The organism is Pseudomonas furukawaii, from assembly GCF_002355475.1.
In the GTDB taxonomy this organism is placed as follows: Bacteria; Pseudomonadota; Gammaproteobacteria; order Pseudomonadales; family Pseudomonadaceae; genus Metapseudomonas; species Metapseudomonas furukawaii.
In genome coordinates this window covers 3,452,758-3,508,577 of the sequence record NZ_AP014862.1, presented here as the reverse complement: position 1 = coordinate 3,508,577, position 55,820 = coordinate 3,452,758, and the positions used below count along the sequence as shown (strand labels likewise).

Genomic DNA, 55,820 nt, shown 5'->3' with positions numbered 1-55,820 from the left:
GTGGTCGCTGTACCAGATGAACAGCGGGATGCTCTGGTTGATGTCGTCTCCCAGCCAGCCTTCGCTGTCCAGGTACTCGGCGGTGCGCGCCAGGCCGGCTTGCATGCGGCGGTGGCTCTGCCTGTAGACGTCCAGGGCATCCTCGAAGGCCTGGGAGGCGACGCAGGGCATCACGCCATCCACGGCCTTGAGGGCCTGCACCCGGGCCAGGTAGGCGTCGTACAGGGCGGCGTCGGTGATCACGGTGGCGGTGTCGCGCACCAGGCTCACGCCCACCTGGGTCAGGTTGGCGCTGCCGAGGATGACGGTGTCCGGCTCCACCAGGTAGAGCTTCCAGTTCACGCTGGCCTGGCTGCGGAAGTCGACGGTGAGCTGCAGCGCGGGGTTCGCCTCGTTGAGGCAGTGCTCGATGAAGTCCGGGGAGGTCAGGGAACTGATGGTCCCCACCAGGATGTCCAGTTGGTTGTCGTTCTCGATCATCTGATCGATCAGGGCTTCGGTGCCGCTTGCGAAGGCTGAAACTATCGTGATCTTCCTTCCGCCAAGGTCGCCCAGATAGGTCTCAAGGCTGTCTTCGTAATCCAGAATTTCCATACAGTCTCCAGCGACATCATTTCTTGCAATTGCGTCATTTTCGCACAGGCAGTGGGATAAACCACTGCCTGAATAGTCCTTTGCGGGTCCGTGCGGAGCCCGCGCGGGGCGTGTCAGCCCCGTCTGTCAGTCGGCGCCTTCCGCGAATCGCTGCAGGGCCTCGCCGTCCAGGCGGTAGCGCACCCACTCGTCCTGGGGCAGCGCGCCGATGGAACGGTAGAAGTCGATGGCCGGCTGGTTCCAGTCCAGCACGCTCCATTCCAGGCGGCCGCAATCGTTGGCGCGGGCCTCCCGGGCGATTTCCCGCAGCAGGCGGCGGCCGGCACCCGAGCCGCGCTGGTCCGGGGTGATGTAGAGGTCTTCCAGGTAGATGCCGTTGCGTCCCAGCCAGGTGGAGTAGCTGTAGAAGTAGACGGCATAGCCGATGGGGCGGTCGTCCTTCAGGCAGATCAGCGCCCGGGAGGGGGCGTTCTCGGCGAACAGGGTGCGGCGGATGTCCTCGACGCTGGCGATGACTTCATGGCCGGCCTTCTCGTAGATCGCCAGCTCGATGATGAAGTCGAGGATCTGCTGGGCGTCTTCGGCGCGGGCGGGGCGGATCGAGAGGGTCAATTGAGTGCTCCTGTATGTGATGGGCGGATCATCCCGGGTTTTCCGCGAATGAGCATGAAGCCTTCGCTAAGCTTTCGGAACTGGCCCGGTATGAACGGGGGAACCAAGGCATGATCCTGCTGGCGAGCGTGGCCCTGGCGCTGCTCATGGGGTTTGCCGTGCAGCGTGGCGGCACCTGCCTGGTGGCCGCCCTGGAGGAGGTGGTGCAGAAGCACCGCTGGGATCGCCTGAGGGCGTTGCTGGAAACCTCCCTCTGGGTGCTGGGCGGCTTCGTCCTCCTGCGGGCGTTCGACCGTCTGCCCGAGGTGCCCATGGGCTACCCGTTGCACGGGTACGCGGCGCTGGGCGGTGCCTTGCTGGGGCTTGGGGCCTTCATCAACGGAGGCTGCGCCTTCGGCGTGGTGGCGCGCATCGGCTCCGGCCAGTGGGCCTGGCTGGCGACGCCTCCGGGCTTTCTCGCGGGGTTCGCCCTCGCCGGGCCGGGGCTGGGAATGGACGCCATGCCGGTGGCGATTCCCGAGTGGCTGCGGCAGGTGCCCATCGCCCTGGTTCCGCTCATCATCGCGGTGCTGGTGGCGCGCCTGGGCTGGCTGGTCTGGAATCGCTACAACGGCAACGTCGCCGCCAGTGCCTGGTCGCCCCATCACGCCACCCTCGTCATCGGTGTGAGTTTCCTGCTGCTGTTCGTCTGCGTCGGAGCCTGGGCCTACACGGACATCCTCGCGGAACTGGCCACCGGTCGCTTCATGGAACTGGGGCTGCGGGGATTGCTGTTGCCTGCGCTGTTCGCCGGTGCCCTGCTGGGGGGCTGGACTGCTGGTCTCTGGCAGCATCGCTGGCCGCGTCCTCTGATGGTGCTCAGGTGTCTTGTCGGTGGTGTGCTGATGGGGCTGGGTTCCAGCCTGGTGCCCGGGGGCAACGACAGCCTGATCCTGTTCGGCATGCCGCTGCTCTGGCCCAACGCCTGGCTGGCTTTCGCCTGCATGTGCGGGGTGGCGCTGTCCGCCTTGTGGCTGGCGAGTCGCTGGGGCCTCAACCGCTGATGCAGGAGCGAGCTTGCTCCCAGGATCACGCAGAATCAAAAAAACGCCGCTTTCCTGCTGAAGGAAAAACGGCGTTCTTCATGTGAACAGCATACGGCGGGTCGCCGGGCTCCTGGAGCGCTGTCATCCGCCGCCGATCAGGCCGCGTTATGGAAGGTCTTTCCCCGGGCCTTGCCCTCCACCTGCCTGCGACAGGCTTCGCCGAAGGCCTGGAAGATCTTCACCGAGTCGGGGTTCTGCGCCGCCTGCCATTCCGGGTGCCATTGCACCGCGAAGAGGAAGGGGGAGAGGCTCGGTGCATGGATGGCTTCCACCAGGCCGTCTTCGGCATGGGCGATGGCTTCGATGCCCTTGCCCAGGGTCTTGAGGCCCTGGCCATGCAGCGAGTTCACCTGGATGGTGTCGGTGCCCAGGGTCTTGTGCAGCCAGCTGTTGGCCTGGACGCGCACGCTGTGGACGGGGGCGTACTGCACGGCGACCGGGTCTTCCGGGTTCTCGCGGTGGTCGTTGAAGCCGGGTTCGGCATAGAGCTTCTGGTGCATGTCGCCACCCAGGGCCACGTTGATTTCCTGCATGCCACGGCAGATGCCGAAGATGGGCAGGCCACGGGCGATGGCGGCACGGATCAGGGGCAGGTCGAAGTTGTCGCGATCCTTGTCCTGGCCCTTTTCCGGGGTCAGGTTTTCCTGGCCGTAGAGGGTCGGGTCGATGTTGCTGCCGGCACCGGTGAGGTACAGGCCGTCAGCCATGTCGAGGTACTGCTCGAGGTCTTCGATACCGCAGCAGGTGGGTACGAGGACCGGCACGCATTCGGAGATTTCTACCAGCGGGGTGATGTATTTGTGGGTCATCACTTGGTAGTCGTGGCCCTTGCGTTCCTGGGCGCCCATGGACATCAGGACGACCGGTTTACGAGTGGTCTGTTTCTTATTGCCAATGTTGCTGTTGGACATATTTCACCTTGGGACAGGGCTCAGCCTATCGTTGTTGTGCAGGCGCGCCAGAGAGGTGTTGGCGCTACCTGAGGCCCCGAGCACTGCCGGTGATCGACGGTGCGATCGCCGGTCGAGGCCTGAGATATAGCCTGCCAGAGCCGTTAAATATGTCAAACGAGGCCGACGAAAAACGTAAAGAATAATGGCCGATTTTTATCGGATAATTTTTGCTAAGTGTTTGATAGATAACCCTTTATTCGTCAAGTGAAAAATATTTTCAGGTTCACTATCTAATACGGGTGTTCAGAATGCTGGACTTTTTGCCGCGATGAGCTACGTCCTCACCCGGGGCATCGTCGCGGAGCGCTTCGCCCGCGAGCTCACGCCTGCGACTTGACTACAGCGCCCGAAACCCATTGCGACGGGGTTGCGTCCTGCATCGCGAATCCGCTCCCACTGCGACGGCCTTTCATGCCATGTTTCGCGCCAGGAGTTTCCAGGACCGCCGCTTCATGACCCATTACGCCTCCCGCTTCGCCATCCTCGCCGCGCTGCTGGCGCTCGCCGCCTGCGGCACCCAGGGCCCACGGGAGACGGTGCCGACGCCGTCCGAAGTGCGCGCCAAGCTGGTTCGCCTGATACCGGCCAAGGTGCCGGATCGCCAGGGCTGGGCCGCCGATATCCAGGCGGCCTTCACCGCCCGTGACATCGCCCCCAGCGACAGCAACCTCTGCGCGGTCCTGGCGGTGATCGAGCAGGAATCCACCTACCAGGTGGACCCGCCGGTCCCGGGGCTGGGCCGGATCGCCCGGGACGAGATCCAGCGGCGCGCCGGCCGCCTGCACGTGCCGGCCCTCCTGGTGAATGCCGCCCTGGGGCTCAAGTCACCCAATGGCAAGACCTACCAGCAGCGGCTGGCTGGAGCGCGTACGGAAAAGGAACTGAGTGCCATCTTCGACGACTTCATCGGCATGGTGCCCCTGGGTCAGCGGCTGTTCGGCACCTTCAACCCGGTACACACCGGTGGCCCGATGCAGGTCAGCATCGCCTTCGCCGAAGCCAATGCCAGGGAGTATCCCTATCCGGTGTCGGGCACCGTTCGCCAGGAGGTGTTCACCCGGCGCGGCGGCCTCTATTTCGGCATCGCCCACCTGCTGGGCTACCCGGCCCATTACAGCAAGCCGCTCTATCGCTTCGCCGACTTCAATGCCGGCTGGTACGCCAGTCGCAACGCCGCCTTCCAGCAGGCGGTGAGCCGTGTCTCGGGCATCGAACTGGCCCTGGACGGCGACCTGGTGATCCATGGCTCCAGCAAGGCCGGCGCCACCGAACTGGCGGTGCGTGCCCTGAAAAGGCAACTGGACATGAGCGATTCCGCCATCCGCCGCGATCTCCTCAAGGGCGACAGCCTGGATTTCGAGGAGACCGATCTCCATGAGCGCGTTTTCGCGCTGGCGGACCGTCAACAGGGGCGGCGCCAACCCCGGGAAGCCATGCCCGGAATCGACCTGAAAAGCCCGAAGATCACCCGCAAGCTGACGACCGCCTGGTTCGCCACGCGGGTGGACGGGCGCTACCAGAACTGCCTGAAGCGGGCCGGGGCGAGATGAGGAAAGCCTGGCCCGCTACGCAGGACGACCGCCAATCCCGCCTGGAGGCGGCTTCCCCTGCAGCCTAGAGAAACGCCTTGGCGTAGGTCGAGCGCTCCATGTCCTGCAGCTGCACGCTGAGCTGGACGTCCATGCCCTCAGGCTTCGCGAAACTGGCTTGCAGGGCCTCCAGCACCCCACGGGATAGGGCCTGCTTGACGTTTTCGGGCCGGCCGGAAAGCAACCACAAGGTGGCATGGACGAAGCCCCGGCCCTCGGCCCGGGTGCCCACCAGGAAGTGCTCGTGGCGCACCACGCGGCTCTTGATATCGGCCTCGCCGAAGTGGCCGGTGTCGGCGAGGAAGCCATTGCAGGCGGCGAGGGTGGTGGCGGCGTCGAAGCCGTGGAGGTTGGCGCTGTATTCGATGACGAGATGGGGCATGTCGAGGTCCTGTGGTCGGGGCGAGTCAGTCGCCGGATGGGGCGGTGCTTTCGGATTCCAGGGCCTGGCTCAGCAATCGCGCCGGCGCCGACAGCGGCGCGCCTCGGCGGCTGACCAGGGAGAAGGGTTCGCTGCGGGAGCGCAGTTGCAGGGGCAGGGCGGCCACGCTGCCGGTGTCGATGGCCACCTCCGCCACTTCCCGGGGCATCAGCGCCACCAGGTCGCGCTCCTGCCGCAGCAGCATCAGGGTGGTGAAGGTGGAGGCGGTCTCCAGGGGATAACGCGGAAAGTCCAGGCCCGCCTGGCTGAATTCACGCTCCAGCACCAGGCGCATGGGCATGTTGGCCGGGTAGACCACCCAGCGGCTGTCGGCCAGGTCCCGCAGCTCCAGCCGCTCCGCCGAAACCTGGGGATGGGCCGGGTTGGCGACGACCCGCAAGCGTTCCTGGTACAGCTCGTGGCAGTCGTAGGCATCCGGCCTCGGGCTGACGCTGGTGCGGCAGATGGCCAGGTCCAGGCGGCCCTGGTCGATCAACCCGAGCAACCGCGCGCTGGTGTCCTCCACCACCTCCACCGACAGCTCCGGCTGGGCCTGTTGCAGCCGCGCCAGGCTGCGCACCAGCAGCGGCACCGCACCCATGACGACACCCACCGAGAGACGCCCGCCCTGGCCCTGGAGAATGCCGATCATCTCTTCCCGCAGGTGCGCCAGGTCGGTATGGATCAGCCGCGCGTAGCGGATGGCGCAACGTCCCAGGTCGTTGGCTTCCAGGCCCTGGCTGGTGCGGTTGAACAGTCGCATGCCGAAGGCCGCCTCGATCTCGTTCAAGGCCTTGGTGGCGCCCGGCTGGGTGATGGCCACCTGCTCGGCGGCCTTGTGCAGCGAACCCTGCTCGTCCAGGGCGATGAGGAGCCGTAACTGCTTCAGGCGCAGGCGGGATACCAGGGCGGGGAGGGAGGCGATCATGGGGGATGACTGTTGGTTATCACGGGATCAGAAGCCGTCATTAGGCAGGCCCCCGGGGGATTCGTAAAGTCCCCGGCAACACCCCGCAACGAGAGTCACCGCCATGAGACTGATCCAGTTCGAGACCGCCGAGGGCCTGCGTCAGGTGGGCCTGATCGAGGGCGAGCAGGTGCAACGGGTGCGCAACGCCACCAGCACCCGTGCCCTGGCCCTGGACGCCATCGCCGCCGGCCGCAACCTCCGGGACGAAGTGCTGGCCCGTGGCACCGAGCCCGGCCCGGCCTACCGCGAACTGCTGGAAACCGGCCGCGTGCTGCCGCCGCTGGACCACCCGGACCCGGCCCATTGCCTGGTCAGCGGCACCGGCCTGACCCACCTGGGCAGCGCCTCCACCCGCGACAGGATGCACCAGCAGAAGGCCCAGGACGACGCGACCCTGACCGACACCATGCGCATGTTCAAGTGGGGCGTGGAAGGCGGAAAACCCGGTGCCGGCAAGGTCGGTGCGCAGCCGGAGTGGTTCTACAAGGGAGACGGCGGCATCGTCGTCCGCCCGGGTGCCGACTTCCCCCTGCCGGCCTTCGCCGAGGATGCCGGGGAGGAGCCCGAACTGGTGGGGCTCTACGTCATCGGCGCGGACGGCCGGCCCTATCGCCTGGGCTACGCCCTGGGCAACGAGTTCTCCGACCACGTGCTGGAGCGCCGCAGTTACCTGTACCTGGCCCACTCCAAGTTGCGCTTCTGCGCCTATGGACCCGAGTTGCGGGTCGGCGAGCTTCCCGCGCACCTCGCGGGCAAGAGCCGTATTCGCCGGGCGGGCGAGGTGATCTGGGAGAAGGAGTTCCTCTCCGGCGAGGACAACATGTGCCACAGCCTGGAGAACCTGGAGTACCACCACTTCAAGTACGCCCAGTTCCTGCGGCCGGGGGATGTCCACGTGCATTACTTCGGCACCGCGACCCTGTCCTTCGCCGATGGCATCCAGGCCCGGCCGGGCGACCGGTTCGAGATCGAGATGCCCGAGTTCGGCGCTCCTCTGGTCAACGGCATCGCACTGGACCCGGAACACCTGGCGCCCGGCGCCGTGCGCAGCCTCTGAAACCGTCGCCCTTGGGGGCGACCGCGCGCCCATCAGACGTGGGCCCAGGAGGCACATGCCGGGCGCGACTCCTCCTTTTTCGGCTGCCGTTCGCGGTGGCCATTCCTCAACCCACAAGGCCAGGGAGACGAGCATGACCGTCATCACCGGTTTCAACTTCATCGCGGGCGGCCGCAGCGCCGCCGGCACCCTTACCCTGCAGAGCTTCGACGCCACCAGCGGCGAGGCGCTGCCCTTTGCCTTCCACCAGGCCACCGAGGCGGAAGTGGACGCCGCCGCCCGTGCCGCCGAGGCGGCCTATCCGTCTTTCCGCAGCCTGTCCGCCGTCCGCCGTGCCGAGTTCCTCGATGCCATCGCCGATGAACTGGATGCCCTGGGCGACGATTTCATCGCCACCGTCTGCCGCGAAACCGCGCTGCCGGCCGCGCGCATCCAGGGCGAGCGCGGCCGCACCAGTGGCCAGATGCGCCTGTTCGCGACCGTGCTGCGTCGTGGTGATTTCCTCGGCGCCCGTATCGACCGCGCCCTGCCGGAGCGCAAGCCGCTGCCGCGTCCGGACCTGCGCCAGTGCCGCATGGGCGTCGGCCCGGTGGCGGTGTTCGGGGCCAGCAACTTTCCCCTGGCGTTCTCCACCGCCGGCGGCGACACCGCTGCCGCGCTGGCCGCCGGTTGCCCGGTGGTGTTCAAGGCCCACAGCGGCCATATGGCCACCGCCGAATGGGTCGCCGACGCCATCGTTCGCGCGGCGGAGAAGACCGCCATGCCGGCCGGCGTATTCAACATGATCTTCGGTGGCGGGGTCGGTGAATGGCTGGTCAAGCACCCCGCGATCCAGGCGGTCGGCTTCACCGGCTCCCTGCGCGGCGGCCGCGCGCTCTGCGACATGGCGGCGGCGCGGCCGCAGCCCATCCCGGTATTCGCGGAAATGAGCAGCATCAACCCCGTACTGCTCCTGCCCGAGGCCCTCGCGGTCCGTGGCGAGCAGGTGGCCGCCGAACTGGCCGCGTCCGTCACCCTGGGCGCCGGGCAGTTCTGCACCAACCCCGGCCTGGTGATCGGCATCCGCTCGCCGGCGTTCACCGCCTTTCTCCAGCGCTTCGCCGCCATCATGGGTGACCAGCCGGGCCAGACCCTGCTCAATGCCGGCGGCCTGAAGAGCTACTGCCAGGGTCTGGAACACCTGCACCGGCACCCGGGCATCTCGCACCTGGCCGGTTCGAGGCAGGAGGGTGGTCAGGCCCATCCCCAGCTGTTCAAGGCCGATGCGAGGCTGCTGCTGGATGGCGACGAGCTGTTGCAGGAGGAGGTCTTCGGCCCGGCCACCGTGGTGGTCGAGGTGGCCGACCAGGACGAGCTCAGCCGCGCCCTGCATGGGCTGCGGGGGCAGCTGACCGCCACCCTGATCGCCGAACCGGCGGACCTCGCGACCTTCGGCGGCCTGACGGCGCTGCTGGAGCAGAAGGCTGGCCGACTGTTGCTCAACGGGTATCCCACCGGCGTGGAGGTGTGCGATGCCATGGTCCATGGTGGACCCTATCCCGCCACCTCCGATGCCCGTGGCACTTCGGTGGGAAGCCTCGCCATCGACCGCTTCCTGCGCCCGGTGTGCTACCAGAACTACCCGGACGCGCTGCTGCCGGATGCCCTGAAGAACGCCAACCCGCTGGGTATCCAGCGGCTGGTGGACGGGGTGAGCACGCGGGAGCCGCTCTGAGCTTCACCCTGTAGGAGCCGGCTTGCCGGCGAATCGCGCGGACGGGTTCGCGGGCGAGCCCGCTCCTACGGGGGCGCGGTGCCGGGCCTGGCGCGCGTGTCCAGGGATTCCAGGGCACGGGCCAGGCTCGCCCGCGAGAGTTCGCCGAGGTGGCTGCCGACCTGGCGGCCCTCGGCGTCGTAGAAGAGAGTGGTGGGAAGGGCCATGGAACCCACCTGCTGGCCGAGGCGCGCGCCGCTGTCCAGCAGGACAGCGTCCAGGGACAGGCCGTGGCTTTCCAGGAAGCGCTGGACCTCCTCCGCCGACTCACCCTGGTTGACGAACAGGAAGCGCGTTTCGGGATGCGCGGACTGGGCCTCGGCCAGTACCGGCATCTCCCGCCGGCAGGGCGGGCACCAGGTGGCCCAGAGGTTCACCACCAAGGGACGGCCCAGATGGCTTTCCAGGGCGACGGGACGGCCGGCGCGGTCGCGCAGGACCAGCTCCGGCAGGCGGGTGCCCCGCTCGAACGCCTGCAAGGTGAGCTGGCCCAGGCCCCAGCTGGCGAATCCCACCACCAGGGCGATGCCCAGCGGTTTGCGCAGCTCGGTCCGACGCCAGAGCAGCAGAGCTCCCAGGGATAGCGCGGCAATCACGCCCGGCCAGGCGATGAAACCGCCGTCGCGGATATCGATGATGCGCCAGGGCTCGGCCTGGAAATGCTCGATGTAGGTGACCACGAAGGCCAGCCGTGCCACCAGCAGCGCCGCCAGCAGCAGGCGGAACAGCCAGCGTTCGGGGTTCTGTCCGCTGCGCCTGCCCGTCCACCAGCCAGCCAGGGAGGCGAGCAACAAACTGCCGAGGATCAGTACGTGGGGCAGGGCAAGGGCCAGAGGGCCAAGGTTGAGGGTCAGCATCGGCCCTGTTCCTCCCGGCGCCGCAGCCGGGCCTCGCCGTATTCGAGGGCCAGTGGCAGGACATTGGTGTGGTGGCACAGGCCCGGCAGCCCGTCGACAGGCCTGGCCTGACCGGGATGCAGCGGGGACGGCGCCAGGCTCGGGACTCCCATGAACGCTCCGTGATGAACGGGGGAGGCCGGGTAGGTCGCCGGCCTCGCGAGGTGTGTGCAGGCGGGCATGGTATCGCCCCGCTGCCGCGCAAGCGACAGCGAAAGCCGGGAGACGGGCTGTGTCTGCCGCTTGGCGCCTCAGTGCTCCCTTACATAGGTTCCCGGAGCGGGGCAGAGGGGCGGGTACTTGCGCGAGCCCAACTTCTTCGGCGCCGGCCGGCTATCCCCCGAGCGCGCCTGGATCCAGGTGCGCCAATGGGGCCACCAACTGCCCGACTGGCGCTCACCGGCGTTCTGCAGCCAGGTCTGCGGGTCGTCCTCCCGGGCCGGCGCCGCGTAGTAGAAGGACCGGGGATTGCCGGGTGGGTTGACCAGGCTCTGCAAGTGGCCGGCATTGGAGAGGACGTAGGTGGCGTCGGCGCCGAACAGGCGCGCGGTGCGGTAGCAGCCCTGCCAGGGGGTGATGTGGTCGGTGGTGCCACCCACCACGTAGGCACCCACCTGCACGCGGCTCATGTCGATGGCTTCGCCGGCGATTTCCAGGCTGCCCGGGTTGCTGTAGGGATTCTGCTGCACCAGGTCGAGGTAGTCGGCGTGGAGTTGCGCCGGCAGCCGCGTGGTGTCGTTGTTCCAGGCGAGGATGTCGAAGGCGGGCGGGCTGTTGCCCAGCAGGTAGTTGTTGACCCAGTAGTTCCAGATCAGGTCGTTGGGGCGCATCCAGGCGAACATGCGGGCCATGTCCTGGCCGCTGAGCACGCCCTTGCGCCGCGAGCTGGCCTTGGCCGCGCGCAAGGCGGCGGGGCTGGTGAACAGGCCGAGGGTGGTGTCGTCCAGGGCCGAGGGCATGTCCAGTACGCACACCGCCCAGCAGGTGTTGGCCACCTTGTGCCCTTCGCCCCGTGCCGCCAGCCAGCCCAGGTAGGCCGCCAGGGTGATGCCGCCGGAGCAGGAGCCCCACATGTTCACGTCAGGGCTGCCGGTGATGCTTCGGGCCACTTCGACGGCCTGGTCCAGGCAGAGGGCGTAGTCGGAGAGCCCCCAGTCGCGGTGCTCGCGGGTGGGGTTGCGCCAGCTGATGACGAAGAGGTTCACGCCGCTGTCCTGGATCCAGCGGACCAGGCTCTTCTCCGGCGACAGGTCGATGGCGTAGTACTTGTTGATCTGCGGCGGCGACATCACCAGCGGCCGTCCGTAGACGGTTCCCGTGGTCGGGGCGAACTGCAGCAGCTCGAACATCTCGTTGCGGAACACTACCTCGCCCCTGGCGCTGGCGATGTTCTCGCCCAGGGTGAAGGGCGAGCTGTCTACCTGGGTCGGAAGTCCCCGGTTGTGCAGCAGGTCGCGGGTGAAGTGGCGCAGGCCCCGCGCCAGGCTCATGCCTCCGGTGTCCACCAGCTTGCGCAGCGCCGCCGGGTTGGTCAGTGGCGAGTTGCTGGGCGCCAGCGCATCGGCCAGCAGCGAGGCGACGAAGCGCGCACGGTTCTTCTCCAGGGGCGCCAGGTCGGTGGAGTCGATGAAGCGCTCCAGCTCCTCGCGGCCGGCCAGGTAGCTCTGCAGCAGGGCGCGAAGGAAGGGATTGGATTGCCAGGCGGGGTCGGCGAAGCGCTTGTCCTTGGGGGGCGGTTCCAGGGTGGACGTGCCGTCGAGGATGCCGCCCAGGGCCTTCAGGTAATCCCCCAGGTGCCTGCCGGCCTGGAGGGGCGACTTGACCACGCCCTTGAGCAGGGTCGCGGCGGAACCGGCCAGGTCCGCGCCGCGCACGCCGACCAGGGGGGCGCCGGCGAGCGTCTGGTGGCTGGCGGTGCCGATCAGTTCCTGTTCGGCGGTCGCGGACGATTCGTCCTGGGGGCGTTTGCGGGACGCGGACTGTCTGGTACGGGGGGATCTGCTCATCGCGACGCTCGTGTCGGGCCCGGGGCCCTGCCATTGGGGGAGGGCGCCGACTCTAGGTCGCGAGGGTGCCCGGCCACATCGCATGGCGCGACAGCGGGTTTTCATTTCATGACAGGGGCCGGCCTTGCCGACGAGGGGCCGTTCGTACGAGGGCCAAGCTGGAGGGACCCCTGTGGGGGCAGCGCCTGGCTGAGGTAGGTAGCCCGGATGAAATCCGGGAAAGGCCCGGGCCCGCCCCTCACGGCAAGTTCCCTGCCGGGCGCGACGCCCCTCAGAGCGGCGTCAGTTCGTTCATCACGGTATCGAGGGCGACGCGGGTGTCGTCCAGCTGCACCAGGGAGGCATGCCGGGCGCCGAGGGCGTCGCGATTCTTGATGGCGGTGAGGATGGCCTTGTGGCGCGGCAGGCTGAGCTGCTGGGTATTGGGTCGCAGGTTGGTGACGGTGATGGATTCGCGCAGGGGCAGCGAGAGCATGTTGCACATGTAGGCCAGCAGGTCGTTGTGGGTGGCCTCGGCGATGGCGCGGTGGAAATCCAGGTCCGGCTGCAGCATCTGCTCGCGGGTCTGGGCGGCTTCCATGCGCTGGTAGGCGTCCTCGATGGCGGCGATGTCCTCGTCCGTCGCGGTGGTCGCGGCCAGGGCGGCGATCTCCGGTTCGAGGATCCGCCGCACGCCCACCAGGGTGTTGAAGAACTCGCTCTGGGGCGTGCTCTGCACCAGCCAGTAGAGGACGTCCGGGTCCAGCAGGTGCCACTCGTTGCGCGGACGCACGACGGTGCCCACGCGGGGCCTGGAATACACGAGACCCTTGGCGGTCAGCACGCGTGTGGCTTCCCGCAATACCGGTCGACTGACCTTGTATTCCTCACAGAGCGTGGCTTCCAGGGGAAGCTTTTCCTCGGGCTTGAAGCGGCCGGAAACGATGTGCATGCCCAGTTCCTGGACGATGCGGGCGTGCATGCTCTTGCGGGGCTTGGGTGTCTGGTAATCCATGGGAGAAGCGCAGGTCCGAAATGATGCCGCGCATCATAGCATCGCTCCCTGGCCGCGTTCGGCAGAGCGGGGCGCCGGGGAGCCGGCGCCCGAAGGCTCAGTGGGAGTGGCGCGGCACGGCGTGGCCGCGGCAGCCCACGAGGAAGTCGAAGTCGCAGCCCTGGTCGGCCTGCATCACGTGGTCAACGTAGAGGCGGGCATAACCGCTGTCGAAGAGCTTCGCGCTGGTGTCGGGCTCGAGGTCGGCCAGGCGGCCGGCCAGTTCCTCGTCGCTGATGTCCAGATGCAGGCGGCCGTTGGCGCAATCCAGTTCGATGTAGTCGCCATTCCTCACCGCCGCGAGGGGACCACCGGCGGCCGCTTCCGGCGCCACGTGCAATACCACGGTGCCGTAGGCGGTGCCGCTCATGCGGGCGTCGGAAATGCGCACCATGTCGGTGATGCCCTTGGCCAGCACCTTGGGCGGCAGGCCCATGTTGCCCACTTCGGCCATGCCCGGGTAACCCTTGGGCCCGGCGTTCTTCAGCACCAGCACGCAGGTCTCGTCCACGTCCAGGTCCGGGTCGGCGATGCGCGCCTTGTAGTCGTCGAAGTTCTCGAAGACCACGGCGCGGCCACGGTGCTGCATCAGTGCAGGGGTAGCGGCGGAGGGCTTGAGTACCGCGCCGCGCGGCGACAGGTTGCCGCGCAGGATGCACAGGCCGCCGTCTTCCACCAGGGGCTTGTCCAGCGGACGGATCACCTCGTCGTTGTACTGCGGTGCGGCCTGGCAATTGCTCCAGAGGCTCTTGCCGTTGGCGGTCAGCGCCTCCGGGTTGGGCAGCAGGCCGGCCTCGCCAAGGCGGCGGATCACCGCGGGCAGCCCGCCGGCATAGTAGAAATCCTCCATCAGGAAGCGGCCCGAGGGCTGCAGGTCCACCACCGTGGGGGTGCCCTTGCCGATGCGGGTCCAGTCTTCCAGGTCCAGGTCGACGCCGATGCGTCCGGCGATGGCTTTCAGGTGGATCACGGCGTTGGTGGAACCGCCGATGGCGGCATTGACCCTGATGGCGTTCTCGAAGGCTTCGCGGGTGAGGATCTTCGACAGGCGCAGGTCCTCGTGGACCATGTCGACGATGCGCATGCCGGACAGGTGGGCCAGCACGTAGCGGCGCGAGTCCACCGCCGGGATCGCGGCATTGTGGGGCAGGGAAGTGCCCAGGGCCTCGGCCATGCAGGCCATGGTGGAGGCGGTGCCCATGGTGTTGCAGGTGCCCGCCGAGCGGGACATGCCGGCCTCGGCGGAGAGGAATTCGTCCAGGCTGATCTGGCCGCCCTTGTAGGCCTCGTGCATCTGCCAGACCACGGTGCCGGAGCCGATGTCCTTGCCCTTGTGCTTGCCGTTGAGCATGGGGCCACCGGTGACGACGATGGCCGGCACGTCGCAGCTGGCCGCCCCCATGAGCAGCGCGGGGGTGGTCTTGTCGCAGCCGGTGAGCAGCACCACGGCGTCCACCGGGTTTCCGCGGATGGCTTCTTCAACGTCCATGCTCGCCAGGTTGCGGGTGAGCATGGCGGTGGGGCGCAGGTTGGATTCGCCGCTGGAGAAGACCGGGAACTCCACCGGGAAGCCGCCGGCCTCCAGCACGCCTTTCTTCACGTGCTCGGCGATCTTGCGGAAGTGGGCGTTGCAGGGCGTCAGCTCGGACCAGGTGTTGCAGATGCCGATGATAGGCTTGCCCTGGAATGCGTGATCCGGGATGCCCTGGTTCTTCATCCAGCTGCGGTACATGAAGCCGTTCTTGTCGGCAGTGCCGAACCACTGGGCGGAGCGGAGCGGGGTTTTCTTTTCGTTCATGGCACGGTCAACTCTTATTGTATGACTATTGCGTTGGGGTGATGCTGAATCTACCGCCTGTTCGTGTGTTTTTAAATAGTTGATCGTCAAAAAGTATTACTATATTGTCTCGATCACTTGGCCGAGAGGGGTGCCTGTCATTCTCCGGACCGAGACAACCGACCCATAAAAACAACAAGCTGGAGAACCGCCATGAATCCGGAAGCTCGGATCATTCGCACGCTCACGCTCAGGTTGATTCCCTTCCTGATCCTGCTCTACCTCGTCGCCTACATCGATCGTTCGGCCGTGGGTTTCGCCAAGCTGCACATGAACGCCGACCTGGGCATCAGCGACCTGGCCTATGGCTTTGGCGCCGGCCTCTTCTTCATCGGCTATTTCATCTTCGAAGTACCCAGCAACCTGTTGCTGGAGCGCTACGGCGCACGGCGCTGGTTCGCCCGCATCCTCATCACCTGGGGCGCCATCACGGTGGGCATGTCGCTGATCCAGGGCGCCTACAGCTTCTACGTCATGCGCTTCCTGCTGGGGGCGGCGGAGGCCGGCTTCTTCCCCGGGGTGCTCTACTACATCACCCGCTGGTACCCCGTGCGTCATCGCGGCAAGGTGCTGGGGCTGTTCATCCTTTCCCAGCCCATTGCGCTGATGGTCACCGGGCCGCTGGCGGGAGCGTTGCTGGGTCTGAACGGCCTCGGTGGGCTGACCGGCTGGCAGTGGCTCTTCATCCTCATCGGCGTACCGGCCGTGCTGCTGGCCTGGCCGACGCTGAAGTACCTGCCGGACACGCCAAGGGATGCTCGCTGGCTGTCGGATTCCGATCGCCAGTGGCTCAGCGTCGAACTGGAGAAGGATCGCCGGGAATATGGCCAGACCGAGCACGCCAACCCGTTGCGGGCCCTGACCGATCGCCGCGTGCTGCTACTGGCGCTGCTGTACCTGCCGGGTACCCTCAGCATCTACGGCCTGGGTTTGTGGCTGCCGACCCTGGTGCACCAGTTCGGCGGCAGCGACCTGGCTACCGGCTTCATCTCCTCGGTGCCTTATTGTTTCGGGGTGATCGGCCTGCTCCTGGTGCCGCGCAGTTCGGACCGCCTCAATGATCGCTACGGCCACCTGACGGTGCTCTATGTGCTCGGCGCCATCGGCCTGTTCCTCAGTGCCTGGCTGAGTTCGCCCGTGCTGCAACTGGCGGCACTGAGCCTGGTCGCCTTCTGCCTGTTCTCCACCACGGCGATCTTCTGGGTGTTGCCGGGACGCTTCCTGACAGGCGCCAGCGCGGCGGCCGGCATCGCCCTGATCAACTCCTTCGGCAACCTGGGTGGCTACATAGGGCCGTTCGGCATCGGCGCGCTGAAGGAATACACCGGCAGCCTGGCGTCGGGGCTGTACTTCCTTTCCGCCGTGCTGGCCACCGGCGTGGTGCTGACCCTTGTGGTCTACACCCAACTGGAAAAGAAGGCCCTCGCCGGGGGCACGCCTGAGCGGCAACTCTCCTGAGGCTCCCGGGCACGGACGCCCACTTTCCCGGTATCGGCCCGGCCACGCCGGGCTCGTACCTCCGCCGCCGAGGTTTCGCCTCTGGTCCCGCAGCCCCCGAGGTGCGAGCGCATCCGCGTGAAACCCACCGGAGGGTGCCGGCGGTGTCCGGTGACACGGCCTTTGGCGCGCTTACAGCGTGGCGGGCGGTGCAACCACCTTGTCGAAGTCGTAGGCATCGAAGGCGATGGCTTCCGCTTCATTCAGGATGGTGTTCTTGATGTCATCGATGCCGGTCAGGGCGTTGATCGCCTCCTGATAGCCGGTAAAGGTCAGGCTCTCGGCGGTTACCTTTGACGTGGGGGCGAACACGAAGCCGATGGACTCCCGGATGGTCTTGGCCGAAACGGGCGTCGTCGAGCTCTGTTCCTTTCCCCAGGCATTCCAGGTCTTCTTGATGGTCCATGCCGGCAGGCCGATCAGCTTGTAGCCCGCGAGATGCAGGCCCAGGAGCTCCCTCCCGAGAACGCGCGGGCGCTTGGAAGCCTTGTCCCAGAGCAACTCGTCAGGAACGGTCGCAAGTGCCAGATGAAACCGTTTCAACCCGTGGACTCCACCCAGGATCCAGGCGTCGTTCTTGAAGGGCCACCACCAGCCATCGTTGAGCACGCTGCCCTTGCGCAAATGCTGGCCCGTGTCGGCCACGATCTCCTTGGGCAGCGGCGTAATGGCCCCCTGTGCCGTTCCGGACATGGCCTGGTTCTGGCGAAGCAACTGCTTGACGGACGTCTGCACGGTAGCGGAGGAGATGGTCCTGGTGCTCGAACCCGCCTCGAACAGGGTGCCTCGTTCCATGGTCGTGGCGGTGCCGGAGGTGGTGCCGAAGTTCTTCAGGATTTCCACCTGGGAGCGGAGCTTCATGTCGCCCAGCAGGAGTTCGGAGAGCAGGCTGCCCCTGGTGTTGGAATACAGCGCCCAGGCCTCGTCGATTTCCTGCTCCTGGGTGCCCAGGACGTACCAGTCCGGTTTGACCAGTGGCGAGGTGATGACGGACCAGCGGGGCTTCACTTCCTGCGAGAGGCTTTCCCGGGTGTAGATGGCCATGGCTTCTCCCTGTCCGGCGGCGAGTGATCTGCCCTCGGTCGAGCGACGAGGGGCGAGCTGGGAGTGTAGCCAAGGTCATTCCGGGCGCCAGGGGCGGCTGGCCGTGCGACGCCGTCGCTGGCTCACGCGCGCCCCTTGAATGCCTCCACCGCCCCCTGCACCTTGGCCGTGTACCAGATCACCCGGCTCACGCCACGGGTGATGGCCACGTAGGCCAGGCGCAGGTTTTCGTCGGCCATGGCCTGGTCGTAGCTGTTGCGGAAGAAGCCGGAGTGCGCATAGAGGGCGTTGCGCAGCGGGTGCTTCTCCGGGGGCAGGCAGTCGTCGACGATGATCGCCACTTCCCCCTGCAGGCCCTTGGCGCGGTGGATGCTGTAGGCCTTGACCGGAAGCTTGGGGTCGAGCCGGGACTGGATCTGCTTCAGCACCTCGTTGCGTCGGGCGAGCAGCAGCACCGGGTTGCGGTCGACAGTGGGGCGCCCCGTGACCTCGGCGCACTGGGCCTGGATCTCCTTCAGCAGCTCCGGCAGACGGGCTTTCAGGTCGAATCCGCTCACCAGTTTCACGCCATGATCGCCAGGCTGCGCCGTCTTGAAGGCCCGGCTCGTCTTCGCCTGCTTGAAGGCCACGCCTTCCAGCACCTTCTCGCCGTCGCGGAGGATGGGCTCGATGGAGCGGTAGTTGGTCTCCAGCATCAGCACCGCGCTCCTGCGGGACTTGCCCGTGCTGGGAAAGTGCCGGTCGAAGTCCATGAACAGTTCCGGGGAGCTGCCTCGCCAGCCGTAGATGGACTGCCAGTCGTCACCGATGGCCATCAGGCTGACCTTTTCGCCGCGGCGCGCCAGTTCGCGGTGCAAGGCCTGCAGCCACAGGACGATCTGCGGCGAGATGTCCTGGAACTCGTCGATCAGCAGGTGGGCATACGGCGTGAGCGCCGCGCCGGGGATGCCATCGCCCTTGGCCAGGGCGTCGCCGAGGCGCTGGAAGGCCAGGTTGAAGGTCATCAGCCCCTGGGCCTTCAGCTCGCGCTCGAACTGCTTCCAGAACAGCAGCAGCGCCTCGATGAAGGTGCGTTCCCGTGGGGCGCAGTCCAGCGTCCTGGGTTTCAGGCGGTCGAGGCGGATGCCGATGCTTTCCATGAAGCCGGCCTGGACGTGGAAGGCTTCGAACAACGGCAAAGGGGTGAACTCTCCGGCCAGCTTGAAGCCGTCCAGCGGCGCCTGGCCGATGGGGGCCGGCTGGCCGTCTTCCGCGCTGGGCGGTGGCGGCAGGTCCAGCAGTGCATGGACCCGCTGGCGAAAGCCCGGCTCGGCGGCGTAGCAGGTGTCGTAGGCCTGCTTCAGCAAGCTCTGCTGCGCGGGGCGCAGGCGGCCGGCCAGCAGCGGGTTGTCCGGTTCGCCGGCGACGTCGTCCAGTTGCTCGAACCAGCGGGGGTTCCCCAGCAGGTCGCGGGCCAGGGTGCCCATGGCCGAGTGGAAGGTGCGTACGCACTGGCGTGCCTGGGGGGCTTCGAAGCTGTACTGCCAGAAGCCGAGCACCCGGGCGAGCTGCTCGCGGAGTTCGGCACAGGAGGCGTTGGTGAAGGAGATCACCGTCAGCCGATCCAGGGGGATGCTGAGGTGGCAATGCATGAACACCACCCGCAGCACCAGGGTGGTGGACTTGCCCGATCCCGCGCCGGCGAAGATGCGGGTGAGCGGCGCGCGGCCGAGGATCATCGCCCATTGCTCGTCGGATGGCGCACTGACCACGCCGGCCGCGACCGCCTGGGCGACCCGCTCGCGCATGGCCTTCTCCTGGGCTTCGCTGACTTTCAGGCGCGCGCTGGAGTAGATGCCGTCGTCAATCGGCTTGCCGGCATCGGCAGGGTCGTCGCCCGAGGCTTTCCGGGTCCGCGGCTTGCTGGCCCTGGCTTTGTCGCCGGCGGCCTTTTTCGTCCGGGGCTGGGGTTTGCGCAGTTGCGCGGCGGCTTCCCGCTCGGCTCGCAGGTACTCGGTGGTGTGAGGGAAGTAACGCGCCAGGGCGCCGGACAGCAGTGCCTTGTAGCGTCGAACGGCAGACAGCATGGAGATATCCCTGTGACCACGGCAAAGCGCCGGATGATAAGGGTTTTCGCGCCGGGACTGGAGGGTGGCGGAATGATGACAGACCGAGCGGGAGCCCAATGCGCGGGGGCGCAGCGAAAGGTGAAACCCATCGACGGCGCGGCGCGGTGGTCAGGCGGGGGCGTGGTGTTGCCACCACTGGTGGATCTCGGCGGCGAGGGCTTCCACGCCCTGGGTACCGTCGAGAATCAGGGTCAGGGGTTCGTCCCGGGGCGGTTCCAGGTCCGCGAACTGGCTGTCCAGCAGGCTGGCCGGCATGAAGTGGCCCCGGCGACGGGCCATGCGCTCGGCGGCCGCCTCGGGGCTGAGTTCCAGGTAGGCGAAGCCCAGGGCCGGAATGGCCTGGCGCAGGCCGTCGCGGTAGGCGCGCTTGAGGGCGGAGCAGGTGAGGATGGGATGCTCGCCGGCGGCATAGGCCTGGCGCAGGCGCTTTTCCAGGGCATGGAGCCAGGCGGCGCGGTCCTTGTCGGTGAGGGGTTGGCCGGCGCTCATCTTCTGGATGTTGCGGTCGGGATGGAAGGCGTCGCCCTCGATCAGCCGGGCGCCGCTGCGCAGTTCCAGCGCACGCGCCACGGCGGACTTGCCGCTGCCGGCGACGCCCATGATCACTAAGGCATTGATCGGCTGGTACATGGGGCCATCTCCACTGCTGTTACCTGAAAGGCTAGGCCATGGAGCGGAAATCTGCGGTGTGCGGAATTGATCCGAAAGGCTGGAGCCGCCTCGGTGCGTCACCAGGGAAGGAGGCAACGTACCCATGGCTGGGATGTCGGTGCGTTGCCCTTCGGGCGTTGGGTCAGTAGACGCCGCCACCGGCTGCGGGCGCCGGGGTGTCCTTGAAGGTGGCGGCGAGGGTCTGCAGGCCACGCATCAGCACCGTGGTGTCGACGCCGACGGCGACGAAGGAGGCGCCAAGCGAGAGGTAGCGCCGCGCCAGTCCCTGGTCGGCGGAGAGGATGCCGGCGGCCTTGCCGGCCTGGCGGATGCGCAGGATGGCGTCCTCGATGGCCGCCTGCACCTCCGGGTGGCCGGGGTTGCCACGATGGCCCATGGCGGCGGAAAGGTCGGCCGGGCCGATGAAGACGCCGTCCACCCCGTCCACGGCGGCGATGGCATCGAGGTTGGCCAGGCCGTCCAGGTTCTCGATCTGCACCAGCAGGCACATCTGTTCGTCGGCGCGATCCAGGTAACCGGGGATGCTGTTCCAGCGCGAGGCGCGGGCCAGGGCGCTGCCGACACCGCGAATGCCGGCGGGTGGGTAGCGCATGGCGCGCACCAGCCCGGCGGCCTGCTCGGCGGATTCCACCATGGGCACCAGCAGGGTCTGAGCGCCGATGTCCAGCAACTGCTTGATCAGCGCGGCATCGCCGATGGGCGGGCGGATGATCGGCTGGGCCGGGTAGGGCGCGATGGCCTGCAACTGGGCCAGCAGGCTGCGCAGGTCGTTGGGGGCGTGCTCGCCGTCCAGCAGCAGCCAGTCGAAACCGGCGTTGGCCGCCAGCTCCGCGCAGTAGGCGTCGGCCAGGCCGAGCCAGAGGCCGATCTGGGGTTGGCCCGATTGCAGGCCTTGCTTGAAGGTATTGATCGGGAGTTGCATGGCAGGCTCCGGGGGCGTACTGGGTGATCGAGGCGTAGGGTGGATGGCGCTTTTTTCCATCCACCATCGGCGCTGGATTTAGACGAAACGGCAGGCGATGGAGCCCAGCTGGTCGTAGTCGACGTGGAAGGTGTCGCCGGGGCGGGCCGCCACCGGGCGGGTGAAGGAGCCGCCGAGGATGATCTGCCCGGCTTCCAGGGTGACGTCGTAAGGGGCCAGCTTGTTGGCCAGCCAGGCCACGCCCTTGGCCGGGTGGTTGAGCACGGCGGCGGAGACGCCGGATTCCTCGATCACGCCATTGCGGTAGAGGATCGCCGGCACCCGGCGCAGGTCGATCTCGGTGGGGCGCACGGCACGGCCGCCCATCACCACGCCGGCATTGGCGGCGTTGTCGGAGATGGTGTCGAAGACCTTGCGGGTGACCTGGGTGACCGGGTCCACCTGCTGGATACGGGCGTCGATGATCTCCAGCGCCGGAATCACCCATTCGGTGGCCTCCAGCACATCGAAGACGGTGCAGTCGGGGCCGCGCAGCGGCTTGCCGAGGATGAAGGCCAGCTCCACTTCAACGCGGGGCACGATGAAGCGATCGAAGGGGATGTCGCTGCCTTCCTCGAAGAGCATGTCGTCCAGCAGCGCGCCGTAGTCCGGTTCGGTGATGTTGGAGGACACCTGCATGGCCCGCGAGGTGAGGCCGATCTTGTGGCCCACCAGCCTGCGGCCGTCGCGGATCTTGCGTTCCACCCAGGCGCGCTGGATGGCGTAGGCGTCCTCGATGCTGATGCTGGGGTAGTCGAGGGAGAACTGGCGCACCTGCTCGCGGGAGCGCTCGGCGGCGTCGAGGCGGGCGGCGGCTTGCTGGATGATGCTGGCGTCGAGCATGGAGACCTCAGGAATTCTTCGAGAACAGGGGATGCAGGCTGCTGTGCTTGGCGTCGAACACCTGGCCCGGGCTTTCGTCGATCTGCAGGGTCACGCCGATGGGACGGCGCTCCAGCAGGGCGTCGAGGTGGCCGCGCAGCACCGCCAGCAGCGCCTCGCCTACCTGCTGGTGCACGGCCGGGCTGCGCCCGGCGCCCATGCGCAGGTTGGCGTAGAGGAAGCCGTAGTCGCCCTGGCCGTCGGCGATCGCCGCGTGGGCGGCGGGGTAGGCCAGTACCCGGGTGCCGCCGGTGGGGAAGACCTGGCGGCCGGCGTCGTCCCGTTGTTCGAGCATGCAGTCGGCCAGGGCGCGGCAGAGCCCGCCCATGTCCGCGTCGCGTTCCAGGTCGGGGCTGTAGAGCAGGACCAGATGAGGCATGGCGATGCTCCTTACAGGCGACTGGTGGAGGCCACGCCGGCCGGGTTGGAGGCCTGGGCGGCGGGAATCGCCGAGCCGTCCTGCGGGGTGACCGGGAAGAGGGCGTTGATCTGGCCGGTGCCGGAGGAACCGAAGTAGGGCGTGATGACTTCGGCCTTGCCGTCGTACTTCGACCAGCCCAGAGCGCCCAGCAGCATGGCGGTGTCGTGCATGAAGCCCTCGCCGTGGCCCTTGACCGCGTACTCCGGGAGCATGCCGCAGAAGGCGTCCCACTCGCCGTCTTCCCACATCTGCACCACGCGGTGATCGAGGGTCTCCAGGAAGGGGCTCCAGACCTTGGTGGCGAATTCCGGCGCCTGGCCGTTCTGGGCGAAGCGGTGGGACAGCGAGCCGCTGGCGAGGAAGGCGACGGTGCCGTCGTAGTGTTCTTCCACGGCCTTGCGCATGGCCCAGCCGAGGCGTGCGCTGTCGTTCAGGTAGTGGGACGTGCAAAGCGCCGAGACGGAAACCACCTTGAAGCGCTGGTCGACGTTCATGTAGCGCATGGGCACCAGGGTGCCGTACTCCGGGCCCAGGGTGGTGGCGTCGTGGGCCATGGTCTCCACGCCCAGGCGGTTGCATTCCTCGGCCAGCAGACGGCCCAGTTCGGGGTTGCCGGGGAAGGCGTACTCCATGTTGCTGATGAAGTGCGGCAGCTCGTTGCTGGTGTAGAGGCCCTGGAAGTGCTGCGCGCAGTTGATGTGGTAGTTGGCGTTCACCAGCCAGTGGGTATCGAACACCACGATGGTGTCGACGTTCAGTTCGCGGCAGCGGCGGCTGATCTCGATGTGCCCGTCGATGGCGGCCTGGCGGAAGCCCTGGCGAGGGCCGGGCAGTTCGGACAGGTACATGGAGGGTACGTGGGTGATCTTGGCAGCCAGAGCGAGTTTGCCCATGGTCGTTACTCCGAGTGGAGCGCCTGCCGTCAGGCGCTCGGGTTCATTGTGATTGTCGGTGCACGCTCGGTCATCGTTATGCGGCGCCCCTCGCGCCAAGGCAAGCGGGGCGCGCCTATTCAAAGGCCCCAGCGGGGAATGTGGTGGCTCCCCATGGAGAGGCATACGTTCTTGATCTCGGCGAAGACCTCGAAGCTGTACTGGCCACCTTCGCGGCCGGTGCCGGAGCCTTTCACGCCGCCGAACGGCTGGCGCAGGTCGCGCACGTTCTGGCTGTTGATGAAGACCATGCCGGCTTCGATGCCACGGGCCAGGCGGTGGGCCTTGCCGATGTCCTGGGTCCAGATGTAGGAGGCCAGTCCGTACTCGGTGTCATTGGCCAGTTGCAGCGCCTCGGCCTCGTCCTTGAACTTCATCAGGCACACCACCGGGCCGAAGATTTCCTCCTGGGCGATGCGCATGCGGTTGTCCACGTCGGCGAACACCGTGGGCTGGATGAACTGGCCACGGGCGAGATGCGCCGGCAGGCCCGCCGGGCGCTCCAGGCCGCCGGCCAGCAGGGTGGCGCCTTCCTCGATGCCGATGCGAATGTAGCCGGTGACCTTGTCGTAGTGGGCCTGGGTGATCATCGAGCCGACCTGGGTCTTCGGGTCCTGCGGGTCGCCGACGATCAGCCGTTTGGCGCGGGCGGCGAACTCGGCGACGAAGCGGTCGTAGACGCTCTCCTGGATGAAGATGCGCGAGCCTGCGGTGCAGCGCTCGCCGTTCAGCGAGAAGATGGTGAACAGCGCGGCGTCGAGGGCGCGTTCGAGGTCGGCGTCATCGAAGATCAGCACCGGCGACTTGCCGCCCAGCTCCATGGAGTATTTCTTCAGGCCGGCGGTCTGCATGATCTTGCGACCGGTGGCGGTGCCGCCGGTGAAGGAGATGGCGCGCACGTCGGGGTGACGGACCAGGGCGTCGCCGGCGGTGGCCCCAAAGCCCTGCACCACGTTCAGCACGCCTTTAGGGATACCGGCTTCCAGGGCCAGGCGGCCCAGTTCGTTGGCGGTCAGCGGCGACAGTTCGCTCATCTTCAGCACCGCGGTGTTGCCCAGGGCCAGGCAGGGCGCGGTCTTCCAGGTGGCGGTCATGAACGGCACGTTCCACGGCGAGACCAGGCCGCACACGCCCACCGGCTGGTAGAGGGTGTAGTTGAGCATCTGGTCGTCCACCGGGTAGCTGTGGCCGTCCATGCGGGTGCAGACCTCGGCGAAGAACTCGAAGTTGTGGGACGCGCGGGGGATCAGCACGTTCTTGGTCTGGTGGATCGGCAGGCCGGTGTCCAGGGTCTCCAGTTCGGCCAGGTGCGGCACGTTCTGGTCGATCAGCTCGCCCAGCTTGCGCATCAGCTTGGCGCGCTCTTTCGCTGGGGTGTTGGCCCACTTGGGGAAGGCCGCCTTGGCGGCGGCCACGGCGGCGGCGATTTCCTCGGCGCCCCCGCTGGCGACTTCGCCAATGGGGTCCATGGTGGCCGGGTTGTAGTTGACGAAGGTCTCTTTGCTTTCGACTTCCTGGCCGTTGATCCAGTGCTTGATCATGTTCAAACCTCGTTGTTACGGGACGCGAAGAACTCGGCTTCGCTGACGATCCGGTTGACCAGGCGACCCACGCCTTCCACTTCCACCACCACTTCATCGCCGGGCACCACGTCGGCCAGGCCTTCCGGCGTGCCAGTGGCGATCATGTCGCCCGGCTGCAGGGTCATGAAGCTGGAGAAGTATTCGATGAGGTAGGGGATGTCGAAGATCATGTCCGCGGTGGTGCCTTCCTGCTTCAGCTCGCCGTTGACCCAGGTGCGCAGCTTGAGCTTCGAGGGATCGGGCACGTCGCTGGCATCGACTATCCAGGGGCCGACCGGGGTGGTGGCGTCGCGGTTCTTCACCCGCAGGTTGGGGCGGTAGTAGTTCTCGAGAAAATCGCGGATGGCGTAGTCGTTGCAAACGGTGTAGCCGGCCAGGTACTGGAGGGCGTCCCCGCGTTTCACGTTGCGCGCGGGCTTGCCGATCACCGCCACCAGCTCGCACTCGTAGTGCATGTAGGCGACGTTGTCCGGGCGCCAGGTGACCTGGTTGTGGCCGGTGTAGGTGCCCGGCGACTTGATGAAGGCCAGGGGCTCGGTGGGGGCCTTGAAGGCCAGCTCGGCGGCGTGGTCGGCGTAGTTCAGGCCCAGGGCGAACATGCTGCCGGTGGCCGGCGGCAGCCACTCGACCTGGTCCTCGGCCAAGAGGCGGCCATCGGCGAGGCGAACGGCGTTGCCGTCTTCGACGGTCACGGCGTGGACTTCGCCCTGGAAACGGATGCGTGCGTGTTTCATCGGGGGCTCCTTATTCCGCGACCAGGGTGTTGGCGAGGCGGCCGAGGCCGGTGATTTCCACTTCCACCAGGTCCCCCGGCTGCACGTCGACACGGCCTTCCGGGGTGCCGGTGATCAGCACGTCGCCCTCGTGCAGGGTCATGAACTCGCTGATTTCCTCGATCAGTCGGGGGATGCCGCGCACCAGGTTCGCCGTGGTGTTTTCCTGGCGCAGCTCGCCGTTGACGAAGAGCTTCAGCGTCAGCGCGTGCGGGTCCCGCACCTCGGCGGCGGGAACGAATTCCGGGCCGATCGGGCAGAAGCCGTCGCGGCACTTGGCCTTGACCGCCGGGCGGTAGTAACTCTCTTCCGGCAGGCTGAATTCATTGACGATGACGTAGCCGGCCACGTGGTCCATGGCGGCGGCGGCGCTGACGCGGCTGGCGTTCCTGCCGATCACCACGCCGAGGGCGGGGCCGGGTTGCAGGCGCTCGACGCCCTTGGGATACACCACCGGCTGGCCATGGCCATTGCGGGTGTTCGGGGTCTTGATGAAGAGCACCGGCTTCACCGGCGGCTTCTGGTAGGGCGGTTGCTGGAATTCCTCCAGACGGCTCTCCAGCAGGCCCCGGTAGTTCAGCGCGACGCCGAACAGGGTGCCGGTGGCGACGTGGTCGAGTGCGGGGCGCATGGTCGTCTCCTGTGGCAGAAAAAACGGGTGGGCCCAGATGGGGCGTCACCCGAAACGAGGATCTCGTTAATGTGTTAACGTTATATTTAACATGTTAATGAACGTCAAGTCTTGCGCTGTCGCCTTTCGTCATCGAAGGTGGGCAAAGCAGCGGAGAAAGGTCGCCATGGCAGAGCGTCAACCCATCCCCAACATCAACATCGGCCAGGTCTACGACCAGCGTTACGCCGACGCCGAGGTGCACTACGAGGCCCTGGGCAAGCTGGCGGATTTCTTCGGCCGGAACATGCCCGTGCACCGCCATGACCGCTTCTTCCAGGTGCACTACGTGAAGAGCGGCGCCGTGCGGGTGTACCTGGACGAGCAGCAGTACCGCCAGGAAGGGCCGCTGTTCTTCCTCACGCCGCCCACCATTCCCCACGCCTTCGTCACCGAGCAGGACGCCGACGGCCATGTGCTGACGGTGCGCCAGCAACTGGTCTGGCCGTTGCTGGAGGCCGAGCGAGGCCTGGCGGAGGGGCCGCAGATCGCCCCCGTGTGCGTCGCCTTCGCCGAACTGGGGGAGGCCTTGCAGGAGGAGGTGCGGCGCCTGGACCTGCTGTTCGACCAGTTGCGCTCGGAGTTCGCCGCCGACCGCCCCGGGCGGGACGAGGCGCTGTCGGCCCTGACCCGGCTGATCTTCATCAGCCTGTTGCGGCTCTCCGCCCGCTCCCTGAAGGCCCAGCCGGCACGGCACGAGGACCTGCAGGTATTCCACCGCTTCAATGCGTTGATCGAGGCGCATTACCCGGAGCACTGGCCGCTTGCGCAGTACGCCAGCGAGATGGGGGTGACGGAGGCGCGGCTGAACGACATCTGCCGTCGGGTGGCGGACCTGCCGTCCAAGCGCCTGATCCACGACCGGGTGATGCAGGAGGCCAAGCGCCTGCTGCTGTTCACCGGCAGTTCGGCCAACGAGATCTGCTACCTGCTGGGGTTCAAGGACCCGGCCTACTTCAGCCGCTTCTTCGCCCGCAACGCCGGCATGAGCCCCGGCGAATACCGCCAGCGCAAGGCGGCGGACAAGGAGGAGGCCTGGCGCTGAGCGGAGCCGGCCTGTGTCCTGGCATTGGTCGATGCGGACTGTTCCTTGGGGGGCCAATCCCGGGAGGCGGAGTCATTGCTTCCGTCTCCTGTTGGCCGTTCGCAGGGCCGACGGCGTAGCGGATGGAGGATCGGACTGTCAGTATCTGGTTAACATTTTAATGCTCATCTTCCTTGTGTATGCCTGCCAGGGCAGCCGCGCTGTGAGCTGCGCAAAGATTTTCTTTTCTATTGTTAAGTGATTGAGAAATAAATATTTAATTTGAATTAACGGGCCTTTTTGGCCGGCTGGAGCGACTTGTCTGTTGTTGACAGGGACGACCAAAAGATTAATGTGTTAACGAGATCTTTAATCTGTTAACGAGATCATCGCCGGCGATGCGGAACAGCGGATTGGCCGGCGCACCCGAGTACAAGAACAACGAGGCTCACCCCATGAAGATGTCCACGCTCGCCGTCCTCTTCGCTGCCACCTGCACGTCGGCCGCAGCTTTCGCGGAAACCACCTACACCCTCAAGGTCGCGCACTTCCTGCCTGCCAATTCCAACGCCCAGCGCAACATCATCGAGCCCTGGTGCGAGCAACTGAGAGAGGAGTCCGGCGGCCGGTTGAAGTGCCAGCTCTATCCCTCCATGCAGCTGGGAGGCACGCCGGCCAAGCTGGCCGACATGGCGCGCAACGGGGTCGCCGACATCGTCTGGACCGCGCCGGCCTATTCGGCGGGCAAGTTCCCGCGCATCGAGGCCATGGAGCTGCCCTTCATGCTTCCGACAGGGGCCAGGGCCAGCAATCCGATCATCTGGCAGTACTACGAGCAGTACGCCAGGGACGACTTCAAGGGCTACAAGGTGCTGTCCGTCCACGGTGACGGCGGCATGGACATCCACACCCGGGGCAAGCCCGTGGCCCGCCTGGAAGACCTCAAGGACCTGAAGCTGCGGGCCTCCAGCCGGACGGCGGCGAAGTTGGTGGAGGCCCTGGGGGCGACGCCGGTGAGCATGCCGCCGGCGCAGATGACCGAGTCCATTTCCAAGGGCGTGGTGGACGGCGCCCTGGCCTCCTGGGAGGTGGTGCCGCCCACCAAGCTGGATGAAGTCACCGACCATCACTCCACCATCCCGGCCGGCCAGCCCGCCTTCTCCTACACCGTGCTGGCCATGCTGATGAACCCGCGCAAGTTCGACAGCCTGCCCGAGGACCTGCGCGCCATCATCGAGCGCAACAGCGGCCCGGCGCTGAACGAGCGCTTCGCCCAGGCCTGGGACAGGTTCCTGGACGCGGCCCGCGAGAAGACCCCGGTCGAGCAGCTGGTGAGCATCGACGAGCGCGCCTACGACGCCATGCGCCAGGCCGCCGCGCCGGTGGCCGATGCCTGGGCGGCGGACGCCAGCGGCAAGGGCCTGGATGGCAAGGCCCTGCTGGAGGGCGCTCGCACGCTCTCCGCCAGCGCCCGGTGATCGCCGATGAACGAGTCCCTCTCCTTCGACAACGCCCCCGCCGAGGGGGCCGGCCTGGCCAGCCGCGCGCTGCTGCGTACCGCCCAGGGGTTCGCCCTGGGCGGTGGCCTGATCCTGCTCGCCCTGGTGGGCATGTCCCTGGTGTCCATCATCGGCCGCAAGCTGTTCGCCACCCCCATCCAGGGTGATATCGAACTGATGGAGATCGGCGCGGCGGTGGCCATCGCCGCCTTCCTGCCGCTGTGCGAGCTGCGTGGCCAGCACATCAAGGTGGACGCCTTCACCCTGAAGCTGCCGGCACGGGCCCAGGCCTGGCTGGACGCCATCGCCCACGGCCTCTGCCTGCTGGCGGCGCTGGTGCTGGCCTGGCGCACCGGCCTGCAGGTACTGGAGAGCCGCGAGTACGGCGAAGTCTCCACGCTGCTGTCCATTCCCCTGTGGCTGCCCCTGACCCTGATCGTGCCCAGCCTGGCGCTGCTGGCGGTCACCGCCGCGGCCCGAACCATCCATTGCCTGACCGGGGAGCCACGCCCATGAGCGGTCTCGGTCTCGGCCTGCTGGCGCTGGCCGCCACCTTCGTCCTGCTGGTACTGCGGGTGCATATCGGCCTGACCATGATGGTCGGCGGCGCCCTGTGCTTTCTGGCGGTGAACCAGGGCGATGGCTCCGCGCTGCTGTTCAGCCTCAACAACCTGGCCTGGTCGCGCCTGTCCAACTACGACCTGGCGGTGATTCCGCTGTTCGTGCTGATGGGGCAGTTCGCCACCCACGGCGGCCTGTCGCGCGCCATCTTCCGCTGCGCCGCGGCCTTCGTCGGCCACCTGCGCGGCGGCCTGGGCATGTCGGCCATCGGTGCCTGCGCCGGCTTCGGCGCTATCTGCGGCTCGTCCCTGGCCACCTCGGCCACCATGAGCCAGGTGGCCTTGCCGGAACTGCGCCGGCACAACTATTCGGGGCGGCTGGCCACCGCCACAGTGGCGGCGGGCGGCACCCTGGGCATCCTGATTCCACCTTCGGTACCGCTGATCATCTATGCGGTGCTGACCCAGGAATCCATCGCCAAGCTGTTCGTCGCCGCTGTGGTGCCGGGCCTGCTGGCGGCCCTGGGCTACTTGATCGTGGTGCGCCTGATGGTCGCCCGAGAGCCGGAGGGCCACCGCTACAGCGAGCCGGCCAGCGTCGCCGAGCGCTTCAAGGCGTTCCTCCAGGTGCTGCCGGTGCTGGGGGTGTTCGTGGTGGTGATAGTCGGCATCTACGGCGGCTGGGCCAACCCCACCGAGGCGGCCTCCATCGGTGCGGCGGCCTGCGGGCTGCTGGCCGTGTTCCAGGGGGGCATGCGCTGGACGGGGATGCGCCTGAGCCTCTTGGGCACCGCCGAGACCACGGCGATGATCTTCCTGGTGCTGCTGGGGGCGGACTTGCTGAACTCCGGCTTGGCCCTGACCCAGATGCCGACGGAGCTGGCGGAGTGGGTCAAGCAGAGCGGCTTCGCGCCGATGCTGGTGCTCTGCACCATCCTCCTGCTGTACCTGGTGCTGGGCTGCGTCATGGATTCACTGGCGATGATCCTCCTGACCATCCCGATCTTCTACCCGGTGGTGATGGGGCTGGACTTCTACGGCATGACCGAGGTCCAGAAATCCATCTGGTTCGGCATCCTCGCCCTGATGGTGGTGGAGATCGGCCTGATCCACCCGCCCCTGGGGATGAACCTGTTCATCGTCAACAAGGTGGCCCGCGACGTGCCCTACCTGGAGACGGCCAAGGGCGTGCTGCCGTTCCTCGCCTCGGACCTGGTGCGCATCGTCCTGCTGGTGGCCTTTCCGGGGATCTGCCTCTGGCTGCTCAGTCTCTGACCCTGCCGGCGGGCCGTCGTGCACGGCCCGCCGGCATCCTTCCCGAGTGGATACCGAACCATGACCCAGCCTCTCGCGCCGAAAGGCCGTGGCCTCATCGTCCTGCTGGCGGCCCTGGTGGCCTTCGCGCCGCTGTCCATCGACATGTACCTGCCCAGCCTGCCGACCCTGGCGGGCGAACTGGGTGCCAGCGAACGGCAGGTGCAGCACAGCATCAGCGTGTTCCTGGTGGGGCTGTGCCTCGGCATGCTGTTCTACGGCCCGTTGTCGGATCGCTACGGTCGGCGCCCGCTGCTGCTGGGCGGCATCCTCCTCTACGTCGTCGCCAGCCTCGGTTGCGCCCTGGTGCGGAGCGCGGACCAGCTGCTGCTCTGGCGCGGCCTGCAGGCCCTTGGCGGTGCGGCGGCCTCGGTGCTGGCGCGGACCATCGTGCGCGACCTGTTTCCCCTGCAGCAGTCCGCGCGGGTGCTGTCGCTGATGCACCTGGTGACCATGCTCGCCACCCTGGTGGCGCCGCTGCTGGGCAGCTGGCTGATGCAGCTGGCGGGCTGGCGCTCGATCTTCGTCGGCCTGCTGGGGTTCGCTGCGCTCTGCGCCCTCGCGGTGTGGTGCTGGGTGCCGGAAACCCACCGGGGCGAAGCGCGCGGGCACTCGTTGGCCAGCGCCTTCGCGGCCTACCTGTCGATCCTTCGCCAGCCGCGCGCCGTGGGGCTGATGTTGTGCATGGAGCTGTCCTTCGCGGGCATGTTCGCCTACATCACCGCCTCGCCGTTCGTCTTCATCGAGCGCTTCGGATTTTCGCCGTCGCAGTACGCCCTGCTGTTCGGCGCCAACATCGCCGGGGTGATAGTGGCCACCTTCCTCAATGCTCGCCTGGTGGGGCCACTGGGGCCCGAGATCATGTTGCGTCGGGGCTCCGTGGTGTCCGCCCTGGCCGGGCTCTGGCTGCTGCTGGCGGCGACCCAGCCAGCGCTGGGTTGGTGGGGCGTCGCCCTGGGGTTGCTGCTCTACGTCAGCGTCACCGGGATGCTCGGCGCCAACGCCATCGCCAGCCTGATGGCCCTGTTCCCCCAGCGCGCCGGTGCCGCCGCGGCCCTGGCGGTGGCCGGCCAGTTCGGCCTGGGCGCCCTGGCCAGCGGCGCCGTGGGCCTGCTGCACGACGGATCGGCCTGGCCCATGTGCCTGGTTGTCGCCCTCTGTGGCCTGGGTGCCTTCCTCTCCCTGCGCCTGGCCGTGCGGCGCGAAGCGGTGGTGGCCTGAGCTGATGGCGGTGCGCACCGCGCGCACGGCGTCCAAGGTACCGGATCCTCAGTGCGCTTGACCCCTGGCCCAGTGACGCCCACGCGTCGCCATCCCGGAGCGGTTCAGCCAGCCAGGCCAAAGGCTTGGGCCAGGTCGCCGATCAGCTCGCTCTGCAACCGGCGATGGGCCTCGCCGGGTTGTTGCAGCTCGATGAAGTCGCGGAGCGGGTCGACGACCTCGGTGCGGATGCCGGCGAGTTCCTCCATCACCGCCAGGCCGCAGAAGGGCACGTAGGCTTCGGCGTAGCCGCCTTCATGCACCATGACCAGGCGCCCCTGGCAGAGCCGCTCGGCGGCCTCGCGCAGCCGCTGGGTCATGGCGCGGAAGCTGTCGCTGTGCAGCAGCATGCGGGCCAGTGGATCCACGGCGTTGGCGTCGTAGCCGCAGGCGACGACTATCAGTTCCGGCCGGAAGCGCTCCAGCGCCGGGATGACGATGCGCTCCATGGCGTCGAGGTAGGCGGCGTGGCCGCTGCCGGGCAGCAGCGGGATATTGAGGTTGGCGCCCAGGCCCGCACCTTCTCCCTGGTCGTCCGCGCCGCTGTAGCCAGGCGGGAAGCAGCCGTCCTGGTGCAGGGAGAGGGTCAGCACGTCGGGGCGCCGGTAGTAGATGGCCTGGGTGCCGTTGCCGTGGTGCACGTCCCAGTCGATCACCGCCACCTTGCCCAGGCCGTGGCGTGCCTTGGCCGCCTCGATGGCGATGGCGATATTGGCCAGGAAGCAGAAGCCCATCGCCTGGTCCGGGAGGCAGTGGTGGCCCGGCGGTCGCGACAGGGCGTAGGCGTTGTCCGCCTCACCTTTCAACACGGTGTCCACGGCGGCCAGGGCCAGGCCCGCCGATAGCCTGGCGATCTCATAGCTGCCGGGGCCCACCGAGGCCTCGTCGCCCAGGTCGCCGCCACCGGCGTCGCTGAGGGCCTTGAAGCGTGCCAGGTAATGGGACGGGTGAACCCGCAGCAGGTCTTCCTCATCGGCGGGCGGGGCGCTGCTGACCTGCAAGGCTCGGGTCAGGCCGGAAACATCCATCAGGCTCTTCAGGCGCCGCTTGGTTTCCGGGGATTCGGCATGGCCGGCGGCGGCGGGGGGCTGCACCCAGCCGCCCACGGGCAGGGTCAGGGCGTGGAGGCGGGCGGCGCTGTGCCAGAGGCAGTGTTCATCGAACAGGAACGCGGTACGGCGGCTCATGGGGAGGACTCCGGGTCAGTGGGAATCGAAGGACGCGACCGCGCGGCCGCGCTCGCGGCTGCCGAGCACGGCCAGCAGGGACAGGAGCGTGATGACGGCTGCGGCCAGCAGCAGGCCGTCGAAACCGCCCTGGCGCTCGATCAGGCGTCCGGCCAGGGCCGGTCCCAGGGCGAGGCCGCCGCCGATCACCAGGTTGCTGAGGTTCATCAGGCGCCCGCTCGGGTCCAGGTCCGCGAGGCTGGCGAGGATGAACGGCAGCACATAGGTCCAGGTGAACTTGAACACCAGGGCGGCGATGGCGAAGCGCGCCAGTTGCGGTTGCCCGAGCAGCAGCAGGGTGGACAGCGCCATCAGGCCGAAACCGAGCCAGAGCGATGGCACACGGGGCAGGCGTTCACCGATCACGGCCGCGATGACGGCGCCGAGAATGCCCATCAGGGTGGCGATGGCGAGGACATTGCCATTGGCCTGGGCATCCAGTCCGGCGCTCTCGCCCATGGCACCGATGAAGGTCCAGACCCCGGAGAGCGCAATGTAGAAGCCCAGCAGGCCCAGGATGCCGAGGCCCACCCTGAGCGGGGGAGCGCCGTAATCCTCGCTCCGAGCCTGTGCCGGTGATTGCGCACCACTCGGGAAGGCGCGGGCCAGGGGCAGCACCAGCAGGCCGAGAGCCGCCAGCAGCAGGTAGCCGGAGGCGAGGCCCTGGGAGGCGAACAGCTTCGGCAGCAGCGCCAGTCCGATGGCGCCCAGCACCAGTTGGCCCATGACCCACAGGCCGTAGACCCGGCTGGGGTTGTCGGTGGTGGCGGCGCTGGAGAGGCAGAGGATCATCAGCGAGCCACCCGCCAGGGCGGTGAGGAAACGAAGGATCACCAGGGTGGTGTAACCCTCCGCCCAGGCCGAGGCGAGGTTGCCGGTGACGAACAGGGTCCCGGCCAGCAGTGCCGCGAGGCGCCAGTTCACGCGCTTGAGCCACCAGATGGCGGGCAGGGTGGCCAGGCTCATGGCCCCCAGCTCGGCGGAAAACAGGTCGCCGATCTGCCCCGGGCTCAGTTGCCACTGGCTGGCGAGCTGGGCGGCCAGGGCCGGGGCGGTCATCAGCACGGCGGGAGTGATGGCGGCGAAGAGGACGATGGCGGCGAGCAGGGCCGGGGGCGTGGACGGGGAACGGGCCATGGCGGGGCTCCTGGGTCGGAAGGGCGGGGAGCGGGGCTCAGTCGGGCGGCGCGTGGAGCAACTGGGCGATGCGGGCCTTGTCGTTCACGCCGAGCTTGGAATAGATGGTGCGGATGTGGTGGCGCACGGTATTGGGCGCCACGCCCAGTTCGCGGGCGATTTCCTTGTAGGTCATGCCTTCGCCGAAACGCTGGGCCACATCGTTCTCGCGGGCGCTGAGCCGCTGCAAGGGAACCAGGCTGCGGGCGGCGACCAGCAGCAGATCGCCGGCGGCGGACACCTCGATCTGCAGCCGGCAGTCCTGCGGGGCCAGCGGGTCCAGCGACATGGGTAGCCGGGGGCCGGTCCAGTCCGGCCATTCGCTCAGCAGCAGTTCGACGAAGCCACGTTCGGCGCAGTGCAGGATGCCTCGGGCGTCGCAGATCGCCAGGGCCAGGTTGCGGGGATTGGACAGGCCCTCCCGCCGGTTGGCGAGGGTGTGGATCTGGTTGGTGGAGACCGCCACTACCAGGTGACGCATCAACTGGTTGATCAGCAAGCGGTCCTGGCCGGTGAAGCGGGGTGCACCCGGATTCCGGTACAGGGCCAGATGATCGCTGAGGGCGGTCTCCGGATCGGTGTGAACGATGCAGAGCAGTTCGCCGATGCCGTAGCGCTCCCCCAGCCAGCGCAGGCCGGGCGGGGTGTCCGTGGCGTGAAGGTCGACGATGGCCGCCTGGCCCAGGTTGGCGTGGACCCGGTCGATGGTGGTGTCCTCGTGGCGGATAAGCTGCCAATCGGTCACGTAGCGCGCCGGCAGGTTGTGCAGGTGGGAACTCTGGGGCTCGGGAATACCGTCGTTCATGGCCGAACGTCCCCACCAGGCCTTGTGGAAGGGCAACAGGCGCTGGAGTTCGGCCAGGGCCAGGCTGCGGAAGCGTTCGATGGGTGTGTCTCGGGCCAGGCGCTGCAGCTCCAGCGTGGTGCTGCTGAATGCGTCCAGCAGTTCAGTGGCGATCCTGCTCATGGATAACCCCCAGGTGCGACCTCGTTATGCTTCGGTCACCCGCCTGTCCGTGACGGGCAACGTGGTGCGGTCCGGGCAGTATCGAGCCGTGCGCCTCGGGGTCGCCATCCTGCAGATGCAGGATGGCGGGTCAGCCGTCCTCCCGGGGTGCGTCGGCGACTTGCCGGGCCAGGCGTCGTTGCCGAGGCAGCAGCCAGGCGCAGTAGCCCAGCAGCAGGAACCCGGCGCTGGCCATGGCCCAGGGCGCGCCAACCTGCTCGGCGAGGATGCCCACCAGCAGGCCGCCGATAGCGTCGAAGCCGAAGCGCGTCGAGGTGTAGAGCGATACCACGCGACCCCGCAGGCGTTCCGGCGCGAGGCTCTGCAGGAGGATGTTGGTGCCGACGTTGCAGTTGGTGATGGAGAAGCCGATCACCGCCATGGCCAGCAGGGACAGGGCCAGGTGCTGGCTGGCGGCGAAGGCCAGCAACCCGGCGCCGCCGGCCAGGGCGCAGGCCAGGATGGTGCCGACCAGGCTGGTCAGGGCATGGCGGTTGGCGAGCAGCAGGGTTCCCACCAGGGACCCCAGGCCGGCGGCGCCCCAGAGCCAGCCCAGGGTGCGGGCGTCGCCGGCGAAGATGTCCTTGGCGAACACCGGCAGCAGCACCGCGTAGCTGGAGGCGGTGAGGTTGACCACCAGCACGCTGAGCATCATCTGGCGAATGGGCGGTTGGGCGGCGACGTAGGTCAGCCCCTCGCGGAACACATCCCCGGTGGAACCGGCCGCCCGGGGCGTGGGCGCCATGCGGATGACCAGCAGCCCGGCGGCCAGGCCCAGGTAGGAGAGGGCATTGAGGGCGAAACAGGTGGCTTCACTGGTGAACCCCAGCAGCAGGCCGGCCAGCGGCGGGCCGATGAAGCGCGAAGCGTTGAACAGCATGGCGTTCAGCGCCAGGGCGTTGGGCAGGTCCTCCTTGCCGCTGACGAACTGGCTGAGCAGCGACTGCCGCAGCGGCGTATCGAAGGCATTCAGCACCCCCAGGACTGCCGCCATCAGGACGATCAGCGTCGGGCCGATCAGGCCGGTCGCCGTCAGCACCGTCAGGGCGATGGCCTGGAGCCCCAGCAAACCCTGTACGCCGATCAGCAGGCGGCGCTTGTCATGCCGGTCGATCCACGCCCCCGCCAGGGGCCCCACCAGCAGCTGCGGCAGCAGCGAGGCGAAGGTGGTGACCCCGAGCAGCGCCGCCGAGCCGGTGAGGCGGTAGATCAGCCAGGCCAGTGCCACCTGCTGCAGCCAGCTGCCCAGCGTGGAAACGGCCTGGCCGGTGAAGTAGAGACGGAAGTTCGGATGACGCAGGGCGCGGATGGGCGTGGGCCAGGAGCGGGAGTCGGGCATCGGGGCAGGCAGGGACAGGGGGGATGACGGTTAATATCTTAATGTATTTTCCGGCCCGGCCGGTGCCTTCGCGTGGGGTATTTCAGCGTTGCGGGGACGGCGGGCCTGCCGCTCTGGTAGGAGCGAGCTTGCTCGCGAACGGGGCCGCGCATTCGCCGGCAAGCCGGCTCCTACGGACCTGCCGCTCCGGTAGGAGCGAGCTTGCTCGCGAACAGGTCTGTGCCATTCGCCGGCAAGCCGGCTCCTACGACCGCAACGGGGGGCTAGCCGCGGCCGAAGGCCAGGGTCGGCACGTCGACGATGCTGGAGCCGCCGTCGGCCACCAGGTTGATGCCGGTGACGATGGCGGACTCGTCGCCCAGCAGGAAGCGGCAGACGCTGGCGATCTCCTCCGGGCTGGCCGGGCGCCGCAGCGGCACCTCGGCGGTGACCCGCGCGTAGGCCGCGTCCAGGCTTTCGCCGTGGCGCTCCATCAGTGGCTGCATCTCGGCGTCGGCCATGGGCGTGCGCACCCAGCCCGGTGAGACCGCGTTGACGCGCACGCCCTGGGGGCCATAGTCCCGCGCCAGGGAGCGGGTCAGGCCGATGAGCGCGTGCTTGGCGGTGGTGTAGCCGCACACGCCTTCGCCGGCCGCCAGCGCGGCAATGGAGGCCATCAGCACCATGGAGCCGCGCCGTTGCACCAGCAGGGGCAGGCAGGCGCGAGCCGTGTGGAAGGCACTGTCGAGGTTGGCCCGCATGGCGGCCTGCCAGTCGTCATCGCCGGTGTCCGTTGCGCTGCCCAGGCCATGGCCGCCGGCGTTGGCGATCACCCCGTCGAGGCCGCCGAAGCGTTCGACGATGGCCGCGATGCAGCGCGGCCAGTCGGCGCTGCTGGCGACGTCCGCCGCCAGCACCAGGCCGCCGGTTTCGGCGGCCACCGCTTCCAGGGGCGCGACGCGGCGCCCCATCAGCACCAGGTTCGCCCCTTCGCTGGCGAGGCGCCGCGCGCAGGCGGCGCCTATGCCGGTGCCCGCGCCGGTGATGAGCACGGTGCGGCTTTTCATTGCGGGTAATCCGTGTGGTTGAGGATGCTGCAGTGGGAGCTGACCGGGAAGTTCGACAGCTGGCCGAAGTCGCCACCGGCGTAGCCGCAGATCTTGCCGTCGCTGCGGTGCTTCTGCAGGTCGATCAGGATCACGCCCAGGGTCGGGACGATCTTCTCGCGCCAGACGAAGAGGTAGAGCTGGTCGGCGATCCTGATGGTGTGGCAGCGGTCGGTGTCGGCCAGCCCCTGCTCGACGCCCTTGAGGCATTGCCAGCTGTAGAAGTTCTCGTTCAGGTAGATGTGCTCGTAGACCTCGGTGGGGCTGTAGCGGTAGAGGTTGCGCAGGCCCACCAGTTCGCGGGTCGGTGCGTGGGGGCAGGCGCCGTCCTGCCAGGGGCGGTCGAGGCTGCCGTGGAGGAAGTCGGCGCGGACCGAGGTCAGTTCGCCACCGGCCAGCGCCTTGCTGAACAGGTCGCCACGGCATTCGGCTTCGCTGGGCATGCGTCCCAGCACGGCGGTGAAGGCACCGTTGGCGATGTCCAGCACCAGGCTGACGGACACCGGGCGGCCGTCTTCTTCCTTGAGGAAATCCACCAGGTAGAGGCCCTCGCGTACCGAGGTGGCGCGGTAGTCGGCCTCGCCACGGGCGCTGCCGTCGGCCAGGGCCCAGTTGACCCGGCGGGCGTCGAAGCGGTGCTCGATCTGCCAGCCATTGGCGAAGTGCAGGGTGAAGGTGCGCCCGGCGAGGTCGGCCAGGCTGGGCAGGATGAAGGCTTCGGGGGCGAATCCGTCGGCCAGGGCGCCTACGGTGATCCATTCGGGTTGGGTGGTCATGGCACATCTCCTCGGGGTGGGTGATGGGGCCATGGTCGGCGGGATGGGCCGGGACGGGTATCAACCGGAAGGTGGAGGTGGGTGATCCATCCGGCTCCACCCTGCAAGGCTAGGGAAACAGCCGGCGCACCAGCTCCGTCCGGCTGCGGGCGCCGGTCTTGCGGAACAGGTGGATCAGGTGGGTCTTCACCGTCGCCAGTCCCAGGTCCAGTTCCCGCGCCAGGTCCTTGTTGGACAGTCCCTCGCGCAGGAGCAGGGCGAGTTGCTGTTCGCGGGGCGTGAGGGCGGCGAGGGTGGGGAGCGGGTCTTCCTGCTCCACCGGCCATTGGCGCACGGCCAGGTCCAGCAGGCCGCGCAGGCCGTCCAGGCACTGGAGTTCCCGGGCGTCGAAGGCCGGGTTCGGACCCGTGCGCAGCAGGGAGATGCCCACCAGGGGGCGTTGCCGATCATGGGCGATCACCTCCACCACGTCGCGGATCCCGTGGCGGGCGAGGAAGCCCTGGTAGATGCGCCGGGCCTCGCCGCCCTGGCGCGCCATGGCCTGGCGCAACGGGATCACGGGCTGGCGTTCGTCCCGGCAGAGAGCGGGTTGCAGGGGGTCGAAGTCGCGGTAGTGGGCCAGGTAGTCGCGGTGGGTGCGCCTATCCATATGCAGCAACTGGAAGTCCCGGGCGCGCAGGTTCCGGTCCACCCGGTAGAAGACCAGGCAGGAGGCGGGGACCACCCGGCTGAAGGCCTGCAGGCACTGCAATCCGAAATTGTCGTGCATGGTGCGTCCTCCTGAACGGAAGAACGCGGCATGGCCGCGCTCATGTTTGGCCCATCAACCACCCGGCGCTTGCGCGCTGGAGCGGGGCGCGGCGGAAACGGCTGGGGCCTCCGAGTCTACGCCTCTGGAGGCGCACGCCAAGGCCGTTTCCACCGCGGCATCGCCGTCGCGCAGCGGATCAGTACCGGGCTTCCTGGAAACCGATGGCCAGGGCGTTGACCAGGGTGTCGATCTGCTCCCGCTCGATCACCAGCGGTGGCGAGAGGATGATCTTGGTGCCCACCGGGCGGACCATCACGCCATTGGCGCGGGCGATCTCGGCGACGCGGTTGGCGTAGCCGCCCAGGGGGTCGATGGGCTCGCGGGTGGCCTTGTCGCTCACCAGGTCCAGCGCCACCATCAGGCCCTTGCCGCGTACCTCGCCCACTGCGGCGAAGCGCTCGGGGAAGCTGGCCAGGCTCTTGAGCAGGTGCTCGCCCTGTTTCGCGGCGTTGGCCGGCAGGTTTTCCTGCTCGACGATGTCCAGGTTGGCCAGGGCTGCGGCGCAGGCCACCGGATGCCCGGAGTAGGTGTAGCCGTGCATGATGGCGCCGGTGAAGTTGCCGTTGGCGGCGAAGGCCTGCTCGATGCGCTCGTTGACCGTGGTGGCGCCCAGGGGGATGTAGCCCGAGGAAATGCCCTTGGCCAGGCACATGATGTCCGGCTTGACGCCCCACAGGCGGCTGCCGAACAGGGAACCCGAGCGACCGAAGCCGGTGACGATCTCGTCGGCGATCAGCAGCACGCCGTACTTGTCGCAGACCTTGCGGATCAGCGGCCAGTAGTTGGCCGGTGGCACGATCACGCCGCCGGCGCCCTGGATGGGCTCGGCGATGAAGGCGGCCACGGTGTCGGGGCTCTGGAACTGGATCTCGCGCTCCAGCAGGTCGGCGCAGATCTGCCCCAGTTCTTCCGGGTCCTGGCTGTAGGGGTTGCGGTAGAGCCAGGGCGTGTCGATGTGGAAGCAGCCCGGCAGCAGCGGCTCGTAGTTGCGGCGGAACACGGTGTTGCCGTTGATCGAGGCGCCGCCGAAGTGGGTGCCGTGGTAGCCCTGGCGCAGGGAAATGAACTTGGTGCGATCGGCCTGGCCCTGGAGCTTCCAGTACTGGCGGGCCAGCTTCAGCGCGGTCTCGATGGCGTCCGAGCCCCCGGAGCTGAAGGCCACGCGGCGCATGCCTTCCGGCTCCAGCATGCCGATCACCCTGGCGGCCAGCTCCTCGGCGCGGGGATGGCTGATGCCGTCGAAGAGCTGGAAGTATTCCAATTCGTCCAGCTGGGCGCTGATGGCGGCCTTGATCTCCTTGCGGCCGTGGCCGACGTTGACGTTCCAGAGGCCGGCGACGCCGTCCACCAGGCGGTTGCCCTTGTCATCGAAGACGTAGCAGCCCTCGCCACGGACGATGCGGATGGGTTCGCGCTGCTTCATCTCGTTGGGGTGCAGCATGGGATGCCAGAAGGCGTTGTCTTTGGTGCTCACGGTGAATTCTCCTCGAGTGCAGCGGTGTGGCTGCGTGGGTCCATTTGTGCCCCATGCGGCCGCCGAATACTTGTTCCAGCCTGCCAGCGGGCTTGCCTCTTCCTGCCAGGGGGCTGGCAGCCATTGGCAAATCCGGCGGCAGCCAGGGTCAAGATCGCCTTCCGGGCTTGGCGCAGAGTGATTCTCGACTATCCGTGAACCCCGGCCGTCCCGGCGGCCGAGCAAAGAGAGGACTCGAGATGAGCATTGCCCTTGACCCCCGTGTCGCGGCCTTCGTGCAGGCCCGCCATGGGCTTTTGATCGATGGCCAGTCCCGGCCGGCGCTGTCCGGTAGCGAGATGCCGGTGCATGACCCTTCCACAGGCGAGGTACTGGCGCGGGTGGCGGTGGCCGCCCCGGCCGACGTGGACTTGGCGGTGGCTGCCGCCCGACGGGCCTTCGAGGGCAGCTGGGCGTCCCAGCGCCCGGCGGACCGCGAGCGGCTGCTGCTGAAGCTGGCGGATCTTCTGGAGGCGCACGGCGAGGAGCTGGCGCAGCTGGAAACCCTGAACAACGGCAAGTCCATCAACCTGTCGCGGGCCATCGAGGTGGGCGCGGGCGTCGAGTACGTGCGCTACATGGCCGGCTGGGCCACCAAGATCGAGGGCAAGAGCCTGGACCTCTCCATCGGCGCCATTCCCGGCGGCAAGTTCCGCGCCTACACGGTGCCGGAGCCGGTGGGCGTGGTGGGGGCGATCGTGCCCTGGAACTTCCCGTTGCTGATGGCGCTGTGGAAGGTGGTGCCGGCGCTCGCCTGCGGTTGCACCCTGGTGCTCAAACCGGCCGACGAGACGCCGCTGACCGCCTTGCGCCTTGGCCAGCTGTGCCTGGAGGCGGGCATCCCGGCGGGGGTGGTGAACATCGTCACCGGTGTCGGCGCGGAAGCCGGCGCGGCCCTGGCGGCGCATCCGGGCATCGACAAGCTGGCCTTCACCGGGTCCACCCAGGTGGGCAAGCTGATCGGCCACGCGGCCGTGGAGAACATGACCCGCTTCACCCTCGAACTGGGCGGCAAGAGCCCGGTGATCGTGCTGGACGACGCGGCGCTCGACCAGGCCGCCGCCGGGGCGGCCGGGGCCGTGTTCTTCAATAACGGCCAGGTCTGCACCGCCGGTTCGCGCCTCTATGTGCAGCGCAAATCCTTCGACCAGGTGCTGGAGCGCCTGCACGGCATCGCCGGCTCCCTCAGCATCGGCCCGGGCCTGGATCCGACCGCGCAGATCAATCCGCTGATCTCCGCCAAGCAGCAGCGTCGGGTGCTGGCCATGGTCGACGGCGGCCGCGCCCAGGGGGCCAGCGTGATCTGCGGGGGCGAGGCCCATGGCGAGCGCGGTTTCTACGTCAAGCCGACGGTGATCGCGGGGGTCCGCCCGGACATGGACGTGGTCCGCGAGGAAATCTTCGGCCCGGTGCTGGTGGCCACCGCCTTCGATGACCTCGACGAGGTGGTCGGCCTGGCCAACGACAGCCCCTACGGGCTGGCCGCGAGCATCTGGTCCAACGACCTGAAGCAGGTCATGGGCCTGATCCCGCGCCTCAAGGCCGGCACCGTCTGGGTCAACGCCCACAACCTGCTGGACCCCTCCATGCCCTTCGGCGGCTTCAAGCAGTCGGGCATCGGCCGCGAGATGGGGCATGCGGCCATCGAGGCCTTCACCGAGAACAAGTCCGTCTGCATCGCCTATTGAGCGATGCCGTTACGCACCCAACCGCGAGGAACACAAGAATGAACAAGACCTCCACCAACGACCTGGACCTGACGGCGACGGCCGGCTCGCCGGCCCGTTCCAGCCTGAAGTCCCTGGGCTTCGCCACCATGATCGCCATCTGCATCGGCGTGGTGGTGGTGCAGGGCGCGATGATGTCGGCGCTGCAGGGCATGGGCTTCGGCGGCCTGGGCTTCCTCGCCGCCTTCGCCGTGGCCTTCATCCTGGCCCAGTGCTACGTGCAGAGCTTCGCCGAGCTGTCGCTGATGTTCCCCCAGGCCGGCACCCTGGCGACCTACACGCAAAAGGCCATCGGCCACTTCCCGGCCATAGTCGCGGTGTTCGCGGGGTACGTGATAGTCGCCATGTTCGGCCTCTCCGCCGAACTGCTGCTGGTGGACGCCATCCTCGACAAGCTGTTTCCCGGGGTATTCCCCGCGACCCTGGTGCCCTTGGCCATCCTGGCGTTGCTGACGGTGCTGAATATCCTCGGCACCGACGTCTTCGCCCGGCTGCAGAACGTCTTCACCTTCGCCATGGTGGTGGCCCTGCTGCTGGTGGGGGTGACGGCGGTGAGCGGGCTGGGCGAGGCGCCCGCCATGGGATTCGTGCCGGACGTGGACTGGGGATGGGGCGGCGTCCTCGACGGCAGCTTCATCGGCCTGGTGGCCCTGGCCATGTGGCTGCTGGTGGGGGCGGAGTTCATCTGCCCGCTGATCGGCGAGGTGCGCCAGCCGGAACGCAACATCCCGCGCTCGATGATGCTCTCGCTGACCATCACCTTCACCCTGTTCGTGATCTTCTGCATCGGCGCCAGCCGCTACCTGTCGGTGGAGACCCTGACCACCTCGCCGCTGCCTTACCTGGACTACGTGTTCGCGGTGTTCGGCAAGGGCGCGGTGATCATCGCCACGGTGATGGCCCTGACCGCCACCTGCTCCACGGTCAACACCGTGCTGGCGGCGGTGCCGCGCATGCTCTGCGGCATGGCCGAGAACGGCCAGGCCTTCCCGCAGATGAAGGTGCTGCACAAGCGCTTCGGCACGCCCTGGATGGCCATTGTCTTCGTCGCCATCATCATCGCGCTGCCGTTCCTGCTGATGGGGCCGGATTCCATCATCACGCTGCTGATCGCCGCGTCCACCAGCTGGCTGCTGGCCTACATCATCGCCCACGTCAACGTGATGGTGCTGCGCCGGCGCCACCCGGACCTGCCGCGTCCCTACAAGTCGGCCTTCTACCCGTTGCCGCAGGTCGTCGGCATCCTCGGCATGGGCTACATCGCGCTGAACAACTCGCCGTCGCCGGAGATGACCCAGACCGTCTACCTGCTCACCGGCGCGGTGCTGGCCGTGGTCAGCCTGATCGCCCTGCTGTGGGTGAAGCTGGTGATGAAGCGCAAGCTGTTCGAGCCGGATATCTGACGACTGGATAGCTGACCCAGAGCGCAAGGACGAGGGGCCATGACAGGGCCCCTTTTTCATGGGCGAGCTCCCCTCGGAATCGTCTTGTCGGAACATGATTAACATGTTAATCATATCGTCATAACGACAAGGCCGGGCGCCAAGCCCGCTACGGAGGTGCTCCATGCTCTCTCAGGTTTCCAGTCCCAGGGATTTCGACGCCTGGCTCCGCGCACTGCAAGGGGTCTGCGGACGTTTCGAGTCGCGCCCGCCCCAGGGGCACGGCCTGTTCATCGGCGAGATCGGCCGGCAGGACCTCTCCGGCCTCGAAGTGGCGCAGATCCGCACCAACGCCGGCGTCATCAGCCGCCAGCGCACCTCCATCGACCACGACGATGACCGTCATTGCTTCCTCATCATCCAGCGCGCGGGCCGTGCCCAGCTGAAGCAGGAGGGGGATTGCCTGGAGCTGGGGCCCGGTGAAATGGCGTTGATGGATTCGGCGCGTTCCTGCGAGATCGTGCCCCATGGGCTGATCGAGCACGCCTCGTTCCACCTGGCCCGCGACGAAGTCTGTCGTGTCATGCCGGAAGGGCGGCCCACCTTCGGCAAGCTCTCCCAGCAATGCGCCAGCGGCCGGGTACTGCGGACACTGGTGGAGCAGATCTGCGGCGGGGAACTGGACGGCTGCGCTGGGATGGAGGAGGGCGAGGCGCTCCAGGAGGCCCTGATCGCACTGCTGGCGCCCAGCCTGAGGCAGCAATCGGTGGCCGCACTCAGTGAGCTGGAGGGTTCGCACAACGCCGGCCTGCGCGTCCTGGCCCAGCAGCTCATCGACCAGTCCCTGTCCGAACCCGGACTGACGCCGCTATCCCTGGCCAGGCAGCTGAACATCTCCGTCCGCCAGCTCTACCGCCTGTTCGAGGAGCAGGGTGACAGCGTCTGCCGTTTCATCCAGCGCGCCCGCCTCAAGCGCAGCGCCGCCGACCTGTCGAACCCGCGCCTGCGCAACGAATCCATCACCGACATCGCCTTCCGCTGGGGATTCACCGACTCGGCCCACTTCAGCCGCACCTTCAAGAAGCACTTCGACCAGTCGCCCCGGGACTACCGCGCCAGCGCGATGGCGGGCTAGGGGCGGCTCATGGGCGCGTGCTGCCCGTCGCCTGGGGCGTGGCCCTTCGGGTAAGGGCACCCCGCAGCGTCGGTCCGGCGCCCTCCCTTCACCTTTCCTTCAGGCGGCGCGCCACGGGGCGGACGCCCGGCTCGTAGCGTTGCTGCTCCACCGCCGCCAGGGCCAGGGCCAGCACCTGTTCGGCGATCAGCCCATGCTGCTGGTACATGGAGTTCACCGGCAGCGGCAGGAAGTCGAGCAACTGGGTGTCGCCGAAGGTGCCCACGCGCAGGTCCCCGGGCCAGTCGCCCCGTTCCCGCAGGGCGTCCAGTACGCCGGCCAGCAGCACGTAGGCGGTGGTGATCAATACGTCCGGCAGCGGGCCCTTTCGTGCCAGCAGCTCATCCATCAGGCGACGGCCACAGTCGCGGCTGAACGCCTCGCCGTGGAGTTCCACCACCTCGGTGTCCAGTCCGGCCAGGGCGTCGTGGAAGCCGGCGCTGCGGGCGGCGCTGGTGGGCAGCTCCGGGCGAGCGCCGAGCAGGGCGATACGCTTCGGCACCGGGTCCAGCAGGCTGCGGGTGAGTTCCCGAGCCGCCTCCCGGTCGTCGCTGACCACGGCGCAGAAACGCTCCGGATTGCGTACCCGGTCCAGGGCGATCACCGGCAGGCCCTCGTCCAGCAGTTGTTCCAGGCTGTCATCGTCTTCCGGCAGGCAACTGGCGACGATCAGTGCGTCGCAGCGGCGCGCGCGGAACAGCCTGAGCAACTGGCGCTCGCTCTCCGGCTCATCGTCCGAACTGGCCATCAGCAGTTGATAGCCCCGCGCGCGCGCGCCCTGTTCCAGCAGCTTGGCGAGCCGGGCATAGCTGGGGTTTTCCAGGTCCGGGAGGATGAAGCCGAGCGTGCGGGTCTGCCGGCTGCGCAGTCCGGCGGCCTGGGGATTGGGCTTGAAACCGTGCTCGTCCACCACGGCCTGCACGCGCTCGACGGTGGCCGGGCTGATGCGCTTCTGCTCCGCCTTGCCGTTGATCACGTAGCTGGCCGTGGTCACCGATACACCGGCAAGACGGGCGATATCGCTGAGTTTCAAGTTGCGGGCTCCTGTTATGCGGATGTGTTTCATCGAACGGGCTTCAAGAACGGAAGATTATCGAGTAACTTGCCCAACTAGTTTAGTGAAACGTTTCAGCAGGCGCTCTGTCTACGCTTTGACCAATCGATTCGACGGTTGGCGGCGCCGCTGGCGGCAGGTGACTTACTACAAGAAGGGCGCAAGGCCCGTGAGAGGTGAACGATGCTCGAACTGACCGCAGGGCAGATTTCCATGGGCCTGGAGGCGGCGGACAAGGCGACCGCCTTGCGGATGCTGGCCGAGCGACTGGAAGGCGATGGCCTGGTGGCACCCGGTTACCTGAAGGGGCTGCAGGATCGCGAGGCCCAGGGCGCCACCTACCTGGGCCAGGGTATTGCGATCCCCCACGGCACGCCCGCCACCCGCGACCTGGTCTTCACCACCGGCGTACGCCTGATGCAGTTCCCCGAGGGCGTCGACTGGGGCGATGGCCAGATGGTCTACCTGGCCATCGGCATCGCCGCCAAATCCGACGAACACCTGCGCCTGCTGCAGATCCTCACCCGCGCCCTGGGCGAAGCCGATCTCGGCGCCGAGTTGCGCCGCGCCGAGTCCCCGGAGCAGATCCTCCAGCTGTTGCAGAGCGCGCCCCAGGAGCTGGCTCTGGACGACCAGCTCATCGGCCTGGGTGTGACCGTGGAGGACTACGACGAGCTGGTACTCCAGGGCGCGCGGCTGCTGCGCCGGGCCGAGTGCGTGGGCGGTGCCTTCGCCGCCAGCCTGCTGCAGGGCGAGCCGCTGCCCCTGGGGGACGGCCTCTGGTGGCTGCACAGCGACCAGGTGGTGCAGCGCCCCGGCCTCGCCTACCTGACGCCGGACAAGCCGCTGCGCTACCTGGACCAGCCCCTCAACGGTCTGTTCTGCCTGGCCAGCCTGGGGGATGCGCACTTGGCCCTGCTGGAGCGGCTCTGCGGGCTGCTGATCGAGGGCCGTGGCCGCGAACTGGCCCGCGCCACCCAGCGCCGCGCCGTGCTGGAAGCCCTGGGCGGCGAGTCCCAGCCGGACTGGCCCAGCCTGCGCCTGCCGCTGGCCAATGCCCACGGCCTGCACGCCCGCCCAGCCAAGGAACTGGTGCAACTGGCCAAGGGTTTCGACGGTGAAATCCGCGTGCGAGTGGCCGACAGCGGTGCCGCCGCCGTGTCCGCCAAGAGCCTGAGCAAGCTGCTGAGCCTGGGCATTCGGCGTGGCCAGGTGTTGGAGATCGTCGCCGAGCCGGCCATTGCCGATGCCGCGCTGCCGGCGCTCAGGGCCGCCATCGAGGCCGGTCTGGGGGAAGAGGTGGAGCCGCTGCCGCTGGAGGCGCCGGCCAGGGTCGAGGACGAGCCCCAGGCGCTGCCCGTTTCGGCGCCCGAGGCCGGTAGCCAGGTGCAGGCCGTACCGGCGGCGCCGGGCATCGCCCTGGGGCCGGCCCATATCCACCTGCGCCAGGAGCTGGAGTATCCCCTGCGGGGCGAGTCGCCCGGCTTCGAGCGTGAGCGCCTGCTCCTGGCGATCGCCGAGGTGCGCGGCGAGATCGAGGCCCTGGTGCTGCGCAGCGAGGCCAAGGCCATTCGCGAAATCTTCATCACCCACCTGGAAATGCTCGCCGACCCGGACCTGGGCGATGAGGTGGACACCCGCCTGAAGCAGGGCGAAAGCGCCCCGGCAGCCTGGATGAGCGTGATCGAGAGCGCCGCCGCCCAGCAGGAAAGCCTGCAGGATGCCCTGCTGGCCGAGCGCGCCGCCGATCTGCGGGACATCGGCCGGCGGGTACTGGCCCAGCTGTGCGGCGTTCAGGACGCGCCCGAGCCCGACGAGCCCTACATCCTGGTGATGGACGAAATGGCCCCGTCCGACGTGGCCCGACTGGACCGCGACCGGGTGGCCGGCATCCTCACCGCGCGGGGCGGCGCCACCTCCCACAGCGCCATCGTCGCCCGCGCACTGGGCATTCCCGCCCTGGTGGGCGCCGGTGCCGGGGTACTGCTGCTGGCGCCGCGCACCTCCTTGCTGCTGGACGGCCAGCGAGGCCGACTGGTGGTGGCGCCGGACGCCGCGCAACTGGCCCGCGCTCGCGAGGAACAGGAAGGCCGCAAGCGTCGACTGGCCCTGGCCGACGCCCACAAGGGCGAGCCGGCGGTAACCCGTGACGGCCATCGCGTGGAAGTCTGCGCCAACCTCGGCGACAGCGCCGCGACGGCCAAGGCCATGGCCCAGGGGGCCGAAGGCGTGGGCCTGCTGCGCACCGAGTTCATCTTCATGGCCCATCCCCAGGCGCCGGACCTGGCGACCCAGGAGGCCGAGTACCGCCGGGTGTTCGACGCCCTGGACGGACGCCCGCTGGTGGCGCGGACCCTGGATGTGGGGGGCGACAAACCCCTGCCTTACTGGCCCGTGCCGGAGGAAGAGAACCCCTTCCTCGGCGTGCGTGGCGTGCGCCTGACCCTGCAGCGTCCGCACCTGATGGAAACCCAGTTGCGCGCCCTGATGCGGGCCAGCGATGGCCGCCCCCTGCGGATCATGTTCCCCATGGTGGGAAGCATCGACGAGTGGCGCCAGTCCCGCGACCTGGCGCTGCGGGTCGCGGAGGAGATTCCCCAGGCGGACCTGCAGCTGGGCATCATGGTGGAAGTGCCGTCCGCCGCGCTGATCGCCCCCGCGCTGGCCCGGGAGGTGGACTTCTTCAGCGTCGGCACCAACGACCTGACCCAGTACACCCTGGCCATCGACCGTGGCCATCCGACCCTGTCCGCCCAGGCGGATGGCCTGCACCCGGCGGTGCTGCAACTGATCGACCTCACGGTTCGCGCCGCCCATGCCCAGGGCAAGTGGGTGGGCGTCTGCGGTGAGCTGGCCGGGGATCCGCTGGCGGTACCGCTGCTGGTGGGGCTGGGTGTGGACGAGCTCAGCCTGTCGGCCAGCGGCATCGCCGAGATCAAGGCGAGGGTTCGGGAATTCAGCCTGGCGTCGGCCCGCGAGCTGGCCCAGAGCGCCCTGGCCCTGGACAGCGCCGCTGCGGTGCGTGAACTGGCGGAGCGCTTCTGATGGCACGGATCCTCACCCTCACCCTGAACCCCGCCCTGGACCTGACCCTGCGCCTGGAGCGGCTGGAGCCCGGCCAGGTCAACCGCAGCCTGGAGCAGGCGAGCCACGCCGCCGGCAAGGGCCTCAACGTTGCCCAGGTGCTGGCGGACCTGGGGCATGGGCTGACGGTCGCGGGTTTCCTCGGCGCCGATAACGCCGAGGCCTTCGAGGCGCTGTTCGCCCGGCGCGGATTCGTCGACGCCTTCGTCCGGGTGCCGGGCGAAACCCGCAGCAACATCAAGCTGGCGGAAGCCGATGGGCGCATTACCGATATCAACGGCCCCGGCCCCCTGGTAAGTGCGATGGCGCAGGTGGAGCTGATGCTGCGCCTGGACGCCCTGGTGCCCGGCCAGGACCTGGTGGTGGTGGCGGGCAGCCTGCCCCGGGGCGTCGAACCCCAGTCCTTCACCGACCTGATCAACCGGATCCAGGGGCACGGTCTCAAGGTCGCCCTGGACACCAGTGGCGAAGCCCTGCGCGCCGGCCTGCTGGCGACGCCCTGGCTGATCAAGCCCAACGTCGAGGAACTGGAAGCCCTCTGTGAGCGCGACCTCTCCAGCCCAGCGGCCCAACGCCAGGAGGCCGGGCTCCTGCGCGCCCGGGGCATCGAGCATGTGGTGATTTCCCAGGGGGCCGACGGCGTGAGCTGGTTCGGCCCGGAGATCGACCTGCATGCCCGTCCGCCCAGGGTCAGGGTGGCCAGCACCGTGGGCGCCGGAGATTCCCTGCTGGCCGGCATGGTCCATGGCCTGGCCAGTGGCTGGGCGGCTGACAGGACGTTGCGCCTGGCCACCGCCACCGCCGCCCAGGCGGTGACCCAGGTGGGCTTCGGCATCCGCGACCTCGCCGAACTGCAACAGCTCGAAGCCGCCGTCAGCCTGACGGCGCAACCAGAACAACAAGAGGTATCCCGATGAAACTCGCCATCGTCACGGCCTGCCCCAACGGCATGGTCACCAGCGTGCTCTGTGCGCGCCTGCTGGATGCCGCCGCCCAGCGCCTGGGCTGGAGCACCAGCGTCGAAGTGGTGGACCCGCAGCATCCCGAGAACCAGCTCTCCGCCGAGACCCTGGCGGCGGCGGACTGGGTGCTGGTGGTGAAGAGCGGTGCGCTGGACCTGTCCCGCTTCGCCGGCAAGCGGCTGTTCCTGGCCAGCCCCAGCGAGGCCCTGCGGGACAGCGAGGCCTTCCTGCTGAAGGCCGCCGTCGATGCCCGTGAACAGCTGGTCGCGACGGCGGAGCCCGCCCCGGCCACTGCCGCCCGACCGCGCCTGGTGGCGGTCACCGCCTGCCCGACCGGTGTCGCCCATACCTTCATGGCGGCCGAGGCGCTGAAGCAGGCGGCGCAGCGCGCCGGCATCGAGCTCCAGGTGGAAACCCAGGGCTCGGTGGGCGCCCGTGATCCGCTGAGTGCCGAGGCGATCGCCGCTGCCGATGCGGTGCTGCTGGCCACGGACATCGAGGTGGACCTGTCGCGCTTCGCCGGCAAGAAGGTGTTCCGCTGCGGCACCGGGGTCGCCCTCAAGCAGGCCGATGCCACCCTCGAGCGCGCCCTGGCCGAGGGCCGGGTAATGGACGCCAAGGCCAGTGGGGAAGGGCAGCCGGGCAAGGCCAAGGCCGAACCCAAGGGCGCCTACAAGCACCTGCTGACCGGGGTGTCCTACATGCTGCCGATGGTGGTGGCGGGTGGCTTGCTGATCGCCCTGTCCTTCGTCTTCGGCATCGAGGCCTTCAAGCAGGAAGGCTCTCTGGCCGCCGCGCTGATGCAGATCGGTGGCGAGGCCGCCTTCAAGCTGATGGTGCCCCTGCTGGCCGGCTACATCGCCTATTCCATCGCCGACCGCCCCGGCCTGGCGCCGGGCATGATCGGCGGATTGCTGGCCGGCAGCCTGGGCGCCGGCTTCATCGGCGGGATCATCGCCGGCTTCCTCGCCGGCTATTCGGCGCGGGCGATCAACCGCCACCTGGCCTTGCCCCAGAGCGTGGAAGCGCTGAAGCCGATCCTGATCATCCCGTTGCTCTCCAGCCTCTTCACCGGCCTGGTGATGATCTACGTCGTCGGCAAGCCGGTGGCCGGGATGCTCACCAGCCTGACCCACTTCCTCGACAACATGGGCACCTCCAACGCCATCCTGCTCGGCCTGCTGCTGGGCGGGATGATGTGCGTGGACCTGGGCGGCCCCATTAACAAGGCGGCCTACGCCTTCTCGGTGGGCCTGCTGGCGTCCCAGAGCTACGCGCCCATGGCCGCCACCATGGCCGCCGGCATGGTGCCGCCCGTCGGCATGGGCATCGCCACCCTGCTGATGCGCCGCAAGTTCGCCCAGAGCGAGCGGGAGGCGGGCAAGGCGGCGCTGGTGCTGGGGCTGTGCTTCATCTCCGAGGGCGCCATTCCCTTCGCCGCCAAGGACCCGTTGCGGGTGATCCCCGCCAGCATCGCCGGCGGCGCGCTGACCGGCGCACTGTCCATGTACTTCGGCTGCAAGCTGATGGCGCCCCATGGTGGCCTCTTCGTCCTGGCCATTCCCAACGCCATGAACCATGCGTTGCTCTACCTGCTGGCGATAGTCGCCGGCAGCCTGGTGACCGGCGTGCTCTATGCCCTGCTCAAGCGCGGCGCGGAGCAAGGCATGGTGCTGGAGTCGCGGCGCGTGGAGGGAAGCTTGTAGGATGGACGGAGCCTGCAAAACCCATCGACATCGCTGATGGGTTTCGCTCCGCTCTACGCCATCCTACGATCCGTGCCTCCTCTATCACCTGGCTGCACGTCGCAGCCTTGTAGGATGGGTAGAGCCTGCGAAACCCATGGGTCCGACAGCCTGGGTTTCGCTCCGCTCCATTCATCCTGCGGCCTCCGGATTCCCCCATGCTTGTCATCTCCAGCAACGTCCACCTGCCCGATACCGAAATCGAGCTGACCGCCATCCGCGCCCAGGGCGCGGGCGGGCAGAACGTCAACAAGGTGTCCAGCGCGGTGCACCTGCGCTTCGACATCAACGCCTCGTCCCTGCCGGATTTCTACAAGGAGCGCCTGCTGGCCCTGCGGGACGGCCGCATCACCGCCGATGGGGTGATAGTGATCAAGGCCCAGCAGTACCGCACCCAGGAACAGAACCGGGCCGATGCCCTGGAGCGCCTGGCGGAATTGATTCGCAGCGTCGCCCAGGTCCAGAAGGCGCGGCGGCCCACCAAGCCTACCCTGGGCTCGAAGAAGCGCCGCCTGGAAGGCAAGGCCAAGCGGGGCGCGATCAAGGCGGGAAGGGGGAAGGTGGATTTCTGAGGGGGCGTTGGGGGACGCCCGTAGGGTGCGCCGCGCGCACCAGGAGTACCGGTGCGCGGACCCACCCTGCATGGGGATCAGCAGACGGCGGCGATGGCTTTCGCCAGGTCCTGGATGCGGCTGAAATCCAGCCCGGCGACGTTGGCGCGGCCCGTGCTCACCATGTAGACGCTGAACTCCGCGCGCAGCCGCGCCACCTGCTCGGGCGACAGGCCGGTGTAGGAGAACATGCCGCGCTGCTCGCCGATGTGGGCGAAGCGTTCCGCCAGTCCATAGGGCTGCAAGGCTTCCACCAGGCCGAGGCGCAGGTCGGCGACGCGCTTGCGCATGCCTTCCAGTTCCTTCACCCACTGCGCCTTGAGGCTGGCGTCGCCGAGGATGGTGGCGACCACCGCAGCCCCGTGGGCCGGTGGCGTTGACCAGAGGTTGCGCGCATGGAAGGCCAGTTGGCTGCGCACGTCGGTGAGCTTCTCGCTGTCTTCGGCGCAGACGATCAGGGCGCCGGTACGCTCGCGATAGAGGCCGAAGTTCTTCGAGCAGGAGCTCGTCACCAGGACCTCCGGCAGCGCCTCGGCGAACAGGCGCACGGCCCAGGCGTCCTGCTCCAGGCCGTCGCCGAAGCCCTGGTAGGCGAAGTCGATCAGCGGCAGCAGTTCACGGCGTTTCACCACGTCCAGCACCCGCTGCCAGTCCGCCTGGGACAGGTCGAAACCGGTGGGGTTGTGGCAGCAGGCGTGCAGCAGCACCACGTCGCCCAGGGGCACCTGATCCAGTGCGGCCAGCATGGCCTCGATGTCCAGGCGGTTGCCGGCATCGACATAGGGGTAGTGGCCCACCTCGACGCCGACGGCGGCGAAGAGGGTCTCATGGATCGGCCAGGTCGGGTCGCTCAGCCAGACGCGCCGGCCCGGCAGGTTGCGGGCGATGAACTCGGCGGCCAGGCGCAGGGCGCCGGTGCCGCCCGGGGTCTGGGTGGCGCCGACGCGACCGGCGGCTTCCAGGCGGTTGCCGGTGCCCAGCACCAGGTCGATCAGCAGACGGCCGAAGGCCGCGTCGCCGTGGCCGCCGACATAGGTCTTGGTGGTTTCCAGGTCCACCAGGCGCTGTTCGGCCAGCTTCACCGCCTGGGGGATCGGCGTCAGGCCACGGGCGTCCTTGTAGACGCCGACGCCCAGGTCCAGCTTGGTGGGGTTGGTGTCCAGGCGGAAGGCGTCCATCAGGCCCAGGATGGGGTCGCCCGGCACCCGGCCGACGCGGGCGAAGTGGCTCATTTGCGACCCTCGGCGGTCTCGGCGATGCGGTCGGTACGGGCGGCCATGATGAAGTCGTTGCGATGCAGGCCCTTGGCCTCATGGCTCCACCAGGTAACGGTGACCTTGCCCCACTCGGTGAGCAGGCCCGGGTGGTGGCCCTCTTCCTCGGCGGCGGCGCCCACGGCGTTGGTGAAGGCCAGGGCGTGGCGGAAGTTCTTGAACAGGTAGACCTTTTCCAGCTGCATGACCCCGTCACGGACTTCGATGTTCCAGTCGGGGATTTCCTTGATCAGCACGGCCAGTTCTTCGTCGGATACCAGCGGAGCGCCTGCGCGGCAGGCTTCGCAGTGGGCTTGGGACAGGGTGGTCATATGAGGTCTCCGAAATGGGTGTTGTTCTTGTAGGTTGGGCAGAGCAACGCGAAGCCCAACCTACGAAAGATGTGAGTGTCTTCAGGCGGCCTTGGGTTTCGGCGGGAACTTCGGCGCGTGCAGGCCCAGGGTCATGGCCTTGTGCACCAGGGCCATGATGTCCTCGTGGGCCAGGTCGAACAGGCGCTTGAGTTCCGGCAGCACGAAGTAAAGGGGCTGCAGGATATCGATGCGGTAGGGCGTGCGCATGCATTCCAGCGGGTCGAAGGTCTGGTGCTCGGGCTCGCCCGACAGCGCGTAGACGGTCTCCTTCGGCGAGGAGAGGATGCCGCCGCCGTAGATGCGCCGGCCCTGGGGGGTATCCAGCAGGCCGAACTCGATGGTCATCCAGTACAGGCGCGCCAGGTAGACGCGTTCTTCCTTGGTGGCCTTGAGACCGAGCTTGCCGTAGGTGTGGGTGAATTCGGCGAACCAGGGATTGGTCAGCAGCGGGCAGTGGCCGAAGATCTCGTGGAAGATGTCCGGCTCCTGCAGGTAGTCCAGCTCCTCCGGGGTGCGGATGAAGGTGGCCACCGGGAATTGCTGGCTGGCCAGCAGTTCGAAGAAGGTCTGGAAGGGGATCAGCGCCGGGACGCGGGCGACGCGCCAGCCCGTGGCGGACTGGAGGACCTTGTTGATCTCGCCCAGCTGGGGGATGCGGTCATGGGGCAGGCCAAGCTGCTCGATGCCGTCCAGGTATTCCTGACAGGCGCGGCCTTCGATCACCTTCAGCTGACGGGTGATCAGGGTGTTCCACACCTGGTGCTCGGTCTCCGGGTAATGGATGAAGCCGTTGGCATCGGGTTCGCGGGCCACGTACTGCGTCGTTTTCATTCGGCCTCCTGAGGGCGGGGCTTTGTTGTTGTGCTCCCCTATCGATAGCGCAGGGCGGACCGGGTTGCAGCAGGGTGAAGCCCGGGTTCACGCCTCGGATTACCGGTTATTCGTAAGGAATTCTTTACGTCTGCGCAAGTGGCGCCAGACATCGCCTTGTCGGCAGCTATTCGTGTCACATATTCTTTACGGAAAAAGTGGGTCATGAACGGATTCTTTCATCGACTCCCCAAGGAAAAAGCCCGAAACAGGGGTGCCTGATGCGTATCAAAGTCCATTGCCAGAACCGCGTGGGAATCCTCCGCGACATCCTCAACCTGCTCGTCGACTACGGCATCAACGTCAATCGCGGAGAAGTCGGCGGCGACCAGGGCAATGCCATCTACCTGCTGTGCCCGAACCTGATCAACCTGCAACTGCAGTCCCTGCGGCCGAAGCTGGAGGCCATCCCCGGCGTCTTCGGCGTCAAGCGCGTGGGCCTGATGCCCAGCGAGCGGCGCCACCTGGAACTCAACGCCCTCTTGGGGGCGCTGGATTTTCCGGTGCTGTCCATCGACATGGGGGGCTCCATCGTCGCCGCCAACCGTGCCGCCGCCCAACTGCTGGGGGTGCGGGTGGACGAGGTGCCGGGGATCCCGCTGTCGCGCTACGTGGACGATTTCGACCTGCCGGAACTGGTGCGGGC

At 67.9% G+C, this 55,820-nt stretch carries 50 protein-coding genes (2 of these 50 only partly in view); 18 read left to right on the top strand and 32 right to left on the bottom strand.

All coding sequences use genetic code 11. From position 1 onward, the window contains the following. Together KF707C_RS16300 and KF707C_RS16295 are read right to left on the bottom strand one after the other, a co-directional pair. Positions 1-594, bottom strand: partial view of a phospholipase D-like domain-containing protein gene (locus KF707C_RS16300; RefSeq protein ID WP_003449176.1) — the 5' portion only. Its footprint begins 357 nt before the window's first position; the window shows 594 of its 951 coding nt (coding positions 1-594); it begins with the start codon at positions 592-594; its stop codon lies beyond the left edge, outside the window. 126 nt (positions 595-720) lie between these two features. Beyond that, positions 721-1,206 carry a GNAT family N-acetyltransferase gene (locus KF707C_RS16295; RefSeq protein WP_003449177.1) on the bottom strand — a complete coding sequence of 162 codons (486 nt, stop codon included), beginning with the start codon at positions 1,204-1,206 and terminating at the stop codon, positions 721-723. A 110-nt stretch (positions 1,207-1,316) separates the two neighbouring features. Between KF707C_RS16295 and KF707C_RS16290 the strand changes: the two genes are divergently transcribed. After that, positions 1,317-2,249 carry a YeeE/YedE thiosulfate transporter family protein gene (locus tag KF707C_RS16290; RefSeq protein ID WP_003449178.1) on the top strand — a complete coding sequence of 311 codons (933 nt, stop codon included), beginning with the start codon at positions 1,317-1,319 and terminating at the stop codon, positions 2,247-2,249. 137 nt (positions 2,250-2,386) lie between these two features. Here the strand turns inward: KF707C_RS16290 and KF707C_RS16285 are convergent, their stop codons facing one another. Next, the gene (locus tag KF707C_RS16285; protein ID WP_003449179.1) at positions 2,387-3,202 is read right to left on the bottom strand and encodes a gamma-glutamyl-gamma-aminobutyrate hydrolase family protein; all 816 of its coding nucleotides are present in this window, start codon (positions 3,200-3,202) and stop codon (positions 2,387-2,389) included. A gap of 494 nt (positions 3,203-3,696) precedes the next feature. Between KF707C_RS16285 and KF707C_RS16280 the strand changes: the two genes are divergently transcribed. After that, complete coding sequence (locus KF707C_RS16280) at positions 3,697-4,794, top strand: DUF1615 domain-containing protein (protein ID WP_036991551.1); 1,098 nt, start codon at positions 3,697-3,699, stop codon at positions 4,792-4,794. A 64-nt stretch (positions 4,795-4,858) separates the two neighbouring features. On the opposite strand, the gene KF707C_RS16275 is transcribed toward KF707C_RS16280, so the two are convergent. Continuing rightward, a complete protein-coding gene (locus KF707C_RS16275) occupies positions 4,859-5,215 on the bottom strand; it encodes a 5-carboxymethyl-2-hydroxymuconate Delta-isomerase (protein ID WP_004420707.1) in 357 nt (118 codons plus the stop codon). A 25-nt stretch (positions 5,216-5,240) separates the two neighbouring features. Next, a complete protein-coding gene (locus KF707C_RS16270; protein WP_004420709.1) occupies positions 5,241-6,182 on the bottom strand; it encodes a LysR family transcriptional regulator in 942 nt (313 codons plus the stop codon). Positions 6,183-6,285: 103 nt separating this feature from the next. Here KF707C_RS16270 and araD1 point away from each other — a divergent pair, with 103 nt between their 5' ends. Together araD1 and KF707C_RS16260 are read left to right on the top strand one after the other, a co-directional pair. After that, entirely contained in the window at positions 6,286-7,281 is a 996-nt protein-coding gene (gene araD1, locus KF707C_RS16265; protein WP_004420710.1) for an AraD1 family protein, read from the top strand. A 133-nt stretch (positions 7,282-7,414) separates the two neighbouring features. After that, positions 7,415-8,995: an aldehyde dehydrogenase (NADP(+)) gene (locus KF707C_RS16260; protein WP_004420711.1), complete on the top strand. Its 1,581-nt coding sequence runs from the start codon at positions 7,415-7,417 to the stop codon at positions 8,993-8,995. A 65-nt stretch (positions 8,996-9,060) separates the two neighbouring features. Here the strand turns inward: KF707C_RS16260 and KF707C_RS16255 are convergent, their stop codons facing one another. The 5 genes from KF707C_RS16255 to KF707C_RS16240 all read right to left on the bottom strand — a co-directional run bounded on the left by KF707C_RS16255 (position 9,061) and on the right by KF707C_RS16240 (position 14,767). Further along, the gene (locus KF707C_RS16255; protein ID WP_004420712.1) at positions 9,061-9,891 is read right to left on the bottom strand and encodes a TlpA family protein disulfide reductase; all 831 of its coding nucleotides are present in this window, start codon (positions 9,889-9,891) and stop codon (positions 9,061-9,063) included. Next, positions 9,885-10,043 carry a hypothetical protein gene (locus KF707C_RS29355; protein ID WP_158526758.1) on the bottom strand — a complete coding sequence of 53 codons (159 nt, stop codon included), beginning with the start codon at positions 10,041-10,043 and terminating at the stop codon, positions 9,885-9,887. The genes KF707C_RS16255 and KF707C_RS29355 overlap by 7 nt, the downstream gene beginning before the upstream one ends. A gap of 138 nt (positions 10,044-10,181) precedes the next feature. Then, positions 10,182-11,936 carry an alpha/beta fold hydrolase gene (locus KF707C_RS16250; protein ID WP_004420713.1) on the bottom strand — a complete coding sequence of 585 codons (1,755 nt, stop codon included), beginning with the start codon at positions 11,934-11,936 and terminating at the stop codon, positions 10,182-10,184. Positions 11,937-12,207: 271 nt separating this feature from the next. Next, positions 12,208-12,930 (bottom strand): FadR/GntR family transcriptional regulator, encoded by a 723-nt coding sequence (locus KF707C_RS16245; RefSeq protein WP_004420715.1) that lies wholly within the window; start codon positions 12,928-12,930, stop codon positions 12,208-12,210. A 97-nt stretch (positions 12,931-13,027) separates the two neighbouring features. Then, positions 13,028-14,767, bottom strand: a complete 1,740-nt coding sequence (locus KF707C_RS16240; RefSeq protein ID WP_004420716.1) for an IlvD/Edd family dehydratase — start codon at positions 14,765-14,767, stop codon at positions 13,028-13,030. Between the two features lie 192 nt (positions 14,768-14,959). Here KF707C_RS16240 and KF707C_RS16235 point away from each other — a divergent pair, with 192 nt between their 5' ends. Continuing rightward, positions 14,960-16,264: an MFS transporter gene (locus KF707C_RS16235; RefSeq protein WP_004420717.1), complete on the top strand. Its 1,305-nt coding sequence runs from the start codon at positions 14,960-14,962 to the stop codon at positions 16,262-16,264. Between the two features lie 171 nt (positions 16,265-16,435). Here KF707C_RS16235 and KF707C_RS16230 read toward each other — a convergent pair whose 3' ends face one another. From KF707C_RS16230 to KF707C_RS16185, 10 genes are all read right to left on the bottom strand, one after another. Then, positions 16,436-17,347, bottom strand: a complete 912-nt coding sequence (locus KF707C_RS16230) for a hypothetical protein (RefSeq protein ID WP_004420718.1) — start codon at positions 17,345-17,347, stop codon at positions 16,436-16,438. 122 nt (positions 17,348-17,469) lie between these two features. Next, entirely contained in the window at positions 17,470-19,413 is a 1,944-nt protein-coding gene (locus KF707C_RS16225; RefSeq protein WP_004420719.1) for a DEAD/DEAH box helicase, read from the bottom strand. Positions 19,414-19,563: 150 nt separating this feature from the next. Next, the gene (locus KF707C_RS16220; RefSeq protein ID WP_004420720.1) at positions 19,564-20,085 is read right to left on the bottom strand and encodes a gluconokinase; all 522 of its coding nucleotides are present in this window, start codon (positions 20,083-20,085) and stop codon (positions 19,564-19,566) included. Positions 20,086-20,248: 163 nt separating this feature from the next. After that, positions 20,249-21,049 (bottom strand): 4-hydroxy-2-oxoheptanedioate aldolase, encoded by an 801-nt coding sequence (gene hpaI, locus KF707C_RS16215; protein WP_004420721.1) that lies wholly within the window; start codon positions 21,047-21,049, stop codon positions 20,249-20,251. Positions 21,050-21,127: 78 nt separating this feature from the next. Then, on the bottom strand, positions 21,128-21,931 hold the full coding sequence (gene hpaH, locus KF707C_RS16210; protein ID WP_004420724.1) for a 2-oxo-hept-4-ene-1,7-dioate hydratase: 804 nt from the start codon (positions 21,929-21,931) through the stop codon (positions 21,128-21,130). Between the two features lie 7 nt (positions 21,932-21,938). Continuing rightward, positions 21,939-22,349, bottom strand: a complete 411-nt coding sequence (locus KF707C_RS16205) for a 5-carboxymethyl-2-hydroxymuconate Delta-isomerase (protein ID WP_004420725.1) — start codon at positions 22,347-22,349, stop codon at positions 21,939-21,941. Between the two features lie 11 nt (positions 22,350-22,360). Next, positions 22,361-23,284 carry a 3,4-dihydroxyphenylacetate 2,3-dioxygenase gene (hpaD, locus tag KF707C_RS16200; RefSeq protein WP_004420728.1) on the bottom strand — a complete coding sequence of 308 codons (924 nt, stop codon included), beginning with the start codon at positions 23,282-23,284 and terminating at the stop codon, positions 22,361-22,363. A 119-nt stretch (positions 23,285-23,403) separates the two neighbouring features. Then, the gene (gene hpaE, locus KF707C_RS16195) at positions 23,404-24,864 is read right to left on the bottom strand and encodes a 5-carboxymethyl-2-hydroxymuconate semialdehyde dehydrogenase (RefSeq protein ID WP_004420729.1); all 1,461 of its coding nucleotides are present in this window, start codon (positions 24,862-24,864) and stop codon (positions 23,404-23,406) included. A 2-nt stretch (positions 24,865-24,866) separates the two neighbouring features. Continuing rightward, on the bottom strand, positions 24,867-25,640 hold the full coding sequence (locus KF707C_RS16190; protein ID WP_004420731.1) for a fumarylacetoacetate hydrolase family protein: 774 nt from the start codon (positions 25,638-25,640) through the stop codon (positions 24,867-24,869). A gap of 10 nt (positions 25,641-25,650) precedes the next feature. Beyond that, positions 25,651-26,310 (bottom strand): fumarylacetoacetate hydrolase family protein, encoded by a 660-nt coding sequence (locus KF707C_RS16185; RefSeq protein ID WP_004420732.1) that lies wholly within the window; start codon positions 26,308-26,310, stop codon positions 25,651-25,653. A gap of 166 nt (positions 26,311-26,476) precedes the next feature. On the opposite strand from KF707C_RS16185, the gene hpaA reads away from it, so the two are divergent. From hpaA to KF707C_RS16160, 5 genes are all read left to right on the top strand, one after another. After that, positions 26,477-27,394 (top strand): 4-hydroxyphenylacetate catabolism regulatory protein HpaA, encoded by a 918-nt coding sequence (gene hpaA / locus KF707C_RS16180; RefSeq protein ID WP_004420735.1) that lies wholly within the window; start codon positions 26,477-26,479, stop codon positions 27,392-27,394. Positions 27,395-27,828: 434 nt separating this feature from the next. Beyond that, the gene (locus KF707C_RS16175) at positions 27,829-28,851 is read left to right on the top strand and encodes a TRAP transporter substrate-binding protein (protein ID WP_051050692.1); all 1,023 of its coding nucleotides are present in this window, start codon (positions 27,829-27,831) and stop codon (positions 28,849-28,851) included. A 6-nt stretch (positions 28,852-28,857) separates the two neighbouring features. Continuing rightward, positions 28,858-29,388, top strand: a complete 531-nt coding sequence (locus KF707C_RS16170; RefSeq protein ID WP_004420738.1) for a TRAP transporter small permease — start codon at positions 28,858-28,860, stop codon at positions 29,386-29,388. Beyond that, entirely contained in the window at positions 29,385-30,707 is a 1,323-nt protein-coding gene (locus KF707C_RS16165) for a TRAP transporter large permease (protein WP_004420740.1), read from the top strand. The genes KF707C_RS16170 and KF707C_RS16165 overlap by 4 nt, the downstream gene beginning before the upstream one ends. A gap of 60 nt (positions 30,708-30,767) precedes the next feature. Beyond that, positions 30,768-31,967, top strand: coding sequence for a Bcr/CflA family multidrug efflux MFS transporter (locus KF707C_RS16160; protein WP_004420742.1), 1,200 nt, complete (start codon positions 30,768-30,770; stop codon positions 31,965-31,967). A gap of 104 nt (positions 31,968-32,071) precedes the next feature. On the opposite strand, the gene KF707C_RS16155 is transcribed toward KF707C_RS16160, so the two are convergent. The 8 genes from KF707C_RS16155 to KF707C_RS16120 all read right to left on the bottom strand — a co-directional run bounded on the left by KF707C_RS16155 (position 32,072) and on the right by KF707C_RS16120 (position 40,899). Then, positions 32,072-33,193 carry a class II histone deacetylase gene (locus tag KF707C_RS16155; RefSeq protein ID WP_004420744.1) on the bottom strand — a complete coding sequence of 374 codons (1,122 nt, stop codon included), beginning with the start codon at positions 33,191-33,193 and terminating at the stop codon, positions 32,072-32,074. A gap of 15 nt (positions 33,194-33,208) precedes the next feature. Further along, positions 33,209-34,369: an MFS transporter gene (locus KF707C_RS16150; RefSeq protein WP_004420747.1), complete on the bottom strand. Its 1,161-nt coding sequence runs from the start codon at positions 34,367-34,369 to the stop codon at positions 33,209-33,211. Positions 34,370-34,406: 37 nt separating this feature from the next. Further along, a complete protein-coding gene (locus KF707C_RS16145; protein ID WP_004420750.1) occupies positions 34,407-35,375 on the bottom strand; it encodes a helix-turn-helix transcriptional regulator in 969 nt (322 codons plus the stop codon). Between the two features lie 130 nt (positions 35,376-35,505). Next, positions 35,506-36,753: an MFS transporter gene (locus tag KF707C_RS16140; RefSeq protein ID WP_004420753.1), complete on the bottom strand. Its 1,248-nt coding sequence runs from the start codon at positions 36,751-36,753 to the stop codon at positions 35,506-35,508. 263 nt (positions 36,754-37,016) lie between these two features. Next, positions 37,017-37,799, bottom strand: a complete 783-nt coding sequence (locus KF707C_RS16135; RefSeq protein ID WP_004420756.1) for an SDR family NAD(P)-dependent oxidoreductase — start codon at positions 37,797-37,799, stop codon at positions 37,017-37,019. Continuing rightward, positions 37,796-38,614 (bottom strand): molybdenum cofactor biosynthesis F family protein, encoded by an 819-nt coding sequence (locus KF707C_RS16130; protein ID WP_004420757.1) that lies wholly within the window; start codon positions 38,612-38,614, stop codon positions 37,796-37,798. Before KF707C_RS16130 ends, KF707C_RS16135 begins: the two co-directional genes overlap by 4 nt. Before the next feature lie 109 nt (positions 38,615-38,723). Next, positions 38,724-39,383, bottom strand: coding sequence for a helix-turn-helix transcriptional regulator (locus KF707C_RS16125; protein WP_004420759.1), 660 nt, complete (start codon positions 39,381-39,383; stop codon positions 38,724-38,726). A gap of 178 nt (positions 39,384-39,561) precedes the next feature. Beyond that, positions 39,562-40,899, bottom strand: a complete 1,338-nt coding sequence (locus tag KF707C_RS16120) for an aspartate aminotransferase family protein (protein WP_004420760.1) — start codon at positions 40,897-40,899, stop codon at positions 39,562-39,564. Positions 40,900-41,138: 239 nt separating this feature from the next. Here KF707C_RS16120 and KF707C_RS16115 point away from each other — a divergent pair, with 239 nt between their 5' ends. The 3 genes from KF707C_RS16115 (at position 41,139) to feaR (ending at position 45,182) form a co-directional block, all read left to right on the top strand. Next, a complete protein-coding gene (locus KF707C_RS16115; RefSeq protein WP_004420764.1) occupies positions 41,139-42,626 on the top strand; it encodes an aldehyde dehydrogenase family protein in 1,488 nt (495 codons plus the stop codon). 38 nt (positions 42,627-42,664) lie between these two features. Continuing rightward, positions 42,665-44,068, top strand: a complete 1,404-nt coding sequence (locus KF707C_RS16110) for an APC family permease (protein WP_004420765.1) — start codon at positions 42,665-42,667, stop codon at positions 44,066-44,068. 163 nt (positions 44,069-44,231) lie between these two features. After that, positions 44,232-45,182, top strand: coding sequence for a transcriptional regulator FeaR (gene feaR, locus KF707C_RS16105; protein ID WP_004420767.1), 951 nt, complete (start codon positions 44,232-44,234; stop codon positions 45,180-45,182). A gap of 88 nt (positions 45,183-45,270) precedes the next feature. Here the strand turns inward: feaR and cra are convergent, their stop codons facing one another. Next, positions 45,271-46,254: a catabolite repressor/activator gene (gene cra, locus KF707C_RS16100; protein ID WP_004420770.1), complete on the bottom strand. Its 984-nt coding sequence runs from the start codon at positions 46,252-46,254 to the stop codon at positions 45,271-45,273. Positions 46,255-46,458: 204 nt separating this feature from the next. On the opposite strand from cra, the gene ptsP reads away from it, so the two are divergent. The 4 genes from ptsP to arfB all read left to right on the top strand — a co-directional run bounded on the left by ptsP (position 46,459) and on the right by arfB (position 52,638). Then, a complete protein-coding gene (ptsP, locus tag KF707C_RS16095) occupies positions 46,459-49,320 on the top strand; it encodes a phosphoenolpyruvate--protein phosphotransferase (protein ID WP_004420771.1) in 2,862 nt (953 codons plus the stop codon). After that, positions 49,320-50,276 (top strand): 1-phosphofructokinase, encoded by a 957-nt coding sequence (pfkB, locus tag KF707C_RS16090; RefSeq protein WP_004420773.1) that lies wholly within the window; start codon positions 49,320-49,322, stop codon positions 50,274-50,276. Before ptsP ends, pfkB begins: the two co-directional genes overlap by 1 nt. Beyond that, positions 50,273-52,027, top strand: a complete 1,755-nt coding sequence (locus KF707C_RS16085) for a PTS fructose-like transporter subunit IIB (RefSeq protein ID WP_004420775.1) — start codon at positions 50,273-50,275, stop codon at positions 52,025-52,027. Before pfkB ends, KF707C_RS16085 begins: the two co-directional genes overlap by 4 nt. A gap of 197 nt (positions 52,028-52,224) precedes the next feature. Further along, positions 52,225-52,638, top strand: a complete 414-nt coding sequence (arfB, locus tag KF707C_RS16080; protein ID WP_004420777.1) for an alternative ribosome rescue aminoacyl-tRNA hydrolase ArfB — start codon at positions 52,225-52,227, stop codon at positions 52,636-52,638. A gap of 77 nt (positions 52,639-52,715) precedes the next feature. Here the strand turns inward: arfB and KF707C_RS16075 are convergent, their stop codons facing one another. The 3 genes from KF707C_RS16075 to phhA form a co-directional block, all read right to left on the bottom strand. Beyond that, positions 52,716-53,909, bottom strand: a complete 1,194-nt coding sequence (locus KF707C_RS16075) for an amino acid aminotransferase (RefSeq protein WP_004420780.1) — start codon at positions 53,907-53,909, stop codon at positions 52,716-52,718. Then, entirely contained in the window at positions 53,906-54,262 is a 357-nt protein-coding gene (locus tag KF707C_RS16070) for a 4a-hydroxytetrahydrobiopterin dehydratase (RefSeq protein ID WP_004420782.1), read from the bottom strand. The genes KF707C_RS16075 and KF707C_RS16070 overlap by 4 nt, the downstream gene beginning before the upstream one ends. A gap of 81 nt (positions 54,263-54,343) precedes the next feature. Further along, positions 54,344-55,135, bottom strand: a complete 792-nt coding sequence (phhA, locus tag KF707C_RS16065; protein ID WP_004420784.1) for a phenylalanine 4-monooxygenase — start codon at positions 55,133-55,135, stop codon at positions 54,344-54,346. A gap of 260 nt (positions 55,136-55,395) precedes the next feature. On the opposite strand from phhA, the gene KF707C_RS16060 reads away from it, so the two are divergent. Continuing rightward, positions 55,396-55,820 carry the beginning of a sigma-54-dependent phenylalanine hydroxylase transcriptional regulator PhhR gene (locus KF707C_RS16060; RefSeq protein WP_036991570.1) on the top strand. The gene runs 1,135 nt beyond the window's last position, so the window shows 425 of its 1,560 coding nt (coding positions 1-425); its start codon is at positions 55,396-55,398; its stop codon lies beyond the right edge, outside the window.

Coding starts and splice junctions, on each gene's coding strand:
- KF707C_RS16110 (WP_004420765.1), top strand. CDS start 42,665: ATGAACAAGACCTCCACCAACGACCTGGACCTGACGGCGACGGCCGGC.
- KF707C_RS16280 (WP_036991551.1), top strand. CDS start 3,697: ATGACCCATTACGCCTCCCGCTTCGCCATCCTCGCCGCGCTGCTGGCG.
- KF707C_RS16225 (WP_004420719.1), bottom strand. CDS start 19,413: ATGCTGTCTGCCGTTCGACGCTACAAGGCACTGCTGTCCGGCGCCCTG.
- KF707C_RS16155 (WP_004420744.1), bottom strand. CDS start 33,193: ATGAGCCGCCGTACCGCGTTCCTGTTCGATGAACACTGCCTCTGGCAC.
- KF707C_RS16245 (WP_004420715.1), bottom strand. CDS start 12,930: ATGGATTACCAGACACCCAAGCCCCGCAAGAGCATGCACGCCCGCATC.
- KF707C_RS16175 (WP_051050692.1), top strand. CDS start 27,829: ATGAAGATGTCCACGCTCGCCGTCCTCTTCGCTGCCACCTGCACGTCG.
- KF707C_RS16170 (WP_004420738.1), top strand. CDS start 28,858: ATGAACGAGTCCCTCTCCTTCGACAACGCCCCCGCCGAGGGGGCCGGC.
- KF707C_RS16290 (WP_003449178.1), top strand. CDS start 1,317: ATGATCCTGCTGGCGAGCGTGGCCCTGGCGCTGCTCATGGGGTTTGCC.
- araD1 (WP_004420710.1), top strand. CDS start 6,286: ATGAGACTGATCCAGTTCGAGACCGCCGAGGGCCTGCGTCAGGTGGGC.
- KF707C_RS16240 (WP_004420716.1), bottom strand. CDS start 14,767: ATGAACGAAAAGAAAACCCCGCTCCGCTCCGCCCAGTGGTTCGGCACT.
- KF707C_RS16070 (WP_004420782.1), bottom strand. CDS start 54,262: ATGACCACCCTGTCCCAAGCCCACTGCGAAGCCTGCCGCGCAGGCGCT.
- pfkB (WP_004420773.1), top strand. CDS start 49,320: ATGGCACGGATCCTCACCCTCACCCTGAACCCCGCCCTGGACCTGACC.
- KF707C_RS16260 (WP_004420711.1), top strand. CDS start 7,415: ATGACCGTCATCACCGGTTTCAACTTCATCGCGGGCGGCCGCAGCGCC.
- KF707C_RS16125 (WP_004420759.1), bottom strand. CDS start 39,383: ATGCACGACAATTTCGGATTGCAGTGCCTGCAGGCCTTCAGCCGGGTG.
- KF707C_RS16275 (WP_004420707.1), bottom strand. CDS start 5,215: ATGCCCCATCTCGTCATCGAATACAGCGCCAACCTCCACGGCTTCGAC.
- KF707C_RS16185 (WP_004420732.1), bottom strand. CDS start 26,310: ATGCGCCCCGCACTCGACCACGTCGCCACCGGCACCCTGTTCGGCGTC.
- KF707C_RS29355 (WP_158526758.1), bottom strand. CDS start 10,043: ATGGGAGTCCCGAGCCTGGCGCCGTCCCCGCTGCATCCCGGTCAGGCC.
- hpaD (WP_004420728.1), bottom strand. CDS start 23,284: ATGGGCAAACTCGCTCTGGCTGCCAAGATCACCCACGTACCCTCCATG.
- KF707C_RS16085 (WP_004420775.1), top strand. CDS start 50,273: ATGAAACTCGCCATCGTCACGGCCTGCCCCAACGGCATGGTCACCAGC.
- KF707C_RS16130 (WP_004420757.1), bottom strand. CDS start 38,614: ATGACCACCCAACCCGAATGGATCACCGTAGGCGCCCTGGCCGACGGA.
- arfB (WP_004420777.1), top strand. CDS start 52,225: ATGCTTGTCATCTCCAGCAACGTCCACCTGCCCGATACCGAAATCGAG.
- KF707C_RS16220 (WP_004420720.1), bottom strand. CDS start 20,085: ATGTACCAGCCGATCAATGCCTTAGTGATCATGGGCGTCGCCGGCAGC.
- KF707C_RS16270 (WP_004420709.1), bottom strand. CDS start 6,182: ATGATCGCCTCCCTCCCCGCCCTGGTATCCCGCCTGCGCCTGAAGCAG.
- KF707C_RS16190 (WP_004420731.1), bottom strand. CDS start 25,640: ATGAAACACGCACGCATCCGTTTCCAGGGCGAAGTCCACGCCGTGACC.
- ptsP (WP_004420771.1), top strand. CDS start 46,459: ATGCTCGAACTGACCGCAGGGCAGATTTCCATGGGCCTGGAGGCGGCG.
- KF707C_RS16075 (WP_004420780.1), bottom strand. CDS start 53,909: ATGAGCCACTTCGCCCGCGTCGGCCGGGTGCCGGGCGACCCCATCCTG.
- KF707C_RS16150 (WP_004420747.1), bottom strand. CDS start 34,369: ATGGCCCGTTCCCCGTCCACGCCCCCGGCCCTGCTCGCCGCCATCGTC.
- KF707C_RS16165 (WP_004420740.1), top strand. CDS start 29,385: ATGAGCGGTCTCGGTCTCGGCCTGCTGGCGCTGGCCGCCACCTTCGTC.
- KF707C_RS16205 (WP_004420725.1), bottom strand. CDS start 22,349: ATGCCTCATCTGGTCCTGCTCTACAGCCCCGACCTGGAACGCGACGCG.
- KF707C_RS16115 (WP_004420764.1), top strand. CDS start 41,139: ATGAGCATTGCCCTTGACCCCCGTGTCGCGGCCTTCGTGCAGGCCCGC.
- hpaH (WP_004420724.1), bottom strand. CDS start 21,931: ATGCTCGACGCCAGCATCATCCAGCAAGCCGCCGCCCGCCTCGACGCC.
- KF707C_RS16235 (WP_004420717.1), top strand. CDS start 14,960: ATGAATCCGGAAGCTCGGATCATTCGCACGCTCACGCTCAGGTTGATT.
- hpaI (WP_004420721.1), bottom strand. CDS start 21,049: ATGCAACTCCCGATCAATACCTTCAAGCAAGGCCTGCAATCGGGCCAA.
- KF707C_RS16285 (WP_003449179.1), bottom strand. CDS start 3,202: ATGTCCAACAGCAACATTGGCAATAAGAAACAGACCACTCGTAAACCG.
- KF707C_RS16250 (WP_004420713.1), bottom strand. CDS start 11,936: ATGAGCAGATCCCCCCGTACCAGACAGTCCGCGTCCCGCAAACGCCCC.
- KF707C_RS16145 (WP_004420750.1), bottom strand. CDS start 35,375: ATGAGCAGGATCGCCACTGAACTGCTGGACGCATTCAGCAGCACCACG.
- hpaE (WP_004420729.1), bottom strand. CDS start 24,864: ATGATCAAGCACTGGATCAACGGCCAGGAAGTCGAAAGCAAAGAGACC.
- KF707C_RS16255 (WP_004420712.1), bottom strand. CDS start 9,891: ATGCTGACCCTCAACCTTGGCCCTCTGGCCCTTGCCCTGCCCCACGTA.
- feaR (WP_004420767.1), top strand. CDS start 44,232: ATGCTCTCTCAGGTTTCCAGTCCCAGGGATTTCGACGCCTGGCTCCGC.
- hpaA (WP_004420735.1), top strand. CDS start 26,477: ATGGCAGAGCGTCAACCCATCCCCAACATCAACATCGGCCAGGTCTAC.
- KF707C_RS16135 (WP_004420756.1), bottom strand. CDS start 37,799: ATGAAAAGCCGCACCGTGCTCATCACCGGCGCGGGCACCGGCATAGGC.
- KF707C_RS16160 (WP_004420742.1), top strand. CDS start 30,768: ATGACCCAGCCTCTCGCGCCGAAAGGCCGTGGCCTCATCGTCCTGCTG.
- KF707C_RS16140 (WP_004420753.1), bottom strand. CDS start 36,753: ATGCCCGACTCCCGCTCCTGGCCCACGCCCATCCGCGCCCTGCGTCAT.
- KF707C_RS16230 (WP_004420718.1), bottom strand. CDS start 17,347: ATGGCCATCTACACCCGGGAAAGCCTCTCGCAGGAAGTGAAGCCCCGC.
- phhA (WP_004420784.1), bottom strand. CDS start 55,135: ATGAAAACGACGCAGTACGTGGCCCGCGAACCCGATGCCAACGGCTTC.